Raw genomic sequence first — 55,964 nt, 5'->3', positions numbered from 1 at the left:
AGCGTACCGCGACCACCCTTGCCGGTGATGTCGATCATCTCCAGGGAAAGGTATCGTTCGCCGGCATCCTTTATCGCCGGCTTGGTCAGGAACATGCGCGCGAAGGCAACGGCGCGCGTGGCCTTGTGACCGTTCAGATGGCCGACCGAAGCCTCATAGCCACAATTGACAATGGCCGAGAAAATCTCGCGGCGGTCGCCATATTCGGCTGCCGTATAGTTCGAAAGGTCCGGGCCGGCATAGCACTGACCACCCGTTGCCGGCGTTCCGGTCTCACCATTCGCCGAGGCATGATTGATGAGAGCCGCGTTTGCAAGCTCGTAGCGATAGACGTCATAAGCGGAGGGCTGTGCTGGCGTTCCGGTCGCCTGCGGGGGATAACTGGAGTAGTTGCTGAGGACCGTGCTCACCGAGGGCGCTGCCGTGCCCTGCGCGACATTCCAATAGGTCGTGTAGTTCCAATTGTTGCCACTGCTGATCTTGCCGCCGGCAAGCGAGGTCATGCCCGCTCCATAGCCGAGCGGCAAGGCCTTGGTCGCATCGCCGACAACGGCTCCGACCATGACTGGATTATAGGTATCGCAGCCCTTCTTGCCCTTGCCGCTGATTGACTGCGCGGAGCGCACGTTCTGGGCAGGCCGGTAACGATAATCTCCGTTCGCCTTGTTGAACGACGAGGAGTAGAAGCCGAAGCGCGTATTGACCCCGTCCTCGACGGGCCCCGCCTTTGCGCCGGTCTCGGTATCGAGGTTGTCCTGTGTGTAGCATGTACCGGGATTGCCGGTGGCAAGAGCCTCCGCCAGCACGGACGCACCATTGCCCAAGGGGGTCCGCAGGAAGCCGAAATTGCCGGGACCGGGATTGGATGCCGCGGTGCTGTGAAGCTCGATCTGTCGTCCATAGAGATTGCCGGCCGCAAAGTTGGTGTGCAGGGCCGTAGCTGCAGTTTCGCTGGCGCTTTCACTCGTGTTCCCCACCGGCTCGAACGGATTGCAGATGTAGATCGGCGTCACGTCGCAGGCACTGGCGTGATATACCGCCACGGCGTCGGCGGCGATGTTGATCGTATCGCGGGTAAAGCCGACCGGGATCGGAAAGATCGTCTGCATCGCTTGCGGCTTCGCGACGACCCAGGCATAGGACGCTTCGCTGGCCACTGTCGTTTCCATCGAAGCCGGGATTGATGTATCGTCGTTGGCCGGGATATCCTTCAGAAAAAGCACGGTAACAGTGCTTCCGGCATCGTTGCCGGCGTCATAGGTCACGCTGATATTCGAACCAAGCGACATGCCGGTTCCGCCGCCGGAAAAGGCCGCGCTGTTGGCGATTTTCTCGATCGCCGTCTGCGCCCTCGTAATGGCATCATCGCGGCCATCGAGTTCGCGGGCCCCGGCCAGCGCCATCGCATCGACGGCGTTCTGGAGATCGGTATGCAGGTTGCTGCTGCGACCGACATCGATGATCAGCAGCGAAAAGCCGAGAAGCATTGGCATGGCGATGAGCGTCAAGGCGATGACATAGCCGCGATGATCGTTCCAGAACCGTCTGACAACCCTGCTGAGCATTGGCGTCCCCCCATCACGGCGCTATCGCCGTGATGACCCCGTTTCGTGCATTTTCCCTCCGGCGCACTGCCGCAGTTCATGCCTTTCGCCAGCCTATTGGCTGGCGGTCGCCCCGTTGGAGGCCCCATTCGCCCCCATGGCCGGCGACGGCTGAACAACGCCCAACCCGCCGTTCTGATATTGAGTGACCACCCTGCGGATCACCTTGCCGTCGCTTGCGATTTGCGTTCGCTGGGCTTCCGGCGGGAACGGGTCCTGAATGTGGATGGCCTTGTTTGCTTCCACGGCATTGCCGAGCCCGAAGGTGATCGTGTCGCGATGGTTCATGTAGTCGGCGCAGCCGGAAGCGAGGCCGGCGGCTGCAAGGACGAAAAGGACGCGCTTAGCGTTTTGTAGCAACGGCTTGGACTCCCTGGTTCAGGTCGAGACGATGGCCATAGGGCCCAGTCACACCTTCGCCATTGCGAAAGCGTCGGAGCATGTCCTTGTCGACTTCCATGACACCGAGCGCAAAAAGCTCGAGGTCGTTGGACGAACGCGTCTGGTCGAGCGGACTGTAGAGATCCTCGCCAGGGCGGGCCGGTCGAACGATGTGCGGCGTGACGACGATGACGAGGTCGGATTCCTTCTTCTGGAAACTCGTCGAACGGAATAGTGCGCCGAGCACTGGTATCTTTCCGAGGCCGGGCAATTGCTGGATGTCTTTGGCATTGATCGACTGCAGCAGGCCGGCCAAGGCAAAGCTCTGGCCGTCGCGAAGCGCGACCGTGGTGCTGGCCGCGCGCGAGATGAAGCCCGGATTGCCGTTGACGTTGATCGACGGATCGAGCTCGGAAACCTCGGGCTCGATCTCCAGATTGATCAGCCCATCATCAAGAACCACCGGCTTGAAGGTCAGCCGCACACCGAAGGGGCGATAGTCCGTCTCGGTGGCGACCGTCGTGCCGTTGTTCGTCGTCTTCAGGATCGGCACCTCACCGCCGGCATGGAAGCTGGCGGTCGAGCCGCTCATGGCGATGAGGTTCGGCTGCGCCAGGCGACGCACCAGTCCCTTCTGCTCGAGGGCGTTGATCACCACATCGATGTGGCCGCCCGAGATTTCCAGCACCTTGGCGATCAACTGGCCGAAGGGCAGCGCCCCCGTTGCCGCACCCTTGGGATCGAGGAGGCTACGGACCAGGTTGCCGTCATCGTCCACGGTGATACCCTGGCTGGTCGTTGCCTTGCCGATTCCGTTGTTGCCGTGCCCGGACCAACCGATCCCGAGGTCACGACCCGTCTGGCGCGAGGCTTCGATGACCCGGACCTCCAGCATCACCTGCTGGCTGTCACTGACGCGCAACTGGTTCAGCACCGGCTGGTCGGAATAGGACTGGGCGATTTCCATCACCCGCTGCAGTTCGATGCCGTCGCGGACGAAGCCTGTCAGGCGAATGCGATCGTTGGAGTTGATGACCCTGACCCGAGCCGAGGGCGCGGCAGAGCGAATGGCGGAGGCGACTTCGCTGAAATCGCTGGCAACGCGGATGTCGATGACGCCGAGAAGCGACTTGTCTTCGCCATAGACCGAGATATTGGTGGCGCCGATCTTTTTGCCGCGAATGAACAGCGAGCGGTCGGAAAGCGGCACCACGTCGATCATATCGGCGCTGCCGATGACGAGATCCCCGAAGGGCTGCCCGGTGTTGAGCGTCAGCGTCTCGTTCGGAGGCAGCGTCACGTGCTGGACCGATTCGCCTAAAGTGACGGACTTTTCCTGTGCGTTGGCGCAGCCGGCAAATCCAGGGGCCAAACACACACAGGCCGAAAACACTGCCGCTAATGCCGCAAGGCTTTTCGTCCCTGCGATTCTTCTCTTGCCGCTCGCCATGCCTGCTTTAGCCCCCTCATTCGGCTAGCCGCACCTGCGGCATGCCGTATAAACATCACTGGACCAGGCCGACTCGGTGCTCCTCGCGCTTCGTCGTGTTCCAGACCCCCACTGTCACCCACTTCGGCTCAACCGGCAACACCGGTTCGACCCTTTGCTCCACAATCTGCACTTGTTTCTCGGGTTCTGGCAACTTCTTTTCCAAATCCTTGCCCAGTTCTGTCGCCATCGCCCCGCCACCGAGGTCGGCGACGGTGATCGGCCGGGTCTGCTCGATAGAGGAAGAGGCAACATTGCGGAGCGCCAGTGAGAGCGTGCCGATACTGGAGCCGAGGGTAAGGCGCTGCGCCTCGTCGGTCGTGACCTCAAAGGTCACGGTCTTGACGACGGATGGCTCGTCCTTGCGCTCGTCGGCCGTCTGGTCCACCGCCAGCACCTTGACGCCTTGCAGCAGCACGTCGACGAAGGTCTGATCGTTGCCGGCCGGTCCGCGCACGACCCGCGTCAGAAGCACGTCGACGCGATCGGAAGGCCTTACGAACCCGGCAACGCCGAGCACGTCGTTGACCCGGATGGAGACCGCCTTCATGCCCTGGTCGAGCGCCGCCGACAGCGTGGCGCGTTCGCCGGTACCGGTGATTTTCGAGGATAGAACCGGCTCGCCCGGATCGATCGCCGCCATGGCATAACGCGGCTGGGCATCGTTGCCGACGACCAGATCGATGCTGACGAACGAGCCTGCGGGTGTTTCATTGGAGGGCCAGGGAATGGCCCTGAGGTTTTCGGATCGAATCCGGTCGCCGAAGCGCATTGGCGTGGCGGCGACCACAAGTGTCCTTTCCTCGGCCTTCACGCCGTTCATCGCCAGCAGTCGGGCCTTCTGATCGGAGAGATACGCGCGCATCCCGAAAACTGCGGCGGCGGCGAGTACAAATGCAATAACGAGACTTAAAATCGTTGAAGAACGCATCGCGGTTACTCGCTACACTGGACGGAGTGCATCCATTCATTATTTCTAATTTAGAAGAGAGGGGTTAACAAAAACCCCTCCCTTCGTCGAACGCCAATATCAGGCCGGGACAGCCAGCGCGGTCGTGAACCACCCTGCCCATGCCGTCCAGACCGCACTCAGATTGGTGCCGGCCAGTGTCACCGCCGTGATCACCCCGCCAACCAGCAAGGCAAGCAGAATGAGGTATTCGGTAAGTGCGACGCCATCTTCTTCCCGCGCGAAAGCGCGTACGCTATTTACAAATGCTTTCATCGAGAATTACCTCCCAGGTAAGTGGTGCGCCGTATTTCCCCGGCACTTTGTCGTCGAGACCGCCCCTTCGACTGGAAATATTAATAATCTGTTAATTCTAATTTAGTCAAATCTTTTGTAGGCGAACGGGCGATATCTATACTTTATGGTTAAAACTGGGATGAAAGAACCGGCCGTAAAAATCGACAATTTTGCCGTAATCGAGTGAACCTAGCCTACACAATAAGCTTAAAATAGCCGAAAAGGTCGAAGCCTATGCTGCAAATGGTCAATGTTACTAGTTCTCTTGCAGTATTTCTTTTTCTCTACGCGGCCTGGACCGATTTCCGTACATGGAAAATCCCCAATGCCGTCGTGCTGGCGCTCGTAACACTTTGTGCACTGCGGGCAGTGGCCTTGATACTTGGCTCGGATGATGTCGGCGCGGCGCTGTTTGCCTCGAGCGGAATCGGCGGCGACATCGCGGCCGGTCTGCTGATGTTCATGCTTGGGGTGGCTCTCTGGGCGTTCCGCCTGTTTGGCGCAGGAGACGCCAAGCTTTTCCTGCCGATCGGCCTTTTTATCGGCTGGCACGGAATGATGCCGTTCGCGGTGCTGCTGCTTGTCCTCGGCATCGTGACGCTGCTGGTCCTGCGGCTGCCGGTGCCGCTGGCAGTCGCGCATCTCGCCTTTTTCATACGTATCGAGGAAATTCGGGCGAGCCGGAAGATACCCTATGGCGTCATCATGGTTTTCGCGACGCTCCTGACCATGGCTTTGCCCATGATCCGACAGCAGTTGCAGCTTCGGTGACCTACCCCGAAAAGGCTCTGTCCGACCTGTTCTCCAGCGCGGCGATCTCCTCGGAGACCTCGCTCAATCGCTGACGCAGGTCGCTGTCGGTGCCGTCATCGACCTCTTCCTCGCCAAAACAATAGCGCGCCTCGTGAAGCTCGAGCTTGGCTTCGAGCTCGGCGCGTCTGGCATATAGCCGCTTGAGATAGACGTGGTTCATCTCCCGGTCTCCACATCGTCCGGTGATGGGAAAACGATGTGGAGGCGGTAAGGTTCCGGTCTATCAGGTGAAAGAAGCGATCGCTGCTCTGCAGGCCTTGGCGAAATGGCCGCAACAGCCGGCGGCGCCCATCGTTTGGCGACTGACGCGCGCGCCTTCGAGCAGCAGCGTCAGCGTATCGGCAAGAAGTTGAGGTTCGCGCGCACCGGCTGCCGAACAGAGCGCGGCGAGGCGATCGCGTTGTTCGGCCTTGTGCCGTTCGATCACTTCATGGGCGGGATGACCCTCCCCCTTGAGCTCGATGGCGGCGTTGGCGAGATCGCAGCCAGCGGGCTCGCCGTTCAGACACTGCGCCCGCATCTCCACCCAGGCGCCGAGCTGGGCGCGGGGATCGCCGGGATGGGCGGCCTCCAGATCGCGCCAGATGGCATTGGCCTTTTCGGAGGCGCGCCGCAACGTCTCGCAGACGAGTTCGTCCTTCGAGCCGAAATGCCGGTAGAGCGTCATCTTGTTGGTCAGGGCGGCGTCGGCGATGGCATCGACGCCAATGCCGCGGATGCCGCGCTCGCGGAAAAGCTCCACGGCCGTCGAGACGATGCGCTCCCGCGGCGGGATGCGATCTTCTGAAACGGTTGCGGAGATTTCATTCGAAGTTTCTGATTTTTTTGCGGACGAAGTCCTTGACATCAATGTGACCGATCGGTAACAACAGCATTGTTACTTACCGGTAACACCACAGGCCGCGAAAGTCAACGCAGAGGGTTGGCGGCGGATGTGGAACACGGGCGACCGCCCACGAAAGGAGGACAAGCCATGAGAAAGACCAGAGACGACCTGACGATATCCGAAGCCCTTCGCGACCCCCTGATCGCCATGGTGTTGCGCGCCGACGGCGTGAAGCTTGAGGACTTCAAGCAACTCCTGGAGACGGCCGCCGACAAAGGTCAACCGCGCCCGACGCCGGTGGGCAAGATGATCGGAGCGCTTGCGAGCCGCGCCAATCTGCCGGCCATCCCCTGCTTCGGCTGAAAAGCCGCTTGAACCCGGGGGATCTCTCCCTGCCCCCGACAAGGGCTGTCGTCATAAAGAGGCGGCGGCCCTTGCTGCTTGATCGTAGTGGCCGGAAAGTGCCCTCAGCATCGCTGCCACTGCCGATGTCGAGCCGGCATCGAGCCCGAGCCCCTTCATTGATTCCACCAGCAACGCTTCGCGCACCGCACGGTATCTCAGGCAGGTTTCAACGCCCTTGTCGGTAGCGATGATCAACTTCTCCTTGCCTGCCCGCGCGCTTTTCACGAGGCCGCGCTTTTCCAGCTTCTTGAGCGCATAAATCACCAGATGCGTATCCTCGACGCCGAGCACGCTGCAGAGATCGCCGAGCCGCTTCGGCCGCCGCCGGTGCGCCACCGAATGCAGCACCAGCACGTCGATCGCAGCGCAGCCGGGTTCGCCCGCCGCCGTCATGCAGCGCACCATCCAGCGGTCGAAGGCATTGCCGGCGAGGATGAGCCCAAATTCCAGTTCCGACAGAACGGGAAGCGCGCCGTCGGCGAGATGCGAGGAGGAGACGATCGGCCCGATTTCCGGTTGCCCGCATTCATCTGCCATTCCATCCCTCCACGATCAACAGCTCAACGTTGACATTTTATCGATAAATCGTCAATGATTTTTCAATTCAACGGGAGGCCGGACGATGAGCGGGCAGTGGGATTTCTGGATCGATCGCGGCGGCACCTTCACCGATATCGTCGCCCGCCGCCCCGACGGCTCGCTCGTCGCGAACAAGCTGCTTTCGGAAAATCCGGAAGCCTATCGCGACCCGGCGGTTCATGGCATCCGCGAATTGCTCGGCCTCAAGCCCGGCCAGACGATCCCTTCCGAGCTCATCGGCACCGTGAAGATGGGAACGACGGTCGCCACCAATGCACTTCTCGAACGCAAGGGTGATCCGACCCTGTTGGTGACGACGAAGGGCTTTCGCGATGCGCTGGAGATCGGCTATCAGGCGCGCGCCGACATCTTCGCCAAGAAAATCGTCAAACCGGAACTGCTCTACGCCGATGTGATCGAGGCCGACGAGCGCGTACTGGCGGACGGCACGGTGGAACGCCCGCTCTTAGAAGATGATCTGCGGCACGCGCTTGAAGCCGCCTATGCGCGGGGACTGCGCGCCGTCGCAATCGTTTTCATGCATGCCTACCGCTATCCCGAGCACGAACAGCAGGCCGCCGCCATCGCGCGCGCCATCGGCTTCACGCAGATCTCGCCCTCGCATGTGGTTTCACCGCTGATCAAGCTTGTCGGCCGCGGCGACACGGCCGTCGTCGATGCCTATCTATCCCCGGTTCTCCGGCGCTATGTCGATCAGGTCGCCGTCGAGCTCGGCGCGGTCGAAGGAAAGGGCCCGAAGCTGATGTTCATGCAGTCCTCGGGCGGACTGACCGACGCGCATCTCTTCCAGGGAAAGGATGCAATCCTCTCCGGACCCGCGGGCGGGGTGGTCGGCGCGGTCGAGGTCTCGCGCATCGCCGGTTTCGACAGGATGATCGGCTTCGACATGGGCGGCACCTCGACGGACGTTTCGCACTATGACGGCGAGCTGGAACGCGCTTTCGAGACCGAGGTCGCCGGTGTGCGCATGCGCGCGCCGATGATGAAGATCCATACCGTCGCAGCCGGCGGCGGCTCGATCCTGAGCTATGACGGTTCACGCTTCCGCGTCGGCCCGGAGTCGGCGGGTGCCACGCCCGGCCCGAAATCCTATCGCCGCGGCGGGCCGCTTGCTGTTACTGATGCAAATATCATGACGGGCAAGCTGCTGCCGGAGTTCTTCCCCACAATCTTCGGGCCGGAGCAAGACCAGCCGCTCGACGCCGAGGCGGTGCGCGCCGCCTTTGCCGAGATGGCGCAGGATATCGGCGGCGGCCGGACGGCGGAAGAGGTGGCCGACGGCTTCCTCGCTATCGCTGTCGAGAATATGGCCAACGCCATCAAGAAGATCTCCGTCCAGCGCGGTTACGACGTTTCCGACTATGCGCTCACCTGTTTCGGCGGCGCCGGCGGCCAGCATGCCTGCCTGGTCGCCGACAGCCTCGGCATGAAAACGGTGCTGATCCACCCCTTCTCCGGCATTCTTTCGGCCTATGGCATGGGGCTCGCCGATATCCGCGCCACACGCCAGCGCGCGGTGCTGGCCGAACTAGCCGCCGCCCTGCCGGCGATCGGCGGTATCCGGACCGAACTGGAGAAAGAGGTGCGCAGGGAACTGATGCTGCAGGGCGTCGAAGCCGGCGACATGGAGGTCGTCATCCGGCTGCACCTGCAATATAAGGGCACCGACACCGCCCTGCCCGTCGCCTTCGGGCCGCAGGAGGAGATGACGCAAGCCTTTGCCGCCGCCCACAAGAAGCAGTTCGGCTTCATCTTCGAAGACCGGCCTGTCGTCGTCGACTCCATCGAAGTCGAAGGCATCGGCGGCGGCGCCGATGTCGAGGAGATGAACGTGCAGGCGGGGAGCTTCGCACCGCAAGCGCTGCGCACGACCCGCTTCTATTCCGGCGGAAGCTGGCATGAGGCCGGCATTTTCAGGCGTGATGCGCTGAAGCCGGGTGCAGTCGTCAAGGGGCCGGCCCTCATCATCGAAGCGCATCAGACGATCGTCGTCGAGACCGGCTGGCAGGCGCGCCTGACCGGCCACGACCATATCGTTCTCACCCGCGAGATCGCGCTTTCCCGCAATTCGGCGATCGGCACCAGCGCCGACCCCGTCATGCTCGAAGTCTTCAACAATCTGTTCATGGCGATCGCCGAGCAGATGGGCGTGACGCTGCAGAACACTGCTCACTCGGTCAATATCAAGGAGCGGCTCGATTTCTCCTGCGCCGTCTTCGACCGCACCGGCGCACTCGTCGCCAATGCGCCGCATATGCCCGTGCATCTGGGATCGATGGATCGCTCGGTCGAAACGATCATCCGGCTCAACGAAGGCCGCATTCGACCGGGCGATGTCTTCGCGCTCAATGCGCCTTACAACGGCGGCACGCATCTGCCCGACATCACCGTCGTCACGCCGGTGTTCGACGACGCCGGCGAGACCATCCTGTTTTACGTCGCCTCGCGCGGCCATCATGCCGACATCGGCGGCAAGGCACCTGGTTCGATGACGCCGCGGGCGACCAAGGTCGATGAGGAAGGCGTGCTGATCGACAATTTCCTGCTGGTCGACAAAGGCCGTTTCCGTGAGAGCGAATTTGCGGCAATGCTGCGGGACCATCCCTACCCCGCCCGCAACCCGGCCCAGAACCTCGCCGACGTGAAGGCGCAGATCGCGGCCAACGAAAAGGGCGTTCAGGAACTGCGCAAGATGGTCGCCCATTTCGGGCTCGACGTCGTCGAAGCCTATATGGGCCATGTCCAGGACAATGCCGAGGAGAGCGTTCGCCGGGTGATCGCCCGCCTCAGCGACAGCGAATTCTCCTATCCCACCGATCAGGGCGCCGTCATCAAGGTGAAGATCACCGTCGACCGGAAGGCGCGCGAGGCAACGGTCGATTTCACCGGCACGAGCGCCCAGCAACCGACCAATTTCAATGCGCCGGAACCGGTGACGCGCGCCGCGGTGCTCTATGTATTTCGCGTCATGGTCGAGCAGCCGATCCCGATGAATGCCGGCTGCCTGCGGCCGATCCGGATCGTCGTGCCGGACGGATCGATGCTGCGCCCGGCCTATCCGGCCGCCGTCGTCGCCGGCAATGTCGAGACCAGCCAGCATGTGACGAATGCGCTCTTCGGGGCGCTCGGAACGCTGGCAGCCGCCCAAGGGTCGATGAACAACCTGACCTTCGGCAACGTCACCTACCAATATTACGAGACAATCTGCTCCGGCGGCCCCGCCGGCCTGCTCAATGACGGCACCGGCTTCAGCGGCGCCGACGGCGTGCACACCCATATGACCAACTCACGGCTGACCGATCCCGAGGTGCTGGAATTCCGCTTTCCCGTCGTGCTGGAAGATTTTCACATCCGCCGCGGCTCCGGGGGCAAGGGCCAATATAGTTCCGGCGGCGGGACCGAGCGCACCATCCGCTTCCTGCAAGCGATGGATTGCAGCATTCTCTCCTCGCACCGAACGATCCGGCCTTTCGGCCTCTTCGGCGGGGAAGACGGGCAATTGGGAAAAACGGAGGTTCGTCGCAGCGACGGCACGGTCGAAAGGCTGGAAGGCTGCGACCAGGCAATGCTCGCCGCCGGCGACGCCGTGATCGTCACGACGCCGACCGGCGGCGGCTACGGCAAACCGGTTTAGAGGATCGGTTTGCCACCGGTGACCGCGATTGTCGTGCCCGAGACATAGCTCGACAAGGGATCGGCCAGCATGACATAGGCCGTGGCCAGTTCGGCCGGCTGGCCCGGCCGCTTCATCGGCACCTGCTTGCCGAAATTGCTGACGCTATCTTCGGGCAGCGTCGACGGGATGAGCGGCGTCCAGATCGGGCCCGGCGCCACGGCATTGGCGCGAATGCCCTTCTCGGCCAGAAGCTGGGCCAGGCCGGCGGTGAAATTCTGGATCGCACCCTTCGTGGTGGCATAGGCAAGCAGCGTCGGGTTCGGATTGTCCGCATTGATCGAGGCCGTATTGATGATGGAGCTGCCGGGCTTCATATGGGCGACGGCCGCCTTTGTCAGGTAGAACATCGCGTGGATGTTGACCTTGAAGGTCAGCTCCCACTCCTCGTCGCTGATCTCGTCGATGCTCTTGAAGCTTGCCTGGTGCGCGGCATTGTTGACGAGAATGTCGATACCACCGAGCTCCTTGACCGCCGTCTCGACAATTTGCCGGCAATGGGCCGGATCCTGGATGTCGCCACTGACGAGCACGGCCTTGCGCCCCGCCTGTTCAACGAGCCGCTTCGTCTCGTCGGCATCCTCATCCTCGTCAAGATAGGAGATCACCAGATCTGCGCCTTCCCGGGCATAGGCGATTGCCACTGCCCGGCCGATGCCGCTGTCGCCACCGGTAATGATCGCCCGCTTGCCCTTGAGCCGTTCGGATCCGCGATAGGTTTTTTCACCATGGTCGGGAACCGGATCCATCTGTGCCGTGAAACCCGGCATCGGCTGTTTCTGGGATGGGAAAGGGGGTGTTGGATATTGTGTCATTATAGCCTCCTGAGTTGAGGGACAAACTCAGGCTGCGGCTGGTTGTTCCAACGGCGTTGCGGCCAGATCGCTTTTCAATCTCGGTCTTCGTGCCGGTGACGCACTGCATCTCGCCGTCGCAATCGGTAGCGACGCCACGCTCGTCACGCTCGACAAGGGGCTGGCAAAAGCCTGGAGCATCATCGGAGCGCGTCTGCCTGTTATGAGGTCGGCGGTCGGCGGATGCGGATATCACGCAGTCTCCCGGTTCCACCGCCACCACATCCGCACAGACGATCAACCTACAAGATGTTGCGATTTGCCACAGCGACCATTGTGCCATAGTAATGTAATATGGCTGCAGTGTTCATGAGGTGCATGGAATTGGACGGAAAGACATCGCCCGCAGTTTACTCCGAAGATGAGAGCCTTGCCGGCGAAGCCGGCGGCAAGGGCACGCGCCGCGCCCGCGTCAGCGGCATCGACCGCGCTCTTCAGGTGATCGATCATCTCTATGAGACAGGATCGCCGGCCGGCGTCTATGCCATCGCCAAGGCGGTGAAGGCGCCGCTATCGACGGTCTACGTCATCGTCGACGACCTCGTCGAGAAGAACATGCTGACGCGCCAGGCGGACGGCTCGATCTGGCTCGGCGCCCGGCTTTATCACTATGGTCTCGCCTATGCGCGATCTCTGGATTTCATGAGCATTGCCACTCATGAAATGCACGATCTCTGTCGCCAGGCCGGCGAAACCGTGCAGGTCTGCGGCCGTGACGGCGATTACATGCTGGTGCTTGCCATGGCCGACGGTCCGAGCCATTTCCAGGTGGCGTCGCGCGTCGGCACCCGGGTGCCGCTCAACTGGACGGCATCAGGCCGCCTGCTCGTCGGCCACCTCCCCGAAGAGGAACGCATCGAGCTTTTCAAACGCTGCGCCCGCTCATCACCGACCGGCCGCGCCGAGATCGATCCGAGCACCCTGTCGGAAGCGGCCGGCAAGGCCTTCGAGGCGCGCCTGTCGATCCAGGCCGGAGAATCCGACTATGCGGTCGCCTGCATCGCCTCGCCGATCTGCGATCGCGCCGGCCAGTGCGTCGCCACCATTTCGATCGTGCTGCCTGAGCAGAAGGCCTTTTCCGATGAGAACCATTATACGGCGCATGTGCGCAATTCGGCGGAACGGATCGAAAAACTGATGGGTTGGCGCAACCGCTGACACCTGCCGCGCCACCGGATTTATCTGTAGGAATAGCCGTGGCTGTGACGCACGAGCCTGCGCGCCCGCGGCACGTACCGGCTGGCTGTGAACGCTTCGGCGCCCATCACCGCAAAGCGCGGCTCGAACAGCTTGCTGAGGACCGAGACATCGCCATTGGAATCCGTTGCTTCGAGCCCGGAATCGACGAGGTCGAAAATCGTGAATTCGGCTGGCGCGCCGACGGAAAGTCGGTTCTCCATCGGCAGCTTGATGACGGAGGCCGGCGCATGGGTGACGGCTTCCACGACCTTGTCGAAGGGCATGCCGACGCTGAGCAGCTTCGACATCGTCGTTGCCAGATCCCAGACCGGAAAGTTCATCGAATGGCCGTGCAGATCGGTCGAGATCGAGAACGGCAGAAGCCCGCGCGCGATCGCCGCTTCGGCGACCTTGAAGGAGAAGGAGGCGCCGCCATGGCCGATGTCGAGGCGGATGCCTTCGGAGGCGCAGCGCTCGGCGAGATTGAAAAGATCCTCGTCCTCCATGATGCTCGAACCGGCCTTGCCGTTGAAGCAGTGGGTGACGACGTCGCCGGGGCCGAGAATTTCGAGCACTTCGTCGTAAAGTGCCGGCGGTTCGCCGACATGGACCATCATCGGCACTTTCAGGATCTTGGCGATCTTCTTGCCGAGCTTGACGGGAGTGACGCCCCAGGAGCCGGTGATGACGTGGCTGGCGCGCACCTTGATGCCGACGATGTGCTCGCTGTTTTCGGCGTAGACTTCGAGAATCCGGTCGAGATCGATATCCCTGATATCCCTGAGCTCGGCGACGCGGTTGCAGGCGACGAGGCCGATCGAGCCGAGGTTCAGGAAGGCCTTGATGCGTTCGCGTGAGGGCTCGATGATATACTCGCGGAAGCCATGGAAATTTGCCTCGCCGGCCGAACCGGCGTCGACCAGGGTGGTGACGCCGCGCTCGAGACCGCATTCGGAGGGGCGGATGGAGATATCGGTGCCGCCATGCCAGATGTGTACGTGTAGATCGATCCAGCCCGGCGAAATGAAGGCACCCTTGCCGTCGACTCGTGTCACATCCTCAGAGGCCGGAAGCGACGGACCAATCCCGGCGATGCGGCCGTCAGCATTGACGAGAATGTCGATCACCCCCTCGGATGCGCCCGCACCGAACGCCATCGGTCTGACATTGGTGAGGAGAAGTGGCTTCTTCGTCCGGTCGCCCGATATGATCATATTTCCAAATTCCATAGTTATGCTATATAAATCCTTATAATAGAATAAAGCCGAAGAGACTGCTGTCAAGAGAAATGAAGCGTCGCTAGCCGCACGGCAGTGGCGGCAGCGCGCTCGTTCTCAACCGCGCTCCCGCCAAGGAGCGGCAAATTTTTCCAGCGATTTCAATCTCGCAGGATTGAGTAGTCAAGCCGTTCGAGGTGGTCGGGATCGGCGATGGCTTCGATGGCCGCAATCCTGTCTCCGGCGATGGTAAACGCTACTACGACGCGAATCTGACCCGCGATGCGCACGACGAAGCCAAGCTCGCCGTCGACGATGGCGATCTCTGCCGCCTGCGCCCGGCCCTTGAACAACTCTGCCACTTCGGATGCGCCGCGCGTTTCGCCGAAGGCCCCGAAACGCGCCGCCGTCGCGTCCAGCCGAAACACGACATCTGGGGCGAGCACGGCAATCAGCGCCTGCAGATCACCGCTGCGCGAAGCCGTTAGAAAGGCCTCCGCAATCGTTCGCTTGCGGCCGAGATCGACATCCGGCGTCTCGTCCACGCCCTGCACCCTGCGGCGGGCACGGCTCGCGAGCTGACGGGCGGCGGCGGATGATCGGCCGATAATCGGCGCGATTTCGTCGAAGGGAAGATCGAACATGTCGTGCAGCACGAAGGCAACCCGTTCGGCAGGCGCCAGCGTCTGCAACACGACGAGCAGCGCCACGCCCACCGAATCGGCGAATGCGGCGTCGCGCTCCGGATCCTTGGCAGGATCGGCGATCGCTGCATGGACTGGCATCTCCAGCGGCTCCTCGCGCCGGGTCTTGCGGGCACGCAGCATATCGAGGCAGATACGAGCCACCACCGTCGTCAGCCAGCCGCCGAGATTGCCGACGTCAGTCCTATCCGCACGGGTGAGCCGCAGCCAAGCCTCCTGAACGGCGTCTTCGGCCTCGCTGCGCGAGCCGAGCATGCGATAGGCGGCCGCTTTCAGATGCGCCCGGTTCGCCTCGAATTGATCGGCCAGCCAATTATTCTCGTTCATCCGTCACATTCCTTCGCTGCGTTCCGTCACATCAATGACGAATGAAACCGGGCCGGTGTGACAGCGCCGGCGGATCGTCGCACCCTGAACGCATCAAGGAGACATATCATGCAGGAGAGAATGGGAAATCCCGCCCTCGTGCTTCCACAAGCCATGCAGGCGCTCAATGCACTCGGCAAGGTGCCGACCGAAACGGGCCTTTCGCCAAAGCTGCTCGAACTCGTCAATCTGCGCGCCAGCCAGATCAACGGCTGCAGCGTCTGCATCGATGGTCATTGGCGCATTGCCCGCAAACACGGTGAGACGGATGAGCGGCTCTTTGCCGTCGCCGGCTGGCGCGACGCCCCCTATTATAGCGATGCCGAGCGAGCAGCCCTTGCGCTGACCGAGGCTGTGACCCGCACCAGCGACCGCGCCGACCCGGTGCCGGACGAGATCTGGGACGAGGCGACCCGGCATTATGACGGCCGCAGCCTTGCGGCTCTCGTCATCGCCATCGCCAACATCAATGTCTGGAACCGGTTGAACATCGCAACCCGTCAGATCGCCGGCGCCTGGAAACCGTGATCGGCGATTGCCGGCAGCGTTTCACCCCGCGCTGCCGGCGACCACACTTCTATTCAGCCCGGCAGCTCAGATGATGCCGCCGCCGCCGGCAACCGATGCCGGACGCTCGGCCGCCACCTTTTTGCGGTAGCCACTGGCGCGGTAGGCGGCGATCGGGTCGATCGCCCCGCCGGCGCGACGGCGCGCCTCGGCAAGGATCGGTTCGACATCGGCGCGATAGGCGCGCTTCAGCGTTTCCGACGCCATCAGCGCGTCATTGTCCTGCTGATAGCCCTCGAGCGCCTTGCGATCGACGAGGAGCGCCTGCGCATAGGCGCGGCGGATTTCGTTGGCGCTGTTGATCAGGCTCTCGATCGGATCGGTGACATTGTGGGACTGGTCGATCATATGCGCCGGATTGAAATCGTTGACGCCGCGCTGCTCGGCATCGACCAGCTCGTTGAACACCAGGAACAGCCGATAGGGATCGATTACGCCGGCATCGAGATCGTCGTCGCCATATTTCGAATCGTTGAAGTGGAAGCCGCCGAGCTTCCCGAACTGGATCAGGCGGGCAACGATCATCTCGATATTGGTGTTCGGCGCATGGTGGCCGAGATCGACAAGGCAATGGGCCTTGGGGCCGAGCGTCTGGGCGATCAGATAGTTGGTGCCCCAGTCCTGTACGATCGTCGAATAGAAGGCCGGCTCATACATCTTGTGCTCGGAGAACAGCTTCCAGTCGTCGGGCAGCGCCTTGTAAATGTCGGCCATCGAGGCGAGGTAACGCTCGAATGCCTTGGTGAAATTGCTCTGGCCGGGGAAGTTCGATCCGTCGCCGATCCAGACCGTCAGCGCTTTGGAGCCGATCGCCTTGCCGATCTCGATGCATTCGAGATTGTGCTCCACCGCCTGCGCGCGCGTCGCCGCGTCGGTGTGGCTGAGAGAGCCGTATTTGTAGGAATGGGCCTGTCCCGGCGCGTCGGAGAAGGTGTTCGAATTCATCGCGTCGAAGCCGAGGCCGAGCGCATCGCCCTTGGCCTTCAATTCCTTGGCGTCCGCCTTGTCCCAGGGAATATGCAGCGAGACGGTCGGTGTCGCCTGCGTCAGCTGATTGATGACGGCGCAATCGTCGAGCTTGTCGAAGATGCCGCGTGGCTCGCCGGCGCCCGGGAAGCGGGCAAAGCGCGTGCCGCCGGTGCCGACACCCCAAGAAGGAACGGCGACGAAGAATTCCGCGACCCTGCGGGTGATGGCTTCGATATCGACGCCGCGGCGCGCAAGTATGGCGCCCAGCGCCTCATAATCGGCTTTCAGTGCGGCTGCCCGCTTGTCGTTCTCGCTCGCGACGAGATCCTGCGCGATCCTGAACTCGGCCATTTTGTCCTCCCGGTTCTGCAATTTCTACATTGGAACTGCCGTGGGGCCGCCCCTCATCCGCCTGCCGGCACCTTCTCCCCGTTGTGAGGGGCAGAAGGGAATATGCCGCGCCGTCTCTGTCCTACTCCAACATTTCGTTGGGCAAGTCCCCTCTCCCCGTCATGACGGGGAGAGGGTTAGGGTGAGGGGCAGACGCATCCGCCCGTCAAAAATCACCGCGTAAAGCTCTGCACGTTGCCGGCGTCGACATTGATGATATTGCCGGTTGATTTTGCCGAAAGGTCCGATGCGAGGAAGTAGATCGCCTCGGCGATATCCTCCGGAAACACGTTGAGCTTCAGCATCGAACGCTTGCGGTAATGTTCCTCGAGATCATCGACCTCGATCTTCGAGGAGGCGGCGCGCTGCTCGCGCCATTCGCCGCTCCAGATCTTCGAACCGCGCAGCACCGCATCCGGGTTGACAGTGTTGACGCGGATGCCGGCATCCGCGCCTTCCAGCGCCAGGCAGCGGGCGAGATGGATTTCGGCGGCCTTTGCCGTGCAATAGGCAGACGCGTTCGGCGAAGCGGCAAGGCCGTTCTTCGAGGCAACGAAGACAATGTTGCCGCCGAGCGCCTGGCGGCGGAACAGACGGAACGCCTCCCGCGAGACAAGGAAATAGCCAGTCGCCAGAATGTCGATATTGCGGTTCCAGGTCGAAAGCTCGGTGGCTTCGATCGGCGCGGAGGAGGCAATGCCGGCATTCGAGACGAGGATATCGACGCCGCCGAATTCGACCGAAGCTTCCGCGAAGGAGGCGATCACCGCATCTTCCTTGGTAACGTCGAGCCGGACGCTGCGCACGGCATCAGCACCGTATTTCTTGACGAAGTCGGCCTCTGTGCTTTCGAGTGCTGCCTGATCGATATCGGCAAGCACCACGCAGGCGCCCTCGCCGACAAGGCGGGCGGCCGTCGCCCGGCCGATGCCGCCGGCGCCGCCGGTGACGAACGCCACCCGGCCGGCAAGGCTCTTCGGCTTCGGCATGCGCTGGAGCTTCGCCTCTTCCAGCAGCCAGTATTCGATATCGAAGGCTTCCTGCTCCGGCAGGCCCCGATATTCCGAAACCGTCGAGGCACCGCGCATGACGTTGATGGCGTTGACGTAGAATTCGCTGGCGATGCGCGCCGTTGCCTTGTCGCGGGCAAAGGACAGCATGCCGACGCCGGGAACGAGGAAGATGACGGGATTGGCGTCGCGCATCGCGGGCGAATTGTCATGCTTGCAGTCGTTGTAATAGCGGGCGTAATCGGCGCGGTAATCCTCCAGCGCCTGGTCGAGGCCGGCGACGATCGCGTCGACATCCGGCTTGGCCGGGTCGAAATCGACGATCAGCGGGCGGATCTTGGTGCGCAGGAAATGGTCGGGGCAGCTGGTGCCGAGCGCGCCGAGCGGCCGCAGATCTCGGGAATTGACGAATTCGAGCACGGCGTCCTGATCATCGAAATGACCGAGCTTGCGCTCCTGCTTGCCGATCCGGCCGCGGATCTCCGGCATCAGCCGGGCGGCGATAGCGCGGCGCTCGGCGACGGGCAGGCTCTGGGTCAGTGCACCGCCGAAAATCGTCTTGCCTTCGGTCTTTTCGGCAAACCAGACGATCGCCTTGTTGATGATGTCGAGTGTCAGCTCGTAGCAGGCCTTGGCGTCATTCGCCCAGGTGAAGAGGCCGTGGCTTTCGAGCACGACGCCCTTGGCGTTCGGGTTCGCCTTGACGAAGGCTTCGAGATCGAGGCCGAGCTGGAAGCCCGGACGGCGCCAGGGCAGCCAGCCGATCTCGTCACCGAAGATCTGCTTGGTCAATTCCCTGGAGTTCTTCGAGGCGGCAATGGCGATGATCGCGTCGGGATGCATGTGGTCGACATGGGTGAACGGCACAAAGCCGTGCAGCGGCGTGTCGATCGAGGCGGCACGGCCATTCAGGTTGAAGGTGCAGTGCGGCAGGAAGCCGACCATGCGGTCTTCGTCCTCGACGCCCTTGTAGATTGATTTCAGCGATTCCAGCTTGTCCTGGTAGAGGGTCGCAAAACCATCGAGCTTGATAGTGCCGACGTCGCCGCCCGAGCCCTTGACCCAAAGGACCATGACCTTGCCGCCGGTTAGGGGATCGGTTTCCATCACCTTCGCCGAGGTATTGCCGCCGCCGTAATTGGTGATGCGCTTGTCGGCGCCGAGCAGATTGGAGCGATAGAGCAGCTTGCCGGGCTCATCGAGGCCCGCCGCATAACCATCATCCCACCGGTTTTCCAGAAGCCGGACGTTCGCCGCCATATCATCCTCCCATATAGGCTTGTCAGGCACCGCGATCAGCGAGCCCTTTCGCTCAAGGTATCGCGCATCATAAATGCGCTTGTCAATCGAAAACGGTCAAAATCGCTTATGCTGCATCGCAATATGGAAATTTATGATCGTTTGTGATTGACAGGCTTTAACAGATACGAAATATATATGACAAGAGGAGGAGCCAATGCACGAACGCGAACGTCATCGCATCATCTTAAGCGCCGTTCAGGAAAAGTCCGTCGTGACGATCCAGGACATTTCCGAATTGACGGAAGCTTCTGAAGCGACAATCAGGCGTGACATTGCGGCTCTTCACGTGCAGGGCAAGATCCGCCGTGTCCGCGGCGGCGCGGAGGCGGTGCATCCGCCGCAGCTCGGCAATCTCGCCGGCCGGCCCTTCCGGGTTTCAGAATCAGTCAACATCGATAAAAAACGCGCAATTGCGCGCGCCGCCGTCGAACTTTGCGAGGCCGGCGACGCCATCATCATCAATGGCGGCACGACCACTTTCCAGATGGTGCATTACATGGCCGGCCACCGCCTGCAGGTGATGACCAACTCTTTTGCCATCGCCGAACATCTGGTCAAGCATTCCAAAAACACCGTGACGGTGCCGGGCGGCGCGATCTATCGCGAGCAGAGCCTGATCCTGTCGCCCTTCGACAACGACGCGATCCGCAATTTTTATGCGCGGCGCATGTTCATCGGCGCGCAGGGTGTCGGCCCGCTCGGCATCATGGAGGCCGACGCCCTCATCATCCAGAGCGAGCAGAAGCTGATGCACCAGGCCGACGAACTCGTCGTGATGGTCGATTCCAGCAAGTTCAATCGGCGGTCGAGCCTCATTCTCTGCGCGCTCGACCGTGTTTCTGCGATCATCACCGATGACGGGATTTCAGAAGAGGCAGCTCGCATGGTCGAGAATGCCGGCGTCCGGCTTATTGTCGCGACCCCGGTGGCGCAGCTTGCGAAGGAGGATTCCTCGTCGGTCGCATGAGGCGCCGCCGAGGTGTGGAAGTCTAAATCTTAATGGGAGGAAAGTGACATGAAATTCGCAAAGACACTGGCGCTCGGCGCAGCGCTCGCCATCGCCATGATGGCCGGCACTGCCAGCGCCAAGGACATCAAGATCGGCCTCGTCGTGAAGTCGCTCGGCAACGGTTTCTTCGACGCCGCCAACAAGGGTGCCCAGGAAGCCGCCAAGGAACTCGGCGGCGTGGAAGTGATCTACACCGGTCCGACATCGACGACGGCCGAAGGCCAGATCGAAGTGATCAACTCGCTGATCGCTCAAGGCGTCGATGCCATCGCCGTTTCGGCCAACGATCCCGACGCGCTTGTTCCGGCGCTGAAGAAGGCAACCCAGCGCGGCATCAAGGTCATCTCGTGGGATTCCGGCGTCGCACCGGAAGGCCGTATCCTGCAGCTCAACCCCTCCTCCAACGAGCTGATCGGCAAGATGTGCCTGACGCTCGCCAAGGATCATCTCGAAGGCGGCAAGGGTGACTTCGCCATCCTGTCGGCAACGACCACCTCGACCAACCAGAACATCTGGATCGACCAGATGAAGAAGCAGCTCAAGGATTTCCCGGGCCTCAACCTCGTCACCACGGTTTACGGCGACGACCTCTCGGACAAGTCCTATCGTGAAGCCGAAGGCTTGCTGAAGTCCAACCCGAACGTCAAGGTCATCGTCGCCCCGACAACGGTCGGCGTTCTCGCCGCTTCCAAGGTTGTCGAAGACAAGGGCCTTGTCGGTAAGGTCTACGTCACCGGCCTCGGCCTGCCGTCCGAAATGGCCGGCGCGATCAAGTCTGGCGCGACAAAGGAATTCGCCATCTGGAACCCGATCGACCTCGGCTACTCCGCCACCCAGATCGCCTACCGCCTCGTCAAGGGCGAGACCGACGGCAAGCCGGGCAGCGAAATCAATGCTGGCCGCATGGGCAAGATCAAGGTCGGCGACAACGGCGAAGCCGCCATGGCCGATCCCTTCGTCTACAATGCCTCGAACATCGACCAGTTCTCCAAGGTCTTCTGATCCGAAGCAGCTCTATAAAAGCCCGGCGGCCTGTTAGCCGCCGGGATTTCTCATTCGACACTGGTAGAAAGCCGATGAACGCCGCCTTTCAACAATCCGTCACGGACAGCAAAACCGGCAATGCCCCCGCCATTCTGGAAATGCGCGGCATCTCCCAGATCTTTCCCGGCGTGAAAGCGCTCGACAATGTCAGCATCGCGCTTCACCCCGGCACGGTCACGGCGCTGATCGGCGAAAACGGCGCCGGCAAGTCGACACTCGTCAAGATCCTGACCGGCATCTACAGGCCGAACGAAGGCGAGATCCTGGTTGACGGCCGGACAGTGACCTTCGCGAGCGCCCAGGCGGCGATCGATGCCGGCGTCACCGCCATCCACCAGGAAACCGTGCTGTTCGACGAGCTGACGGTTGCCGAAAACATCTTCCTCGGTCATGCGCCGCGCACGCGCTTCCGCACCATCGACTGGCAGATGATGAACAGCCGCTCGAAGACGCTGCTGACGGCGCTTGAAAGCAATATCGATCCGACGATCCGGCTGAAGGACCTCTCGATCGCGCAACGCCACCTGGTGGCGATTGCCCGCGCTCTGTCGATCGAGGCCCGCATCGTCATCATGGACGAGCCGACGGCCGCCCTTTCCCGCAAGGAGATCGACGATCTCTTCCGCATCATCAAGGGCCTGAAGGAACAGGACAAGGCGATCCTCTTCATCAGCCACAAGTTCGACGAGCTTTACGAGATCGCCGACGATTTCGTCGTCTTCCGCGACGGCCGCGCTGTCGGCCGGGGTAAGCTCAAGGAAACACCGCAGGACGAAATCGTCCGCATGATGGTCGGCCGTGACGTCGAAAACGTCTTTCCGAAGATCGATGTCGCGATCGGCGGCCCGGTGCTCGACGTGGAAAAATACAGCCACCGCACCGAATTCCGCGATATTTCGCTGACCCTGCGCAAGGGTGAGATTCTCGGCATTTACGGCCTGATCGGCGCCGGACGATCGGAACTCGCGCAATCGCTCTTCGGCATCACCAGGCCGCTCTCCGGCAGGTTGACGCTGGAAGGCCGGGAAATTTCGATCAGCTCGCCGCATGACGCCATCAAGGCCGGCATCGTCTATGTGCCGGAAGAGCGCGGCCGCCACGGCCTGGCGCTGCCGATGCCGATCTACCAGAACATGACGCTGCCGTCGCTGACGCGCACCTCGCGCAAGGGCTTCCTGCAGGCGGCGGAAGAATTCGCGCTCGCCCGAAAATATGCCGAGCGGCTGGATCTGCGCGCCGCCGCCCTCTCCGTGCCGGTCGGCACGCTGTCGGGCGGCAACCAGCAGAAGGTCGTCATCGGCAAGTGGCTCGCCACCATGCCCAAGGTCATCATCCTCGATGAGCCTACAAAGGGCATCGACATCGGCTCGAAAGCCGCCGTCCACGGCTTCATCAGCGAGCTTGCCGCAGAGGGCCTCTCGATCATCATGATCTCTTCCGAGCTGCCCGAGATCATCGGCATGTCGGACCGCGTTCTGGTGATGAAGGAAGGCCTGTCGGCCGGGCTCTTCGAGCGCGATCAGCTTTCGCCGGAGGCGCTGGTGCGCGCGGCGACCGGAAACGCATGAGGTGACGGGCATGGCCAAACTGATCAGAAAACGCGAAACCCTGCTCTTTGCCATCATCGTGCTGATGATTGGCATCTTCTCGACGCGGGCGGCCGATTTCGCCACACCGGATAATCTCGCCGGCATCTTCAACGACACAGCGATCCTCATCATTCTTGGCCTTGCCCAGATGACTGTTATCCTGACGAAATCGATCGATCTCTCGGTGGCCGCCAACCTTGCCTTTACCGGCATGGCGATCGCGATGATGAACGCCGCCTTTCCCGGCCTGCCGCTGATCGTGCTGATCCTCGCCGCGGTCGTGATCGGCGCTGCCCTCGGCACCATCAACGGCTTCCTCGTCTGGCGCCTGGAAATCCCGCCGATCGTCGTGACCCTCGGCACGCTCACCATCTATCGCGGCATGGCCTTCGTGCTCTCCGGCGGCGCCTGGGTGAACGCCCACCAGATGACGCCGACCTTCCTCGCCGTTCCCCGCACGCCGATCCTCGGCCTGCCGGTGCTGAGCTGGGTTGCGATCATCATCGTCGCGCTGATGTACATGCTGCTGCGCTACAGCCCGTTCGGCCGCTCGGCCTATGCGACCGGCGGCAATCCGACAGCTGCCGTCTATGCCGGCATCGATACCGGCCGCACGAAATTCCTCGCCTTCGTGCTCTCGGGCGCGCTCGCCGGCCTTTCCAGCTATTTATGGGTTTCGCGTTATGCGGTCGCCTATGTCGATATCGCCAACGGCTTCGAGCTCGACAGCGTTGCGGCCTGCGTCATCGGCGGCATCTCGATTGCCGGCGGCGTCGGCTCGGTCGCCGGCACCGTGCTCGGCGCGCTGTTCCTCGGCGTCATCAAGAACGCCCTGCCGGTCATCGGCATTTCGCCCTTCACGCAGATGGCGATCTCCGGCACCGTTATCATTCTCGCCGTCGTCTTCAACGCAAGGCGCGAGCGCAATCGAGGCCGCATCATCCTGCGTGACCGCGCAGCAGCGGAGGTCGCAGCATGAGCACCGTTTCTCCAACGCCCGAAAAACGGATCATTCCCGATCGGCTCGGCACGCCGTTCAAACGCATCATGTCGAGTTGGGAAGTGCTGCTCTTCGGCGTCGCCATCCTGATCTTCATCTTCAATTCCGTGGCCTCACCCTATTTCCTCGATGCCTGGAACCTCTCGGACGCCACTTTCAACTTCACCGAAAAGGCGATGATCGCCTTCGCCATGGCGCTGCTCGTCATCTCGGGCGAAATCGACCTCTCGGTCGCCGCGATCATCGCCCTCGCCTCGACGGCGATGGGGGCGGCGGCGCAACTCGGCGTCGGCACGCCGGGCCTGGTCGCGATCGGCATCGGCACCGGCCTTGCCTGCGGCATCTTCAACGGCGTGCTCGTTTCGGTGCTGAAACTGCCGTCGATTGTTGTCACCATCGGCACGATGAGCCTGTTCCGCGGCATTTCCTATATCGTGCTCGGCGACCAGGCCTACGGCAAGTACCCTTCCGATTTCGCCTATTTCGGCCAGGGCTACGTGTTCTGGGTGTTCTCCTTCGAATTCGTGCTGTTCTTCGTGCTGGCGATCCTCTTTGCCATCCTGCTGCATGCGACGAATTTCGGCCGGCAGGTCTATGCGATCGGCAACAATGATTTCGCCGCCCGCTTCTCCGGCATCCCGGTCGAGCGCGTCAAATTCATTCTCTTCCTGCTGACCGGCGTCATGAGCGGTGTTGCCGCCGTCTGCCTGACTTCGCGGCTCGGCTCGACCCGGCCGTCGATCGCCCAAGGCTGGGAACTCGAGGTCGTCACCATGGTCGTGCTCGGCGGTATCTCAATCCTCGGCGGCTCGGGCACGATCGGCGGCGTCGTGATCGCCGCCTTCGTCATGGGCCTCGTCACCTTCGGCCTCGGCCTGTTGAACGTGCCCGGCATCGTCATGTCGATCTTCATCGGCCTTCTCCTCATCATCACCATCGCGATTCCGATTATCGCCCGCCGCATCAAGCTCATGAGCTCCCGATGACCCTGGAAAAACACGCCTTCAAGATGCAGCTCAATCCCGGCATGGAAACCGAATACCGCAAGCGGCATGACGAGATCTGGCCGGAGCTGGTCGATCTGCTGCACCAGTCGGGCGCCAGCGACTATTCGATCCATCTCGACCGCGAGACCAACACGCTGTTCGGCGTGCTGACGCGGTCGAAGGACCACACGATGACGAGCCTGCCGGACCATCCGGTCATGAAAAAATGGTGGGCTCATATGGCCGATATCATGGCGACCAATCCGGATAATTCGCCTGTTCAAAGCGACCTCGTCACCCTCTTCCACATGCCATGACCACCAGTTCCTATCGCCGCATCGCCGTCCTCGATATCGGCAAGACCAATGCCAAGGTCGTCGTGCTCGACAGTGGGACAGGCGCCGAGATCGCCGTCCTGAAACGGCCGAACATCATGATCAAGACCGGCCTCTACCCGCATTATGATATCGAGGCGCTCTGGTCCTTCGCCCTCGACGCACTGAAAGGCCTGGCGCGGGACCCCGGCTTCGATGCCATTTCGATCACCACCCATGGCGCCGCAGCCGCGCTGCTCGACCGGGACGGTGCTCTCGCCATGCCCGTGATCGACTACGAGCATGAATATCCGGAGGACATCCGGGATGCCTATACGCGGCTGCGTCCTTCCTTCGAGGAAACCTTCTCGCCGCGCCTAGCAATGGGCCTCAATGTCGGCGCGCAGCTGCACTACCAGAAGACCGCCTTTCCCGAGGAATTCGCCCAGGTCGCGACCATCGTAACCTACGCGCAATATTGGGCGGCGCGGCTGACCGGCGTCGCCACCAATGAGCTGACTTCGCTCGGCTGTCACACCGACCTCTGGAACCCGAAAACATCAAGCTATTCCTCGCTCGTCGACAGGCTCGGCATCCGCGGTCTGATGGCGCCGATCCGCTCCGCCTTCGATGCGCTCGGCCCTGTCCTGCCTGATATTGCCGACGATATCGGCATCTCCGTGCCCGTCTATTGCGGCATCCACGATTCCAACGCCTCGCTGCTGCCGCACCTCGTCCATCGGCAAGCCCCTTTCGCCGTCGTCTCGACAGGCACCTGGGTCATCAGTTTCGGCGTCGGCGGCGATCTCGACCACCTCGATCCGAAACGCGATGCGCTTGCCAATGTCGACGCCTATGGCCGCGCCGTTCCCTCCTCGCGTTTCATGGGCGGGCGGGAATTCGATATCCTTTCGGCCGAAATCGGCCCTGTCGACGAAAAGGCCGCGCAGGCAGCGATCGGCGCCGTCATCGACAAGGGCATCATGCTGCTGGCCAATATCGCCCCCGGTTCGGGACCGTTTCCGGGCAAGGCAAGCCGCTGGATCGGCGCCGAAGACGCGAGCCGCGAGGAGCGTTTTGCCGCCAGCTGCCTCTATCTCGCGCTGATGACCGATGCATGTCTCGGACTGATCAGCGCCAAGGGCCCTGTCATCGTCGAAGGGCCTTTTGCCCTGAACGGAACCTATCTCAAGCTGCTCGCCGCCCTCACCGGCCGCGATGTCATCGCCCTTCCCGGCTCGACCGGCACCAGCCAGGGGGCCGCCCTTCTGACCGGCATCCGGCCGGTCTCCGGGGCGCAGACACATGTTCCGCCGACCGATATCCCCAGGCTCAAGGCCTATCGCGATCGCTGGTTCGCGGCGATGAAATAGCAGCTTTTCCCAGGCGCGCCCCTTGTTCCTCGCCGGCTTGCGGTTAGTAGTGTGGCACCTCCAAAATCAGGTCGAGGAGACAGCATGACAGAAGCATTCGATCCGCGCGCCCTCGCAGCCAGGCTTTACAGTCTGCGCCAAGCCGGCATACAGGAGGCGACCAGCGCCTTTCTGCCGCCAGCTGACCTCCATCAGGCGATGGAAGCCCAGCATTTCCTCGCCGCGGCCGATGGCATTTCCAGCAATGCATGGAAGGTGACGGTCTCGCCGCAAGGCCAGGCCGTCAGCGGTCCGCTGCATCCCTATGCCGAATCGGTCTTCGGTGCTGATATCCCCTGGTATCCCGGCTTGAAATTCGAAACCGAAATTGCTGTTCGCCTCGGCAATGACCTGCCGATCCGCACGGGTAAGCCGTACAGCCGCGCCGAAGTGGTCAAGGCGATCTCCACTGTCCATCTCGGCGCCGAACTGCTGCTCAGCGCGGTCAGGGAAAGCGGCAGCGTTTCCTTCCTGCTCTTTGCCGCCGACCGCCTCGGCAACAGCGGCTATGTGCTCGGTCCGAAGCTCGACAACAGCCTTGTCGATACCGCCGGCGGCACGCCGCTCAAGGTCACCCATGCCGGCCGCACCATCTATGACGGTCCGGCCCAGCATCCGAAGGGCGACGTTCTCACCTGGCTGGTCGACTACGCCAATGACGACTTGCGTCCGGAAACATCGCTGAAGGCAGGCGCGCTGATCACGACGGGCACGTTGAGCGGCGCCATCGAACTGTCTGAACCCGGCGAGATCGACATCCTCTTCGGCGACGCCAGGCTGAGTTTTTCGGTGTCGAAGACCTGATTGACGTCATTTCTGCCTGCGGCCTCGACAATGCCCGCGCTCCCGCTTTCTTGCTCAGCGGAAAAAGGTAAGTTGACAATCATAGTTTAGTTTTGCAGGAACCGGGTGTGAAGGGAGGGCTTGCCTCCCGAACCTGCAGTGCCGAACCTGGAGCAGACCATGCCTTCGTCCTTCCTTGCCCTGTCCGGAATTACCTATGCCATCGGGCCGAAGTCGATCCTCTCGGGCGTCGACCTGACCCTCGAAAAGGGCCGCATCTACGGTCTGGTGGGGCCGAACGGGTCCGGCAAGAGCACGCTTTTGAAGATCCTCGCCCGCCAGATCGCGCCGCAATCCGGCGCCATCGCCTTCGACGACAAGCCGGCGGCTGACTGGGGTGCCCGCGAGTTTGCCCGGCACGTCGGTTATATGCCGCAATTCACCCCGGCGGCCGACGGGATGACCGTGCGCGAACTGGTGGCGCTCGGCCGTTTTCCCTGGCACGGTACGCTCGGGCGCTTCACCGCAACGGACCGCAGCAAGGTCGAGGAGGCGATCGCCCGCACCGGTCTTGAGGATTTTGCCGATCGCCTCGTTGCCAACATGTCCGGCGGCGAGCGCCAGCGCGCCTGGATCGCCATGATGCTCGTCCAGGATGCCAGCTGCCTGCTACTCGACGAACCGACATCGGCGCTTGACCTCGCCCATCAGGCGAGCGTTCTCTCCCTGGTACAGGATCTCAGCCACGAACGCGGGCTGACCGTCGTCATCGTGCTGCACGATATCAACCTCGCCGCCCGCTACTGCGACGCGATCGTCGCGCTCAGCAGCGGCCGGATCACGGCCGAAGGCACGCCCGCCGAGATCATGCAGGCCGACACGCTGCACTCGATTTTCGGCGTCGGCATGGGCGTCTTCCCGCACCCGGTTCGAAGGGAACCGGTCAGCTATCTCTTGTAGGCCGTCGCCTACACCTTCTCGCGGAACATCTCGATGATGGCGGAAAAATCCCTGCCGCCATTGCCCTGCTTTTCGAAGAGCGCATAAAGTTGCGCGGCCTCCGCGCCCATCGGCGTTGAAGCGCCGCTCGCGAGCGCCGCCTCCTGCGAGAGCTTGAGATCCTTCAGCATCAAGGCTGCGGCAAAACCTGGCTTGTAACCATTGTTGGCAGGCGAGGTCGGCACCGGCCCGGGAACCGGGCAATAGGTGTTGATCGACCAGCACTGGCCTGATGAGGTCGAGGCGACGTCGAACAGCGCCTGATGCGAGAGGCCGAGTTTCTCGGCCAGCACGAAGGCTTCGCAGACGCCGACCATCGAGATGCCGAGGATCATGTTGTTGCAGATCTTCGCCGCCTGACCAGCGCCCGCCTCGCCGCAATGGACGATCTTCTTGCCCATGGCTTCGAGGATCGGCTTCGCCCGGGCGAAGGCTTCCGGGGAGCCGCCGGCCATGAAGGTCAGCGTTCCCGCGCTCGCGCCGCCCGTGCCACCCGAGACGGGTGCATCAAGCGACAGGCAGCCTGCTGCGTTGGCCATCTCATGCGCCTTGCGGCTGCTCTCGACATCGATGGTCGAGCAATCGATGACAAGTGTTCCCTGCGCGGTAGTCTGCAGGATATCGGTCCACGCCGTCAGCACATGCCGGCCCTGCGGCAGCATCGTGATGACGATCTCCGCGTCCTTGACTGCCTGGCTGGCATGGCTCGCCGGTTTGACGCCGCTCGCCTCGGCCGCCTTCAGCACGGAGGCGGCGAGATCGAAGCCGAGAACCTCGTGACCCAATTTGACGAGATTGGCCGCCATCGGCCCGCCCATGTTGCCGAGCCCGATGAATGCGATCCTTGCCATGGTCTTCTCCTATCGATTGTCTTCGAGGATCATCGCCGCCGCCTTTTCGGCGATCATGATCGTCGGCGAATTGGTGTTGCCCGAGGTGATCGACGGCATCACCGAGGCGTCGGCGATCCTGAGCTTGCCGAGCGCCCTGAGTTTCAGCCTGGGATCGACGACGCTCTCCCTGTCGGCGCCCATACGGCAGGTGCCGACGGGATGAAAGATCGTCGTGCCGATATCGCCGGCCGCCCGCTCCAGATCGGCCTCGGTCTGATAGCTCGGCCCCGGCTTGAACTCTTCCGGCCGGAACCTCGCGAAGGATGGCTGCGCGACGATCCTGCGTGTCAACCGTATCGAACGGACAGCTATGTCACGATCGCGCTGCGTCGAGAGGTATTTCGGGCTGATCGTCGGCTGTGCGGCAAAATCCGGGCTCGACAGGTGCACCGAACCGCGGCTTTCCGGCCTCAGATTGCAGACGCTCGCGGTGATCGCCGGGAAAGGATGGACGGGGTCGCCGAATTTTTCGAGCGAGACCGGCTGCACGTGATATTGCAGGTCGGGCGTCTCCCGGTCCGGCCCCGAGCGGGTGAAGATGCCGAGCTGGCTCGGCGCCATCGCCATCGGCCCGGAGCGGCGGACGAGATATTCGAGCCCGATCGCCGCCTTGCCGATCAGCTTCGTCGCCTTTTCGTTCAGCGTCGGAACGCCGGTCACCTTATAGGCCAGACGCAGCTGCAGATGATCCTGCAGGTTCTCGCCGACACTCTTGATCTCGGTGACGACATCGATGCCCACCCGCTGCAGCACCTCGCCCCTGCCGATTCCGGAGAGTTCCAGAATATGCGGCGAGCCGATCGAACCGGCCGAAAGGATGGTTTCCTTGCCCGCATAGGCGCGCTTCGCCACGCCCTGGTGCTGGAATTCGACCCCGGCGACGGCCCCCTCCTCCACCAGCAGGCGCCGCACCTGCGCCTTGGTAAGCACCGTCAGGTTGGAGCGCTTGCGCGCCGGGCGCAGGAAGGCTTTCGACGTGTTCCAGCGTATGCCCGAGCGCTGGTTGACGTCGAAATAGCCGGAACCTTCATTGCTGCCGCGGTTGAAATCTTCCGTCTCGGGGATGCCGGCTTCTCTCGCCGCCTGCTGGAAGGCGTCAAGCACGGCCCAGCGCACCCGCGCCTTCTCGATGCGCCATTCGCCGCCGACCCCATGCATCTCGTCTTCGCCGCGATAAAAATCCTCGGACTTGCGGAAGAAGGGCAGAACATCGTCCCAGCCCCAGCCGCTGCAGCCCATCTGCCGCCAGAGGTCGTAATCGCGCGCCTGACCGCGCATATAGATCATGCCGTTGATCGAGGAGCAGCCGCCGAGTACCTTGCCGCGGGGATAGCTCAGCGCCCGGCCGTTCAGCCCCGCTTCCGGCGCCGTGGTGAAGCACCAGTCGGTACGCGGATTGTTGATGCAATAGAGATAGCCGACTGGGATATGGATCCAGTGGTAGTTGTCGCTGCCGCCGGCTTCCAATAGCAGCACGCGGCTCCTGCCGTCGGCGGATAGACGATTGGCGAGTACGCAGCCGGCACTACCTGCCCCGATGATTATGTAGTCGTAACGATCCATGTGCGCCCTGCACGAAAATCCAGATGCTTGGCCGCCCGCCTCTGCCCACGCTGCGAATGAGGGAGACGGCCGCCCGTTAGCGGCGATAGACGAAGCCCAGCTTCCGCCCGAGCCGCGAGGCATAGAATTCGCCGATGATGCCGCGGCGGAAGATCAGCACGCAGACCATGAAGACGACGCCGGTGATGATCGTCACCGGAAATTCCGAGGTCGCGAGGTAGTTTTCCAGCGCCACCACCAACCCCGCGCCGAAAAGCGGGCCGATCAGCGTGCCGATGCCGCCGAGCAGCGTCATCAGGATCACCTCGCCCGACATCTGCCAGGCGACGTCGGTGAGCGTCGCGAACTGGAAGACGATCGATTTGACCGCGCCGGCCAGCCCCGCAAGCGCTGCCGACATGACGAAGGCGCCGAGCTTGTAGCGCGTCACGGAATAACCGAGCGAGATCGCCCTTTGCTCGTTTTCGCGGATCGATTTCAGGATCATGCCGAAAGGCGAATTGATGAAACGCCAGATGATCAGGATGCCGACGAGGAAGACGGCCAGCACGAAATAATACATGTTGGTCGAGTTGTTCAGATCGATGAAGCCGAAGAGGTGGCCACGCGGCACCGACTGGATGCCATCCTCGCCTTCGGTAAACTTGGCCTGCAGGCAGAAGAAGAAGAACATCTGCGACAGCGCCAGCGTGATCATCGCGAAATAGATGCCCTGGCGGCGGATCGCGAAGAAACCCATGACCAAGCCGAGAAAGGCCGCCCCCGCCACGCCGATCAGGATGCCGAGTTCCGGCGGCAGGCCCCATGCCTTCACCGTATAGGCGGTGAAATAGGCGGCACCGCCGAAGAAGGTGGCATGGCCGAAGGAAAGCAGACCGGTATAGCCGAGCAGCAGGTTGAAGGCACAGGCAAACAGCGCGAAGCAGAGCAGCTTCATCAGGAAGATCGGATAGAAGAAGAACGGCGCGAGCAGCAGAAGCAGCAGTCCGACAAGCAGGAAGCCCGCCTGCACCGATAGAGCGGTTCGACTTTTTTCCGTTCGGATGGTTTCGGTGATGTCAGTCATGTCAGGCATCCCGGCCGAAGAGGCCCGCGGGCCTGATGAGAAGCACGATCGCCATGATGACGAAGATCACGATGTTGGAAGCCTCGGGATAGAAGACCTTGGTCAGGCCCTCGGCGATGCCGAGCACATAACCGGTGATGATCGCACCCATGATCGATCCCATGCCGCCGACGACGACCACGGCGAAGACGACGATGATCATGTTCGAGCCCATCAGCGGCGAGACCTGGTAGATCGGCGCCGCCAGCACACCGGCAAAGGCGGCAAGGCCGGCGCCGAGCGCGTAGGTCAGCGTCAGCAGTACCGGCACGTTGACGCCGAAGACCTGGACCAGCACGGCGTTTTCGGTCGCAGCCCTGAGATAGGCCCCGAGCTTGGTCTTCTCGATCAGCAGCCATGTGCCGAGGCAGACGACGAGCGAGACGACGACCACCCAGCCGCGATAGATCGGCAGGAACATGAAGCCGAGATTGGCCCCGCCGGCAAGCGCTGCCGGCGTCGCATAGGGCTGGCCGGAAGAACCGTAGAGATAGCGGAAGGTGCCTTCGACGGCGAGCGCCAGGCCGAAGGTAAAGAGCAGGCCGTAGAGTGGATCGAGATCGTAGAGCCGGCGCAGGAACAGCCGCTCGATGACGGCACCGGCAAGCCCGACGATAACAGGCGCCAGGATCAGCGACGGCCAGTAGCCGATGCCGGCATAGGTGAGCAGCAGATAGGCGACAAAAGCGCCGAGCATATATTGGGCGCCATGGGCGAAGTTGATCACCCGGAGCAGGCCGAAAATGATGGCGAGGCCGAGGCTGAGCAGCGCATAGAACGAACCGTTGATCAGGCCGATCAAGAGCTGGCCGAGCAGCGCCTGCAGGGGAATGCCGAAGATCATCGTCATCTGGTCACACTCCCAGAACCTTGTGCAGCGTATCCATGCGCTGCGGCAGTTCGCCGACCGGGAATTCCGACACCATCTGCCCATGATCCATCAGATAGAAGCGATCGGCAATACGGCTGGCGAAGCGGAAATTCTGTTCGACGAGCAGGATCGTCATGCCGCGCTCCTTGAGCTTCTTCAGTACCTCGCCGATGCGCTGGACGATGACCGGAGCAAGCCCTTCCGTCGGTTCGTCGAGAATGAGCAGCCGCACACCGGTGCGCAGAACCCGGGCGATCGCCAGCATCTGCTGCTCGCCGCCTGAAAGTTTGGTACCCGGGCTGCCGCGGCGCTCGTAGAGATTGGGAAAGAGTTCGTAGATCTCGTCGAGCGTCATGCCGCCCGCCGCCACGACAGGCGGCAGCAGCAGGTTTTCCGAGACGGTGAGCGTCGAAAAGATGCCGCGCTCCTCCGGCACGAATCCGATGCCCCGGTGCGCCGTCTTGTGCAGCGGCACATGCATCATGTCGCTGCCGGCAAAGCTGATCCTGCCCTTGCGAGCGCGCACGATGCCGGTGATGGTGCGCAGCGTCGTCGTCTTGCCGACGCCGTTGCGGCCGAGAATGGTGATCGTCTCGCCCTCGCCGACATGCATGTCGACGCCGTGCAATATGTGGCTTTCGCCGTACCAGGCGTTGAGGCCCTGGACCTCGAGGAGAGCGGTCATCAGTGCTCCTCCGTGCCCATGTAGGCCTCGCGGACGCGCTCATCCTGGCTGACGGTGGCATAGTCGCCCTCGGCAAGGATCTCGCCGCGCTGCAGCACGGTGACGTGCTGGCAGATATTGGCGACGACGGAGAGGTTGTGCTCGACCATCAGCACCGCCCGGTCGCGGGCGACGTCACGGATGATCGCGGAGACGACGCCGACATCCTCATGCCCCATACCGGCCATCGGCTCGTCGAGCAGCAACACTTTCGGGTCGAGCGCCAGCGTCGTGGCGATCTCCAGCACGCGCTTGCGGCCATAGGAAAGATCGGCGGCGAAATGGTCGCGCTCCTTGGAAAGGCCGACGCTCGCAAGCAGTTGCTCGGCGCGTTCGTTCAGCCGCTCGAGCGCCGAGAGCGGCCGCCAGAATTGCGTCGACAGATGGTTCGGCCGCTGCAGCGCCACGCGCACATTGTCGAGCACGCTTAAGTGCGGAAAGACCGCCGATATCTGGAAGGAGCGCACCAGCCCCATGCGCGCCACCCTGTCGGGCGGGGTCCCGGTGATGTCGGTGCCCATCAGCGTGATCGTGCCAGCCGTCGGCTGCAGGAACTTCGTCAGCAGGTTGAAGACCGTCGTCTTGCCGGCGCCGTTGGGGCCAATCAACGCATGCACGCTGGCGTCATGCACGTCGAGATCGACATTCTTGACGGCCGTGAAGCCGCCGAAATCGCGGCGCAGGCCGCGGGCGGACAATACCACCCGCGGCTTTACCTGAGTTTCACTCGCGGAAACCGCCATCGTGCCTACTTCACCAGATCGCAGCCGCTCTTGGCGGGATCGATATAGGCGTCCTTGCCGGGAATGGTGGCGAGAACGTTGAAGTAATCCCACGGCTCCTTGCTTTCGGAAGGTTTCTTGACCTGCAGCAGATACATGTCGTGGATCATGCGGCCGTTGGGGCCGACCGTGCCGCCGCGGCCGAAGACGTCGTCGACAGGCATTTCATGCAACTGCTTGGCGACGGCTTCCGTCTCGTCGGTGCCGGCTTTCTGCACCGCCTTCAGATATTGCGTCACCGCCGAATAGGTGCCGGTATGGATCATGTTCGGCATCTTGCCGGTGCGGTCGAAGAACTTCTTGGCGAAGGCGCGGCTTTCGTCGTCGCGGTTCCAATAGTAGCCCTCCGTCAGCGTCAGGCCCTGCGCTGCCTCGAGACCGAGACCATGGACTTCGGCGAGCGTGAAGAGCAGCGCCGCCAGATGCTGGCCGCCCTGGGTGATGCCGAATTCGGCCGCCTGCTTGATGGCGTTCGAGGTATCGAGGCCGGCGTTGGCGAGGCCGATCACCTTGGCGCCGGACGATTGCGCCTGTAGCAGGAAGGAGGAGAAGTCCTGGGTTGATAGCGGATGGCGGACGGCGCCGACGACGGTGCCGCCGCTTGCCTTGACATATTCGCTGGTCTGCTGCTCCAGCGAATAACCGAAAGCATAGTCGGCGGTCAGGAAGAACCAGCTGTCGCCGCCCTGCTTGACGAGGGCGCCGCCGGTGCCGACAGCGAGCGCGTGGGTGTCGTAGGCCCAATGGAAGCCGTAGGGCGAGCAGGCCTTGCCGGTGAGATCCGTCGTCGCCGCACCGGTGACGATGTCGATCTTCTTCTTTTCCTTGCCGATCGCCTGCACGGCAAGCGCCACCGAGGAGGTCGTCAGTTCCATGATCGCATCCACCTGCTCGGTGTCGTACCATTGCCGGGCAATGTTTGAGGCGATATCCGGCTTGTTCTGGTGATCGGCATCGACGATCTCGACCGGCACATCCAGCACCTTGCCGCCGAAATCCTCGACGGCCATCTTGGCGGCCTCGACGGAAGACTTGCCGCCGAAGTCGGCATAAACGCCCGACTGGTCGTTCAGGATGCCGATCTTGACCTTGCCGTCGGTCGCGCTCTGCGCGAGCACGGCAGTGCTGCTCGCAAGCAGAAATGCAACTGATGCAATGAGATTCTTACGCATATTTTCTCCTCCCAGAGATGAGCCAGATTGCGGGTCTGTTCAGATTTGGCCGGTCGCACTCCTCAGAACGACCGCCCCTCGTCCTACGATCATGGAAATTCTCGCCTGAAGCAACGGGTGGTTTACAACTAATTCCAAACAGTATCTGTTCATTTTTGCACAGACAGAAAGCTGCACAATTTCCATCCCAACCTCAGGGAGCGCCAGGAATCAGCGCTCAGCGCTAGAACTAGGGCAGTTTCTGCAGTTGTGCAGGCATGTGCCATCAGCCGAATGAACAATCCTACTTTGTCCGTTCATCCCACAGGCGCATTTCGGCACGTTCAGGCTGCTGTTACTTCCACTGCGTCCCGTTGTCGGCACCGCAGCCATAGGGAGGCAAGACGCCGCTAAAGGTTTCTTTCAGCTTGGCACAGCCCCAGGCATTGATCGGGCTTGGCATAGCCGAGTTGAGCGTGATGCCGACTTCGTCATAGGGACTTTCAGTGTTGGAGACGTAGCGATACCAACGAAAACCGATAACAACAACGAATGCGAGAGCGACCGTCAGCAGCAGGCGAGCCAATTTCTTCATCAATATTCCCTCAAAATTTCAAACGCGGCCGTGTAGCATTACTCAGAGAGACTGAAAGCGCCGCCGCCGAAGCATCAACGGATTTATCGCCGGCGCCTCCCCGGCCTCATCGAGCTCCAGGGCTTTCGCCGAACACGCAGCCTCCGATTGCCGATAGATTGGAAACAAAACTCAAACAAAACAATGAATTGTATCAATCTTTAAAGATCATGCTATTCGTTGCTGGTTGTTGAACGGAGGGAATGGCGATGACGAACTCACCGCAGTTTACCTGGGACGATCTGCAGTTTTTTCTAGCCGTCGCCCGTACCGGACAGCTCTCGACGGCGGCCCGGCAGTTGCGCTCCAGCCACGCCACCGTTTCTCGGCGTATCGACCGGCTGGAATTTGCCCTCAAGGTCAAGCTCTTCGAACGCAATCCGCGTGGCTACGTGTTGACCGCCATGGGCACGCGTTTCATCGAGACGGCCGAGCGGATGGAGCAGGAGACCGAGCGGCTGCGCACCGACCTTGCCGATGGCTCGATGGCGCAGCGCGGCCTCGTGCGCCTCAGCGCGCCTGAGGGTTTTGCCAATTTCTTCTTCGCCACCGTGTTGCCGCGCTTTGCAGCCCAGCATCCGCATCTTTCGCTCGAGCTGGTGACCATCCAGCAGATCATGTCGCTGTCGCGCAAGGAGGCCGATCTTTCAGTTGTGCTCGACGAGCCGAAAGGCGGGCCTTATTACGCTGAAAAGCTGACCGATTATCACTTGCAGATCTACGGCTCGCGCGACTATCTGGCAAAGGCGCCTGCCATCACCTGCCGCGAAGATCTGCTTCAGCATCCTTTCGTCAGCTATATCGAGGAAATGATTTTCGCGCCGGGGCTGGATTATCTCAGCGATGTGCATCCGCGCATCAAACCGCAGTTCCAGAGCTCCAGCATTTTCGCGCAGCTCACCGCCACCCGAAACGGCCTCGGCCTCTGCATCCTGCCCTATTTCTTCGCCAGCCGTTATCCCGAGCTCGTGCGCGTGCTGCCCGAGGAGATCGACCTCAAGCGCCATTACTGGATTACCTGCCATCGCGATCTGAAACAGGCGCCGCGTGTGCGGGCGGTCATCGACTTTCTGCGCGAGGCCGTGCGCGGCGAAGATGCGCGCTTCGTGCCGCCCTATATCGCCGCCGCCAGTTCCGCGCGCCGGTCGGAATCCGAAAGCTGATTACTTGAGAAACTCGGCCCGGTGCGGCGTGAAGGTATCGATCAGCCGGCCCTTTTCCAGTGCCTTGACGCCATGGACGAGATTGGGCGGCACGATGAAGCTGCCGCCCTGCCGCAGCACTTCGGTGCGGCCATCGATCGTCACCTCGAAGCTGCCTTCGGCGACATAGCTTGCCTGGATGTGCGGATGCGAATGGGCAGCACCCACGGCGCCGCTTTCGAACGCCACTTCTACCATCATCATCTCGGGCAGATAGGTCATGACGCGCCTGGTGACGCCAGGCTCCGGATTGATCCAATCGGCCCCCTCGCCCGATACGAACAGATCGCTTGACGACATTTCCGCCTCCTCATTCCAGAATCGACCGCGGGCAAAGTGGATCATGGCGTCGCGTTTGAAAAGATGGCCGCCCCTGTCTTTTCGATAGGGACGCCTTGTTGTTGACGCGCTCGGCTGGCGGGTCTATGCGACCTTGAGCGAGGCAAGGCTGAATGAGGAGACGCTGCCATGCAGCATACGCGCGAAGTTTTCGACTGGTCCGACCCATTCCGCCTGGTGGAGCAGCTGACCAACGAGGAGCGCATGGTGCAGGATTCCGCCCATGCCTATGCGCAGCAAAAGCTCGCTCCCCGTGTTCTCGACGCCTTTCGCAATGAAAAGACCGATCCCGCCATCTTCCGAGAAATGGGCGAACTCGGCCTGCTCGGCCCGACGATATCCCCCGACTATGGCGGCGCCGGCCTCGGTTACGTCTCCTACGGCCTGATTGCCCGCGAGGTCGAACGGGTCGACAGCGGCTATCGCTCGATGATGAGCGTGCAGTCCTCGCTTGTCATGGTGCCGATCGAAACCTTCGGGTCCGAGGCGCAGAAGCTGAAATACCTGCCCAAACTTGCGACCGGCGAATGGATTGGCTGCTTCGGCCTGACCGAGCCCGACCATGGCTCCGACCCAGGCTCGATGGCGACACGCGCCAGGAAGGTCGACGGCGGCTATAGCCTGACCGGCTCGAAGACCTGGATCTCGAATGCACCGATCGCCGATGTCTTCGTCGTCTGGGCAAAGACCGAGGATGGCCTCATCCGCGGCTTCATACTCGAAAAGGGTTGGAAGGGGCTTTCGGCCCCCGCCATCCACGGCAAAGTGGGCTTGCGCGCCTCGATCACTGGCGAAGTGGTGATGGACGGGGTCTTCGTGCCGGAAGAAAATCTTCTGCCCGGCGTCACCGGTCTCAAGGGACCGTTCACCTGCCTCAACTCGGCCCGCTTCGGCATTGCCTGGGGCGCACTTGGTGCCGCCGAGGATTGTTATGCCAGGGCACGGCAATATACGCTGGAGCGCAAGCAGTTCGGCCGGCCGCTCGCCGCCAACCAGCTGATCCAGAAGAAGCTCGCCGACATGGCGGCGGAGATCGCGCTCGGCCTTCAGGGCTGCCTGCGGCTCGGCCGAATGAAGGAGGAAGGCCATCCGCCGGTGGAGCTGACCTCGATCCTCAAGCGCAACAGTTGCGGCAAGGCGCTTGATATGGCGCGCGCGGCCCGCGACATGCTCGGCGGCAACGGCATCTCCGACGAATTCGGCATCGCCCGCCATCTCGTCAACCTCGAAGTGGTCAACACCTATGAGGGCACGCACGACATCCATGCGTTGATCATCGGCCGGGCGATCACCGGCATCGCCGCCTTTGCAAATTGAGTTGCAGAGCCCGGCCAGACCTGGCGAATTGCCACGCGCCTGACAATGTGAGACCTTCCCTGGCTGCGGCATAAGGCCGGCAATGAGGGGATCACGCATGTTTCTGCTTCTTGCATTGCTGATCGGTGTTATCTCGGGCCTTCGCGCCATGACTGCGCCCGCTGCCGTCGCCTGGGGTGCGGCGCTCGGCTGGTTCGACGTATCGCAGACGCCGCTTGCCTTCATGGGCTACCGGTGGACGCCGTGGATTTTCACCGTTCTCGCCGTCGTTGAACTCGTCACCGACCAGCTGCCATCGACGCCGTCGCGCAAGGTGCCGATGCAGTTCGGCGCCCGCATCGTCACTGGAGCACTTGCCGGCGCCACGATCGGCGCAGCCAGTAGCCTGCTTTTCGGCGGGCTGATCGCCGGCGTGATCGGCGCCGTCATCGGCACCTATGGCGGCGCCGCGCTGCGCGCCAGGCTTGCCGCCGCCTTCGGCAAGGATCCGCCGGCCGCCCTCATCGAGGATGCCGTTGCCGTTGTCGCTGCCGTGTTGATCGTGGGAGCCGTGTCATGAAAAGCTTCGACGCCATCGTTATCGGCGCTGGCCAGGCCGGCCCGTTCCTCGCCGCCCGCATAGTCGAAAAGGGCATGAAGGTAGCGCTCGTCGAGCGCAAGTTCCTCGGCGGCACCTGCGTCAATGCCGGCTGCATGCCAACGAAGACTCTCGTCGCCAGCGCCCGCGCCGCCCATGTCGCAAGAAGCGGCGCCGCCTACGGCGTCAATATCCCCGGGGAAATCGCTATCGACATGAAAGTGGTGAGAGCCCGGGCGGAAACGGTGACGATGAACGCCCGCAACGGCCTGATCGGCTGGTTTGACAGCATGGATGGCATGAGCGTGATCTACGGTCATGCCCGCTTCGAGGATGCGAAGACCGTCCGCGTCAACGGCGAGACCCTGACGGCGCCGCGCATCTTCCTCAATGTCGGCGCGCGACCTGTCATCCCCGAGCTGCCCGGCATCGATGACATCGACTACCTCACCAGCACCTCGATCATTCATCTCGACACGCTGCCGCGGCATCTGGCGGTGATCGGCGGCAGCTATATCGGGCTGGAATTCGCCCAGATGTATCGCCGCTTCGGCGCCGAAGTCAGTGTCATCGAGCACGGCCCGAAGCTCGCTTCGCGCGAGGACGAAGATATATCGGACGCGATCGCCGATATACTGCGCTCCGAAGGCATCACAGTCCACACCGACGCCGGCAACATCGCTTTCGCGCGAAATGGCAGCGGAATTGGCGTTGCCGTCGGCGCGGCGAAGATCGATGCGAGCCATGTGCTGATCGCCACCGGCCGCAAACCGAATACCGACGACCTCGGCCTCGAGGCCGCCGGCGTGGCGACGGACAAGCGCGGCTATATCACCGTCGACGACAAGCTTGCCACCAATGTCGAGGGCATCTTTGCGCTCGGCGACTGCAATGGCCGCGGCGCCTTCACCCATACTTCCTACAATGATTTCGAAATCGCCGCCGCCAACCTGCTCGACGGCGACGACCGCAGGGTCTCGAGCCGCATCCCGGCCTATGCGCTCTACATCGACCCGCCGCTCGGTCGCGTCGGCATGACGGAGAAGCAGGCGCGTGCCTCCGGCCGCAGGATCATGGTCTCGACCCGGCCGATGAGCCGCGTCGGCCGGGCCAATGAACGCGGCGAGACCAAGGGCTTCATGAAGGTGATTGCCGATGCCGACACCAAAGAGATCCTCGGCGCGGCGATCCTCGGCATCGAAGGCGACGAAGTGATCCATGGCTTGATCGATGCAATGAATGCGGGAACCACCTATCCCGCGCTGAAATGGTCGGTGCCGATCCACCCGACGGTGTCGGAGCTGATTCCGACGCTGCTTGGGGATTTGAAGCCGGTTTAGCCGTGACCTGACCTCGGGAAGAGCTGGAGGCGCGCATGCCTATCGAAGCGCTGATCGAAAACTACGGCCTGCTGGCGATTTTCCTGGGTGCAGCCTTCGAAGGCGAGACGGCCGCCTTCCTCGGCGGCGTGATTGCCCATCGCGAACTGCTCACCTATTGGTCGGCGTCGCTGGCGGCCACCGCGGGCTCTTTCGCCGGTGACCAACTCTGGTTCTTCGCCGGCCGTTATGCCGCGCAATGGAGCGTCGTGCGCCGGCTGATGGAAAGACCCGCGCTCGCTCGCGCAACCGGGCTTCTGGAGAAATATCAGACCGGCTTCATCCTGGCGTTCCGTTTTCTCGTCGGATTGCGCACCATCAGCCCGATCGTCATCGGCACGACCCGGATCTCGACCGGCAAATTCATCGTCCTGAATGCGGTAGCCGCGTTAGTGTGGGGGCAGCTTTTCACAGCGCTCGGCTATCTGTTCGGCCACGGCATCCAGCAGACACTCGGCCGCCTGCCCCTTCACCGGCACCTGCTGATCGCCATCGCAGCCGCCGCTGTCGTGGCAGTGGCGGCTCTACTCTTTCGCAGGATGAAATCAAGCGGCAGCCATCCGTAAGAGCGCTGCGGCGCCTATTCCATAACGATCTGCAGCTTCACGTCGCTCGGCCGCGCTTCGACCGCGCGATCGAAGGCCTTGATCGAATCTTCGAACTTGAACGTCTCCGATATCAGTGGCTTCAGATCGACGCGGCCTGATGCCAAGAGTGCGATCGAACGCTCATACTGGTGGGCATAGCGGAACACCGTTTCGATGCGGATCTCCTTGGTGGTGGCCGTCGAGACGTCGAAGCCGACCGGATTGACCGGCAGGCCGACGGCGACGACGACACCGCCCGGGCGCGGCAGCGCCATGATCGTCTCCCAGGCCTTGGGTGACCCGGAGCATTCGAAGACAACATCCGCACCCCAGCCTTCGGTCAGCCGGCCGACCTCTTCGATCAGGTTCTTCTCGCGGATATTGACCGGGACGACGCCCTGATATTGCGCGGCGATGTCGAGCTTCGGCTGGGCGAGATCGGCGACGATCGCGCGGGCGCAGCCGCCGGCAAGGGCGGCGATCGCGACCATCGTGCCGATCGGCCCGGCGCCGAGAACGATAGCGGTATCGCCGGGCGCGATCGTCGCCTTGGCTGCCGCCTGCATGCCAACCGCGAAGGGCTCGACCATGGCGCCTTCGGCGAAGCTGACATTGTCGGGCAGCTTGAAAGTATAATTGGCCGGATGCACCACTTCGGGCGTCAGCACGCCATGGATCGGCGGCGTCGCCCAGAAGCTGACGGCAGGATCAATATTGTACATGCCGAGCCGGCTCGCCTTGGAGTTCGGATCGGGGATGCCCGGCTCCATGCAGACACGGTCGCCGACTTGCAGATGTGTGACACCGGCCCCCACCTCGACCACCGTGCCGGCCGCCTCATGGCCGAGCACCATCGGCGCGTTGACGACGAAGGGGCCGATCTTGCCGTGGGTGTAATAATGAACGTCCGAACCGCAGACGCCGACGGTATGAATCTTGATCTTCACCTGCCCCGGCCCTGTCTCCAGCGGCAGATCGATGTCGCGCAACGCAAGCTCATGCTGGCGCTCCAGCACCAGCGCACGGACTTTGGTCATTCTCGGTTTCCTTCCCTATGGCCCGGCGATTCAGAGGGTGCCGTTGAGCCGACTATAAGACCGCAAGTCGCTTCAATTCAACCGCCAACGTAAGCTTTTGCTCATCGCGTGACGAAATGCTCATATGCGTAGCCCGAAAGATAACCGCTGATAAACCTCCGTATGATTCCGGAAGAGAGCACCGGAGAGTACAGTTACTTCATCATCAGCCATGACACAGTGGGAGGCGGCAAAAGAGATGAAGCATGATAACGACAATGTCGGCGGAAACTGGCTTTCCTCGAGGATCTTCAGACGGCTCCGAAAATTCTGGCGCAGATTGGTGGCCGATTGGAACGCCGCCCTTCAGAGGGACAACCCAGGGCTGCCAATGCGCGTCATTCTACGGACGCGGGATCGAAATCGCCCCCGACAGCGTTACTAGCATGCAGCCCGCATGGCGCGGCGGAAGCATGACGGCTCCCGGCGCCATTGGAACGGCAATATAGGAAGGCCATCATGAAGTCGGTCGTGTCATTCTGCCTGTTCGCATCGCTGCTCTTCGCCGCCAACCAGGCGGCCGCGGCGCTGGAACAAGCGTCTCTGCCCTCGCAGCAGCAGGAAGAAGAGCTCGTGCCGGCCAATGTCGAGCTTACCTTCAGCGGTCCCGTCGATCTGGCCCGCTCGACCGCCACCTTGCTCGATGCCCAAGGCAGGACGCTTCCCCTGGGCAAGCCGTTCCTCTCCGGTCCCGAAGGATCCATTTTCAAGATCCCGCTTGATCCCTCCATGGCGCCCGGCCTCTATACCCTCGACTGGCGCGTCCTCTCGATGGACGGCCGCAGCGCCGAAGGCCATTACCAGTTCCGGGTCGATCCTTGAATTTCAAGATCGCGCCCTGCTCTCGTTTCCGCTGCAGCCGCCTGAAAGCATTTATAAGATTTTTATATTGATGCCGTTTCGGCCGTCTCGAACCTTTATGCGCTCCGGATCCATATTGGTGCCCGAGAGATTCAAGGATCATCTCCACGCCAGAAAGTATGAAAGGCAGTCTCCAACGGCCGCCCTTTGTCTTGTCTGACTCCAACAAGAACAGCAGGAGTCACGATTATGATGGATATCATTCTGCTCGGCACCGCGATCTTATTTTTCGCGCTGTGCTTTGCCTATGTCGGAGCCTGCGACAGCCTCTAAGGAGAAACGACGATGACCCTCGATTATATCCTGAGCGGCGCCGTAACCGTGTTTCTCACCGTTTACCTCACCTACGCTCTCTTACGCCCAGAACGCTTCTGAAAACCGACGCTTCCGGGGCCGCGCCTGCGCGACCGGGAACCAGCCGGGTATTGAAAGTTTTAGCCCCATGACCCTCAACGGATGGCTTCAGATCCTGCTCTATTGCGGGATCGTCCTCGCGCTCGTCAAACCGCTCGGCGGTTACATGACCCGAGTCTACAACGGCGAGCGCACATTCCTGTCACCCGTCCTCGTTCCGATCGAACGGGGGCTTTACCGCGTTGCCGGCACCAGCGAACGCGAGGAGCAGCATTGGACCTCCTATGCCTTTGCAATGCTGCTGTTCAACTTGCTCGGCGTCCTCTTGCTCTACGCGCTGATGCGCCTGCAAGGCGTTCTGCCCTACAATCCGGCTGGCATGGCTGCCGTCCCGCCGGAACTTTCCTTCAACACCGCCGTCAGCTTTACCACAAATACGAACTGGCAGAATTACGGCGGTGAAAGCACCATGTCGTATCTGGCCCAGATGGCCGGCTTCACGGTGCAGAACTATCTGTCCGCTGCGACCGGCATGGCGATCGCGGTCGCTTTCATCCGGGCCTTCGCACGGGCGTCCGGCAAGGCGATCGGCAATTTCTGGGTCGATATAATCCGCGGCACGCTTTATATCCTGCTGCCCACCTGCATCGTGCTGACGCTCGTCTATGTCTATCTCGGCGTGCCCCAGACACTCGGACCCTATGTCAATGCGACGACGCTCGAAGGCGCGCAGCAGACGATTGCGGTCGGCCCCGTCGCCTCGCAGCTCGCGATCAAGATGCTCGGCACCAATGGCGGCGGCTTCTTCAATGCCAATTCCGCCCATCCGTTCGAAAATCCCGATGCGATCTCCAACCTGATCCAGATGGTTTCGATCTTCGCGATCGGTGCGGGTCTCACCAACGTCTTCGGCCGCATGGTCGGCAACCAGCGCCAGGGCTGGGCGATTCTGGCCGCGATGGGCGTGCTGTTCATCGCCGGCGTCGGCGTCACCTATTGGGCGGAAGCGGCCGGCAATCCGCTGATGCATGCCTTTGGCCTCGTCGGCGGCAATATGGAGGGCAAGGAAGTCCGGTTCGGCGTCGCCTTGTCCTCGCTCTTCGCCGTCATCACCACCGCCGCCTCCTGCGGCGCGGTCAACGCGATGCATGGCAGCTTCACCGCACTCGGCGGCCTCATTCCGCTGATCAACATGCAGCTCGGCGAAATCATCGTCGGCGGTGTCGGCGCCGGTTTCTACGGCATCCTGCTCTTCATCATCGTCGCCGTCTTCGTCGCCGGCCTGATGGTCGGCCGCACGCCGGAATACCTCGGCAAGAAGATCGAGGCGAAGGAAATGAAGATGGCCGTTCTCGCCATCCTCTGCCTGCCGCTCGCCATGCTGGTCTTCACCGCAATCGCCTCGGTTCTGCCGATCGCCGTCGCCTCCGTCGGCACGGCCGGCCCGCACGGTTTCTCCGAGATCCTCTATGCCTATACCTCGGCTGCGGCCAATAACGGCTCGGCCTTCGGCGGCCTGACGGGCAATACGCCCTGGTACAACGTGACGCTCGGCATCGGCATGCTGGCCGGCCGCTTCCTGGTCATCATCCCGGCGCTCGCCATTGCCGGCTCGCTGATCGCCAAGAAGACGGTTCCAGCCTCGGCAGGCACCTTCCCGACCGACGGTCCGCTCTTTGTCGGCCTGCTGATCGGCACGATCCTGATCGTCGGCGGCCTGACCTTCTTCCCGGCTTTGGCCCTCGGCCCAGTCGTCGAGCACTTGGTCGCGATCGCCGGGCAAACCTTCTGAGGCGATGCCATAACCCGCATCCCAGGGTTCCTTCGCCGTCCTCGTTTCAAAGCTGGAGTCTTTTATGAGCCAGGCAAAATCCGCGAGCATCATCGATTCTCGCATCCTCGTTCCCGCCGCCGGCGCCGCCTTCACGAAGCTCGACCCGCGCGCCCTTGCCAGAAATCCGGTCATGTTTGTCGTGGCCACGGTTTCGGTGCTGACCACCGTCCTCTTCCTGCGCGACCTCGTGGCGGGCAACGGCAATCTCGGCTTCTCGTTCCAGATCAATCTCTGGCTCTGGTTCACCGTGCTCTTTGCCAATTTCGCCGAGGCCGTCGCCGAAGGCCGCGGCAAGGCGCAGGCGGATTCGCTGCGCAAGGCGCGCACCGAAACCCAGGCCAAGCTGCTGACCGCCAACAACGGCAGCGACTACTGCATGGTGCCGGGCACCAGCCTCAAGGTCGGCGATATCGTGCTGGTCGAAGCCGGCGACATCATCCCTTCGGACGGCGAAGTCATCGAAGGGATCGCCTCCGTCAACGAGGCGGCGATCACAGGTGAATCCGCCCCGGTCATCCGTGAATCCGGTGGCGATCGTTCGGCGGTGACCGGCGGCACGCAGGTGTTGTCCGACTGGATCCGCGTGCGCATCACCGCGGCGGCGGGCTCCACCTTCCTCGACCGGATGATCTCGCTGGTTGAAGGCGCCGAACGCCAGAAGACGCCGAACGAGATCGCGCTCAACATCCTGCTTGCCGGGATGACCCTGATCTTCGTGCTCGCCACCGCGACGATCCCGAGCTTTGCCATCTATGCCGGCGGCTCGATCCCGATCATCGTGCTCGTCGCCCTTTTCGTCACCCTGATCCCGACGACGATCGGCGCGCTCTTGTCGGCGATCGGCATTGCCGGCATGGACCGGCTCGTCCGCTTCAACGTGCTCGCCATGTCCGGCCGCGCCGTCGAAGCGGCCGGCGACGTCGACACGCTGCTGCTCGACAAAACCGGCACGATCACCCTCGGCAACCGCCAGGCGACGGCCTTCCACCCCGTCCGCGGCGTTTCCGAGCAGGAGCTCGCCGATGCCGCCCAGCTCGCCTCGCTTGCCGACGAAACGCCGGAAGGCCGTTCGATCGTCGTGCTCGCCAAGGAGAAATATGCGATCCGCGGCCGCGACATGGCGAGCCTCAAGGCCAGCTTCGTGCCTTTCACCGCCCAGACCCGCATGAGCGGCGTCGATCTCGAAGGCGCCTCGATCCGCAAAGGTGCGGTCGATACCGTGCTCGCCCATGTCAACGGCGAGGCCCCCTCGAAGAACGGCAACGACGTCGTCCGCGAGCTGCAGTCGATATCAGACGAGGTCGCCAAATCAGGCGGCACGCCGCTGGCCGTCGCCCGCAATGGCAGATTGCTCGGCATCATCCAGCTGAAGGACATCGTCAAGGGCGGCATCCGCGAGCGTTTCACGAAACTCCGCCGCATGGGCATCCGCACGGTGATGATCACAGGCGACAACCCGCTGACGGCAGCGGCCATCGCCGCCGAGGCCGGCGTCGACGATTTCCTCGCCCAGGCGACGCCCGAGATGAAGCTGGCGCTGATGCGCGAGGAACAGGCCAAGGGCAAGCTCGTCGCCATGTGCGGCGACGGCACCAACGATGCCCCGGCGCTGGCCCAGGCCGATGTCGGCGTTGCCATGAACACCGGCACCGTCGCCGCCCGAGAGGCCGGCAACATGGTCGATCTCGACTCGGACCCGACAAAGCTGATCGAGATCGTCGAGATCGGCAAGCAGCTGCTGATGACACGCGGCGCGCTGACGACCTTCTCGATCGCCAACGACATCGCCAAGTATTTCGCCATTATCCCGGCGATGTTCCTGACCTTCTATCCGCAGCTCGGTGTGCTCAACATCATGGGACTGTCGACGCCGCAAAGCGCCATCCTCTCGGCGATCATCTTCAACGCCCTGATCATCATCGCGCTGATCCCGCTGTCGCTGAAGGGTGTGCGCTACCGGCCGATCGGCGCCGGAGCGCTTCTGTCACGCAACCTGCTGATCTACGGCCTCGGCGGCATCCTCGTGCCCTTCGTCGGCATCAAGGCGATCGACTTGGCCGTCGCCGCCCTCGGCCTCGCCTAGCGGAAGATCCGGTTCCTCACCGGAATCGGTCTCCGCGTGAACTCGTCAAGGAGTACGAACAATGTTGAAAGAACTTCGCCCGGCCCTCGTTATGATCGTTGCCACCACGGCCATCACGGGCCTGCTTTATCCGATCGCCATGACGGGTGCGGCCCAGGCGCTCTTCCCAACCCAGGCGAATGGCAGCCTGATCGAGAAGAACGGTCATGTGATCGGCTCGAGGCTGATCGGCCAGGCCTTCACCAGCGACAAGTATTTCCACGGCCGCCCCTCGGCCGCCGGCGATGGCTACAACGCCGCCGCCTCCAGCGGCTCGAACCTCGGGCCGACCAGCGAGAAACTGATCGACCGCGTGAAGGGCGACTACGAAACAGCCAAGGCGGCAAACCCGAACGCCGAGGTGCCGGCCGACCTCGTCACCGCGTCTGGCAGCGGCCTTGATCCCGATATCTCGCCCGAGGCCGCCTATTTCCAAGTGCCGCGCGTCGCCCAGGCACGCAACATCGACGAGGCGAAGATCAAGGCGCTGGTCGACGGCGCCGTCCAGGACCGCGAACTCGGCATTTTGGGAGAACCTACCGTCAATGTTCTGGCGTTGAACCAGAGCCTTGATGCTTCTATGACTGAGTGAGTTTGGCAGGTTAGATGCTGTGGTTTGGCGACAAGGCCAACCCCACTCTCCGTCATCCTCGGGCTTGACCCGAGGATCCATGTCGCGGCCAACTGGTGGGCGCCGTGTGGATGCTCGGCTCAAGCCCGAGCATGACGGAGGGTGGGGCGAGCATAGGGACTATTCGCGGCATAGAGCCCGGCTCCGGAATGCCTTTCGCCAACTCAAGCGATGCCGGCCGTCGGCTGAACTGACTTAAAGAGAGATCCCGAGGAGAACCCGTCCTCCGTCGCAGGCATTGGAAAGACCACACGCATGCCAGACGACAACCGCGACCAGGTCGGCAGGCCCTCGCCCGATGCGCTTCTTGAAAAAGCCCGGGCGGAGATGCGCGGCCGTCTGAAGATCTTTCTGGGCGCCGCCCCCGGCGTCGGCAAGACCTATGAGATGCTGATCTCCGGCAGCGCCAAGCTCGCCGATGGCCTCGATGTCGTCATTGGCGTCGTCGAGACCCACGGCCGCAAGGAAACCGAGGCGCTGCTCGCCGGCTTCGAGATCATTCCCCGCGTCGAAATCGACTATAAGGGCCGGGCGCTCGAGGAGATGGACCTTGACGGCATCCTCGCCCGCAGGCCGGATCTCGTGCTGGTCGACGAACTCGCACATACCAACGCCGAGGGTAGCCGCCATCCGAAGCGTTACCTCGACGTCAAGGAATTGCTCGATCGCGGCATCGACGTCTATACGACGCTGAACATCCAGCATGTCGAGAGCCTGAACGACGTCGTCTCGCAGATCACCCGCATCCGCGTGCGCGAGACGGTGCCGGACTCGATCATCGATCTCGCCGACGATGTCGAGATCATCGATCTGACCCCGGACGATCTGATCAAGCGCCTGCATGACGGCAAGGTCTACATGCCGCGCACCGCCGAGCGGGCACTGACCAATTACTTCACACCGGGCAATCTGACGGCGTTGCGGGAGCTGGCGCTGCGCAAGACCGCCCAGCGCGTCGACGACCAGCTGCTGACCCATATGCAGGCCCACGCCATCTCCGGCCCCTGGGCGGCGGGCGAACGCGTCCTCGTCTCGGTCGATCATCACCCGCGCTCGGCCTCGCTGGTGCGCTACGCCGCCCGCATGGCCTCGCGCCTGCGCGCACCCTGGGCCGCCGTCTATATAGAGACCAACCGTTCGGTCAACCTCAGCGAAGCCGAGCGCGATACGATCGCCTCGACGCTGCGACTTGCCGAACAGCTCGGCGGCGAGGCGATCACCATTCCCGGCCGCGAGGTGGCGGAGGAACTCGTCCGCCATGCCACTGCCAACAACGTCACCCACATCGTCATCGGCGCTCCCAAGGCGGCGACATGGCGCGACTGGTGGAGCCGTTCGATCACCGACAAACTGATCCGCAAGACCGGCGAGATCAGCGTCCATGTCATTTCAGGCAATGAGAAGGACGGCACCACCGCACGCGGCGTCCGAGCGGCGGCCACGCCCCCCCAATTCGATTTCAGAGCCTATCTGCTGGCCACCGTCTATGTCGCCATCGCGCTCGCGGTCAGCATCGTGCTCGACCAGGTGCTCGACGTGCGCAACCTCGCCCTCGTCTTCCTGATGGCGGTGCTGACCTCCGCCGTCCTGCATGGATTACGGCCGGCACTCTACAGCTGCATTCTCGGCGCGCTGTCCTTCAACTTCTTTTTCCTGCCGCCGCGCTACACGCTGACGATCAGCGATCCGGAAAGCGTGCTTGCGCTGTTCTTCTTCCTCGGCGTCGCCATCATCGCCAGCAACCTCACCGCAACCGTGCAGCGCCAGGCCGCCGCAGCCCGGCAGCGGGCACGCACGACCGAGGATCTCTATCTCTTCTCGAAGAAACTCGCCGGCACCGGCACGCTCGACGACGTGCTCTGGGCGACCGCCTTTCAGCTTGCCTCGATGCTGAAGGTCCGCGTCGTGCTGCTGTTGCCCGAAGAAGGCAGCATCGCCGTCAAGGCCGGTTATCCCCCTGACGACACGCTCGACGAGGCCGATATCGCCGCCGCCCGCTGGGCCTGGGAGCACAATCACGCCGCCGGCCGCGGCGCCGATACCCTGCCCGGCGCCAAACGCCTATACGTGCCGCTGAGAACCGGTCGCACCGCCGTCGGCGTCATCGGCCTCGACAGCGACCGCCGCGACGGGCCGTTGCTGACGCCGGAACAGCAGCGCCTGCTCGATGCGCTGGCTGATCAGGCAGCCCTTGCGATCGAACGCGTTCAGCTCGTCGCCGATGTCGACCGGGCAAGGCTCGCGGCCGAAGCCGACAGGCTGCGTTCGGCCCTGCTCACCTCGATTTCGCATGATCTGAAAACGCCGCTTGCGGCTATCCTCGGCGCTGCCGGCACGCTGCGCGACTATTTCGCCTCCATGCCGGAGGAGGACCGCAACGACCTGCTCTCGACCGTCGTCGACGAATCCGAGCGCCTCAACCGTTTCATCGCCAACCTGCTCGACATGACCAAGATCGAATCCGGTGCGATGGAGCCGAATTCTGCGCCGCACTATGCCGGCGACATCGTCGGCACGGCGCTGGCCCGCGCCGCCAAGATCCTCGAACACCACAAGACCGAGATGAGCATTCCCGCCGACCTGCCGATGGTGCGGGTCGATCCGGTGCTGTTCGAGCAGGTGATCTTCAACCTGCTCGACAATGCCGCCAAATATGCGCCCGAGGGATCGGTCATCCAAATCGAAGGCTGGGCCGATGCCGACAACGTCATCCTGCAGGTCTCGGACGAAGGTCCGGGCATTCCACCCGCCGACCTTACCCGCGTCTTCGACACCTTCTATCGCGTGCGCAAGGGCGATCAGGTGCGCGCCGGCACCGGCCTCGGCCTTTCCATCTGCCGCGGTTTCGTCGAGGCGATGGGCGGCACGATCACCGCCGCCAACCGAAAGGGCCGCCCGGGCGCCGTCTTCACCATCCGCCTGCCGAAACCCAACGACATACCGAAACTGGATGAACTCAGATGACCGGTTCAGCCGTCAAGATCCTCGTCGTCGACGACGAGCCTCCAATCCGCAAGCTGCTTCGCGTCGGCCTGACCGCGCAGGGCTACGAGGTGCAGGAGGCGCCGAATGCGGCAATCGCCCGCCAATCGGTTGCCGACGGCAGGCCCGATCTCATCCTGCTCGATCTCGGTCTGCCCGACACGGCTGGCCATGACCTCTTGCAGGAGTGGCGCGACGAAGGCCTGTCCATACCCGTCGTCATCCTCTCCAGCCGCACCGACGAGGCCGGCATCGTCAAGGCGCTGGAAAGCGGCGCCGACGATTACGTCACCAAGCCCTTCGGCATCAACGAACTTGGCGCCCGCATCCGCGTGGCGCTGCGTCACCGGCTGCAGCAGCAGGGCGAAAAGGCGATCTTCCAGACCGGCGGGCTGTCGATCGACCTTGTCAAGCGCATCGTCAAGGTCGATGGCGAGGAACTCAAACTGTCGCCGAAAGAATACGACATCCTGCGCGTGCTCGCCCAGCATGCGGGCAAGGTGCTGACACACCAGTTTCTTTTGAAGCAGGTATGGGGGCCGGCAGCCGACGTGCAATATCTGCGCGTCTATATCAGGCAGCTCAGACAGAAGATCGAGCAGAGCCCCGACCAGCCGCACTATATCACCACCGAGACCGGAGTCGGCTATCGGCTCAGGGAACCGGACTGACCTGCTCTCTCACCCGCCGCCTGAACAGTATCGAGAATGACATGTATCTTCCCAATATCATCCGGCCGGAACATACCTTCATCGGCGTGTCGGCACCGACAAAATGGCGCGCGCTGCATATCATAGCGGACAAGGCAGCCAAGGCCTTTTCCGTTGACAGCCGGGCCATTTTGAAGGCGCTCGAAGCGCGTGAGAAGCTCGGCTCCACCGGGATCGGCAATGGCATTGCCATTCCGCATGCCGCGATCGACGGCATGAGCAGCCCGCGCGGTCTGCTCCTCCGCTTTTCCCGGCCGCTGGATTTCGAGGCAATCGACGATATCCCCGCCGACATCGCCGTGGTGCTGCTTTTCGGGGAGAACAACCGCGGCGAATATCTGAATGTTCTGTCGGCCATCGCCCGGCGGCTGCAATCGAATGGCGTGCTTGCCGCCATGCGCAAGGCAAGGACAGCGGACGAATTCTATTCCGATTTCATCGCTGATTCCCGGGCATAAAAAAGCGCGGCCCGAAGGCCGCGCCCGCTTGTCTGCAATCAGACCAACTTAGAAGTCGCGCTGGAAGCGCAGGAAGCCGAACACTTCGTCGTCGCCTTCGTCCTCATCGTGATACTGCACGCTGAGCTTCGAACGCAGGTCGTCGACGATTCGGTAGTCGATCGTGACGCCTGTGGTGTAGGCGCTGCCGCCGGTGAAACCGTTGCCGTCAGCCTCGAGGGCGATGTTTTCGAAATATTGGAAGCCCGGGGTGACCGACCACTTGTCGTTGATCTTCAAGGCGTATTCTGCTGCGATCGTCCACTCGGACTCTTCGTAGTAGTAGTTGGCGCCGCTTGCCCAGACGCCGGCGATGCCGAGCGTGCCCGGGCCGATATCGGCGTAGACGATACCACGAACCGCGACTTCGCTGGTGTCGGTGTCATAACCGGCAAGCAGGTAGCCGCTGATGGCGCCGGCCTTGTAGGAGACCTGACCTGCGACACCGAAGTTGTTCGGGCCTTCGCCCGGCTTGGTGGCATAGTCGTCTTCCAACTCGTCGACCGAGAGACCGGCGGCGAAAGCGCCATTCTCGTACTGATAACGGATCGAGTTGTGGGTCGTCTCGTTGCTGGCGAGCGTATCGGTCTCGCCGCTCATGTCGTCGTCCCACCAGCTATAGAGCTTGCCGACGCGGAAACCGGCGATATCGATGTAGCCCTCGTCCAGCAGCGCTTCCTGATCGGAGGCGTTGTCGGCATTGTAACGCAGCGTCAGGACGCCGGTGAGCGTGCCGTACTCGGTGTCGTTCTTGGCCTGGAAGGTGACCTGACCGCGAGTCCAGAAGTTGACGTCGGAATCGCCGGCAATGTTGTCACCGAAGCGCACTTCGGTACGGATATAGCCGCCGATCGAAAGGCATGTTTCCGTTCCCGGAATATAAAAATAGCCGGTACCGTAGGCGTCGCAAACGCGAACATATTCCACGGGCTCGGGTTCCGCTGCCACGATGGCGTCGGCTGCGCGTGCTCCGGAGGCCGCGGCAAGGGCGGCAACGGAAGCAAAAAGGATCGTTCTGATATTCATTTCGAATGGCCCTAACAGGTTGGAATGTGAGGCGCATTTCAAGGGATGCCCCCACGTAGCGGCCGGCAAATACGACCGCACCGCCGCCATATAGGAATCCGCAAACGCCACCGCGGCAAAATGCGGGCAGAAATCAGCATCGCTCAGGTCCGATGTGGAGGAACTGTGGCCAAAAAAACACGGTTTTGCGGCATGGCGGCGGCCACGCGATTGGCCGCGGCCAACTCCGGGACGTCCATTTCAAAATAGCCCCTCAAATGGAATGACATTCTATCCGACCTGCCGGAACCGGAAGATGTTTCGTTTCATTATACGACTGACTTGATAGAGTTAAGCCAGAAACAGGAGGGTTCCCATGCAGACACAACGACTCACCCGGCTCCTCGCGGCCGCGGTCATGGCGGGCAGCTTCGCGATCGGCAGCATTGCGCCGGCCTTCGCGGATCAGACGCTTCTTAACGTTTCCTACGATCCGACCCGCGAATTGTACAAGGATTTCAACGCCGCCTTCGCCGCCAAGTGGCAGAAGGATACGGGTGAAAGCGTGACGATCCAGGCCTCGCATGGCGGCTCCGGCGCTCAAGCCCGCTCGGTCATCGACGGTCTCGAGGCCGATGTTGTCACGCTGGCCCTTGAAGGCGATATCGACGCCATCGCCAAGAAGACCGGCAAGATCCCGGCCGACTGGAAGAGCAAGTTCCCCAACAATTCGACGCCTTACACCTCGACGATCGTCTTCCTGGTCCGCAAGGGCAACCCGAAGGGCATCAAGGACTGGGGCGATCTGATCAAGGATGACGTGCAGGTCATCACGCCGAACCCCAAGACTTCGGGGGGCGCACGTTGGAACTTCCTGGCCGCCTGGGCATGGGCCAAGCAGGCAAATGGCGGTGACGACGCCAAGGCGCAGGAATACGTGACGAAACTGCTGCAGCACGTTCCTGTTCTCGACACCGGCGCCCGCGGCGCCACGACCACCTTCGTCCAGCGCGGCCTCGGCGACGTGCTGCTCGCCTGGGAAAACGAAGCCTATCTTTCGCTCGAAGAGCTTGGTCCTGACCAGTTCGAAATCGTGACGCCGAGCTTCTCCATCCGCGCAGACCCGCCGGTCGCCGTGGTCGACGGCAATGTTGACAAGAAGGGCACGCGCAAGGTCGCCGAAGCCTATCTCAACTACCTCTATTCGGATGAAGGTCAGAAGATCGCCGCCAAGCACTTCTACCGTCCGACGAAGCCGGAAGCTGCCGATCCGGCCGACATCGCCCGCTTCCCGAAGCTGACACTCGCCACCATCGATGACTTCGGCGGCTGGAAGACGGCACAGCCGAAATTCTTCGGCGACGGCGGCGTATTTGACCAAATCTACAAGCCGGCCCAATAATAGACTTCATGACAGCACATAGCCCCACGCGGTGGCGGTTCAAACGGCCGAGCGTCATTCCGGGTTTCGGAATGGCGCTCGGCCTTACCTTGACCTGGCTCACCCTTCTGATCCTCATCCCGCTCTCCGGCCTTGCCGTCCGGTCGAGCGCGCTTGGCTGGGAGAAATTCTGGTCGATCGCGCTCGATCCGCGCATCCTGAACGCGCTGCGCATCAGCTTCGGCAGCGCGTTCATCGCCGCAATCGTCAACGCCGTCTTCGGCATCATCCTTGCCTGGGTCCTGGTGCGCTACCGATTCCCCGGCAAGCGCGTCATCGACGCCATGGTTGATCTGCCCTTCGCACTGCCGACTGCCGTTGCCGGTATCGCGTTGGCGGCGCTCTACGCGCCGAACGGCTGGGTCGGCCAGTTCCTGGCGCCGCTCGGCATCAAGATTGCCTTCACCCCGGCCGGCATCGTCGTGGCCCTGATCTTCGTCGGTCTGCCCTTCGTGGTGCGCACCGTGCAGCCTGTGATGGAGGAAATCGACAAGGAGGTCGAAGAGGCTGCGGCAACGCTTGGCGCCAACCGCCTGCAGACGATTTTCCGCGTGCTGCTGCCCGGGCTGGCGCCGGCCGTGCTGACCGGATTCGCG

53 protein-coding genes and 1 pseudogene (2 of these 54 only partly in view) are annotated in these 55,964 nt (G+C 62.4%); 30 read left to right on the top strand and 24 right to left on the bottom strand.

Going from position 1 to position 55,964, the window contains the following annotated elements; all coding sequences use genetic code 11:
* The 5 genes from HJC00_RS05575 to HJC00_RS05555 all read right to left on the bottom strand — a co-directional run.
* A protein-coding gene (locus HJC00_RS05575) for a TadE/TadG family type IV pilus assembly protein (RefSeq protein WP_221153368.1) crosses the window boundary here: on the bottom strand, positions 1-1,565 show its 5' portion. The gene continues 40 nt to the left of window position 1, outside the view; the window shows 1,565 of its 1,605 coding nt (coding positions 1-1,565); its start codon is at positions 1,563-1,565; its stop codon lies off the left edge, out of view.
* Positions 1,566-1,658: 93 nt separating this feature from the next.
* Positions 1,659-1,964 carry a hypothetical protein gene (locus HJC00_RS05570; RefSeq protein ID WP_210632330.1) on the bottom strand — a complete coding sequence of 102 codons (306 nt, stop codon included), beginning with the start codon at positions 1,962-1,964 and terminating at the stop codon, positions 1,659-1,661.
* Positions 1,948-3,435, bottom strand: coding sequence for a type II and III secretion system protein family protein (locus tag HJC00_RS05565; RefSeq protein WP_210632329.1), 1,488 nt, complete (start codon positions 3,433-3,435; stop codon positions 1,948-1,950). The genes HJC00_RS05570 and HJC00_RS05565 overlap by 17 nt, the downstream gene beginning before the upstream one ends.
* A gap of 55 nt (positions 3,436-3,490) precedes the next feature.
* Positions 3,491-4,405 (bottom strand): Flp pilus assembly protein CpaB, encoded by a 915-nt coding sequence (gene cpaB / locus HJC00_RS05560; RefSeq protein WP_210632328.1) that lies wholly within the window; start codon positions 4,403-4,405, stop codon positions 3,491-3,493.
* A 99-nt stretch (positions 4,406-4,504) separates the two neighbouring features.
* Positions 4,505-4,699, bottom strand: a complete 195-nt coding sequence (locus tag HJC00_RS05555) for a Flp family type IVb pilin (RefSeq protein ID WP_210632327.1) — start codon at positions 4,697-4,699, stop codon at positions 4,505-4,507.
* 255 nt (positions 4,700-4,954) lie between these two features.
* On the opposite strand from HJC00_RS05555, the gene HJC00_RS05550 reads away from it, so the two are divergent.
* Positions 4,955-5,491, top strand: coding sequence for a prepilin peptidase (locus tag HJC00_RS05550; protein WP_210632326.1), 537 nt, complete (start codon positions 4,955-4,957; stop codon positions 5,489-5,491).
* A gap of 1 nt (position 5,492) precedes the next feature.
* Here HJC00_RS05550 and HJC00_RS05545 read toward each other — a convergent pair whose 3' ends face one another.
* Positions 5,493-5,693, bottom strand: a complete 201-nt coding sequence (locus tag HJC00_RS05545; RefSeq protein WP_210632325.1) for a hypothetical protein — start codon at positions 5,691-5,693, stop codon at positions 5,493-5,495.
* A gap of 63 nt (positions 5,694-5,756) precedes the next feature.
* Positions 5,757-6,380 carry a TetR/AcrR family transcriptional regulator gene (locus HJC00_RS05540; protein ID WP_221124036.1) on the bottom strand — a complete coding sequence of 208 codons (624 nt, stop codon included), beginning with the start codon at positions 6,378-6,380 and terminating at the stop codon, positions 5,757-5,759.
* A gap of 126 nt (positions 6,381-6,506) precedes the next feature.
* Between HJC00_RS05540 and HJC00_RS05535 the strand changes: the two genes are divergently transcribed.
* Positions 6,507-6,722, top strand: a complete 216-nt coding sequence (locus tag HJC00_RS05535) for a hypothetical protein (protein ID WP_210632323.1) — start codon at positions 6,507-6,509, stop codon at positions 6,720-6,722.
* A gap of 51 nt (positions 6,723-6,773) precedes the next feature.
* Here the strand turns inward: HJC00_RS05535 and HJC00_RS05530 are convergent, their stop codons facing one another.
* Entirely contained in the window at positions 6,774-7,301 is a 528-nt protein-coding gene (locus HJC00_RS05530; protein ID WP_210632322.1) for a winged helix DNA-binding protein, read from the bottom strand.
* 85 nt (positions 7,302-7,386) lie between these two features.
* On the opposite strand from HJC00_RS05530, the gene HJC00_RS05525 reads away from it, so the two are divergent.
* Positions 7,387-10,998, top strand: a complete 3,612-nt coding sequence (locus tag HJC00_RS05525; protein WP_221163733.1) for a hydantoinase B/oxoprolinase family protein — start codon at positions 7,387-7,389, stop codon at positions 10,996-10,998.
* On the opposite strand, the gene HJC00_RS05520 is transcribed toward HJC00_RS05525, so the two are convergent.
* Entirely contained in the window at positions 10,995-11,852 is an 858-nt protein-coding gene (locus HJC00_RS05520; protein WP_221145054.1) for an SDR family oxidoreductase, read from the bottom strand. The genes HJC00_RS05525 and HJC00_RS05520 overlap by 4 nt on opposite strands.
* Before the next feature lie 79 nt (positions 11,853-11,931).
* On the opposite strand from HJC00_RS05520, the pseudogene HJC00_RS32335 reads away from it, so the two are divergent.
* Positions 11,932-12,045 (top strand): annotated as a pseudogene (locus HJC00_RS32335) (VapC toxin family PIN domain ribonuclease); the annotation flags it as partial.
* A 164-nt stretch (positions 12,046-12,209) separates the two neighbouring features.
* Positions 12,210-13,049: an IclR family transcriptional regulator gene (locus HJC00_RS05515; RefSeq protein WP_210632319.1), complete on the top strand. Its 840-nt coding sequence runs from the start codon at positions 12,210-12,212 to the stop codon at positions 13,047-13,049.
* Between the two features lie 20 nt (positions 13,050-13,069).
* Here the strand turns inward: HJC00_RS05515 and HJC00_RS05510 are convergent, their stop codons facing one another.
* Both HJC00_RS05510 and HJC00_RS05505 read right to left on the bottom strand, forming a co-directional pair.
* Positions 13,070-14,284: an amidohydrolase/deacetylase family metallohydrolase gene (locus HJC00_RS05510; protein WP_221163732.1), complete on the bottom strand. Its 1,215-nt coding sequence runs from the start codon at positions 14,282-14,284 to the stop codon at positions 13,070-13,072.
* Positions 14,285-14,448: 164 nt separating this feature from the next.
* The gene (locus HJC00_RS05505) at positions 14,449-15,318 is read right to left on the bottom strand and encodes a sigma-70 family RNA polymerase sigma factor (protein WP_210632317.1); all 870 of its coding nucleotides are present in this window, start codon (positions 15,316-15,318) and stop codon (positions 14,449-14,451) included.
* Between the two features lie 108 nt (positions 15,319-15,426).
* Here HJC00_RS05505 and HJC00_RS05500 point away from each other — a divergent pair, with 108 nt between their 5' ends.
* Positions 15,427-15,885 (top strand): carboxymuconolactone decarboxylase family protein, encoded by a 459-nt coding sequence (locus HJC00_RS05500; protein WP_210632316.1) that lies wholly within the window; start codon positions 15,427-15,429, stop codon positions 15,883-15,885.
* Positions 15,886-15,951: 66 nt separating this feature from the next.
* On the opposite strand, the gene rhaI is transcribed toward HJC00_RS05500, so the two are convergent.
* Positions 15,952-17,244 (bottom strand): L-rhamnose catabolism isomerase, encoded by a 1,293-nt coding sequence (gene rhaI, locus HJC00_RS05495; protein ID WP_210632315.1) that lies wholly within the window; start codon positions 17,242-17,244, stop codon positions 15,952-15,954.
* Between the two features lie 212 nt (positions 17,245-17,456).
* Positions 17,457-19,553 (bottom strand): bifunctional rhamnulose-1-phosphate aldolase/short-chain dehydrogenase, encoded by a 2,097-nt coding sequence (locus tag HJC00_RS05490; protein ID WP_210632314.1) that lies wholly within the window; start codon positions 19,551-19,553, stop codon positions 17,457-17,459.
* A 196-nt stretch (positions 19,554-19,749) separates the two neighbouring features.
* Between HJC00_RS05490 and HJC00_RS05485 the strand changes: the two genes are divergently transcribed.
* The 9 genes from HJC00_RS05485 (at position 19,750) to HJC00_RS05445 (ending at position 28,692) form a co-directional block, all read left to right on the top strand.
* Positions 19,750-20,562 carry a DeoR/GlpR family DNA-binding transcription regulator gene (locus tag HJC00_RS05485; protein WP_210632313.1) on the top strand — a complete coding sequence of 271 codons (813 nt, stop codon included), beginning with the start codon at positions 19,750-19,752 and terminating at the stop codon, positions 20,560-20,562.
* Positions 20,563-20,610: 48 nt separating this feature from the next.
* Positions 20,611-21,606 carry a rhamnose ABC transporter substrate-binding protein gene (rhaS, locus tag HJC00_RS05480; RefSeq protein ID WP_064808509.1) on the top strand — a complete coding sequence of 332 codons (996 nt, stop codon included), beginning with the start codon at positions 20,611-20,613 and terminating at the stop codon, positions 21,604-21,606.
* A gap of 74 nt (positions 21,607-21,680) precedes the next feature.
* A complete protein-coding gene (locus HJC00_RS05475; RefSeq protein WP_221163731.1) occupies positions 21,681-23,216 on the top strand; it encodes a sugar ABC transporter ATP-binding protein in 1,536 nt (511 codons plus the stop codon).
* A 10-nt stretch (positions 23,217-23,226) separates the two neighbouring features.
* Complete coding sequence (locus HJC00_RS05470; protein WP_210632311.1) at positions 23,227-24,216, top strand: ABC transporter permease; 990 nt, start codon at positions 23,227-23,229, stop codon at positions 24,214-24,216.
* Positions 24,213-25,223, top strand: a complete 1,011-nt coding sequence (locus HJC00_RS05465; protein WP_210632310.1) for an ABC transporter permease — start codon at positions 24,213-24,215, stop codon at positions 25,221-25,223. The genes HJC00_RS05470 and HJC00_RS05465 overlap by 4 nt, the downstream gene beginning before the upstream one ends.
* Complete coding sequence (rhaM, locus tag HJC00_RS05460) at positions 25,220-25,540, top strand: L-rhamnose mutarotase (RefSeq protein ID WP_210632309.1); 321 nt, start codon at positions 25,220-25,222, stop codon at positions 25,538-25,540. Before HJC00_RS05465 ends, rhaM begins: the two co-directional genes overlap by 4 nt.
* Positions 25,537-26,910 carry an FGGY-family carbohydrate kinase gene (locus tag HJC00_RS05455; protein WP_221145048.1) on the top strand — a complete coding sequence of 458 codons (1,374 nt, stop codon included), beginning with the start codon at positions 25,537-25,539 and terminating at the stop codon, positions 26,908-26,910. The genes rhaM and HJC00_RS05455 overlap by 4 nt, the downstream gene beginning before the upstream one ends.
* 84 nt (positions 26,911-26,994) lie before the next feature.
* A complete protein-coding gene (locus tag HJC00_RS05450) occupies positions 26,995-27,753 on the top strand; it encodes a fumarylacetoacetate hydrolase family protein (RefSeq protein WP_221145046.1) in 759 nt (252 codons plus the stop codon).
* A gap of 159 nt (positions 27,754-27,912) precedes the next feature.
* Complete coding sequence (locus tag HJC00_RS05445) at positions 27,913-28,692, top strand: ABC transporter ATP-binding protein (RefSeq protein WP_221163730.1); 780 nt, start codon at positions 27,913-27,915, stop codon at positions 28,690-28,692.
* Positions 28,693-28,700: 8 nt separating this feature from the next.
* On the opposite strand, the gene mmsB is transcribed toward HJC00_RS05445, so the two are convergent.
* The 8 genes from mmsB to HJC00_RS05405 all read right to left on the bottom strand — a co-directional run bounded on the left by mmsB (position 28,701) and on the right by HJC00_RS05405 (position 36,415).
* Positions 28,701-29,582, bottom strand: coding sequence for a 3-hydroxyisobutyrate dehydrogenase (gene mmsB, locus HJC00_RS05440; RefSeq protein WP_221163729.1), 882 nt, complete (start codon positions 29,580-29,582; stop codon positions 28,701-28,703).
* A gap of 9 nt (positions 29,583-29,591) precedes the next feature.
* On the bottom strand, positions 29,592-31,187 hold the full coding sequence (locus HJC00_RS05435; RefSeq protein WP_221124026.1) for a GMC family oxidoreductase: 1,596 nt from the start codon (positions 31,185-31,187) through the stop codon (positions 29,592-29,594).
* 76 nt (positions 31,188-31,263) lie between these two features.
* A complete protein-coding gene (locus HJC00_RS05430; RefSeq protein ID WP_210632303.1) occupies positions 31,264-32,253 on the bottom strand; it encodes a branched-chain amino acid ABC transporter permease in 990 nt (329 codons plus the stop codon).
* A gap of 1 nt (position 32,254) precedes the next feature.
* Positions 32,255-33,142, bottom strand: coding sequence for a branched-chain amino acid ABC transporter permease (locus HJC00_RS05425; protein ID WP_085739908.1), 888 nt, complete (start codon positions 33,140-33,142; stop codon positions 32,255-32,257).
* 4 nt (positions 33,143-33,146) lie between these two features.
* Positions 33,147-33,848: an ABC transporter ATP-binding protein gene (locus tag HJC00_RS05420; protein ID WP_221124025.1), complete on the bottom strand. Its 702-nt coding sequence runs from the start codon at positions 33,846-33,848 to the stop codon at positions 33,147-33,149.
* Complete coding sequence (locus tag HJC00_RS05415) at positions 33,848-34,630, bottom strand: ABC transporter ATP-binding protein (protein ID WP_210632301.1); 783 nt, start codon at positions 34,628-34,630, stop codon at positions 33,848-33,850. Before HJC00_RS05415 ends, HJC00_RS05420 begins: the two co-directional genes overlap by 1 nt.
* Before the next feature lie 5 nt (positions 34,631-34,635).
* Positions 34,636-35,841, bottom strand: a complete 1,206-nt coding sequence (locus HJC00_RS05410) for an ABC transporter substrate-binding protein (protein ID WP_221145042.1) — start codon at positions 35,839-35,841, stop codon at positions 34,636-34,638.
* A 334-nt stretch (positions 35,842-36,175) separates the two neighbouring features.
* A complete protein-coding gene (locus tag HJC00_RS05405; RefSeq protein ID WP_210632299.1) occupies positions 36,176-36,415 on the bottom strand; it encodes a hypothetical protein in 240 nt (79 codons plus the stop codon).
* A gap of 248 nt (positions 36,416-36,663) precedes the next feature.
* Here HJC00_RS05405 and HJC00_RS05400 point away from each other — a divergent pair, with 248 nt between their 5' ends.
* Positions 36,664-37,617, top strand: coding sequence for a LysR family transcriptional regulator (locus HJC00_RS05400; protein WP_210632298.1), 954 nt, complete (start codon positions 36,664-36,666; stop codon positions 37,615-37,617).
* Here HJC00_RS05400 and HJC00_RS05395 read toward each other — a convergent pair whose 3' ends face one another.
* Positions 37,618-37,956, bottom strand: coding sequence for a cupin domain-containing protein (locus HJC00_RS05395; RefSeq protein WP_210632297.1), 339 nt, complete (start codon positions 37,954-37,956; stop codon positions 37,618-37,620). It lies immediately after the preceding gene.
* Between the two features lie 168 nt (positions 37,957-38,124).
* Between HJC00_RS05395 and HJC00_RS05390 the strand changes: the two genes are divergently transcribed.
* From HJC00_RS05390 to HJC00_RS05375, 4 genes are all read left to right on the top strand, one after another.
* The gene (locus HJC00_RS05390) at positions 38,125-39,312 is read left to right on the top strand and encodes an acyl-CoA dehydrogenase (RefSeq protein ID WP_210632296.1); all 1,188 of its coding nucleotides are present in this window, start codon (positions 38,125-38,127) and stop codon (positions 39,310-39,312) included.
* A gap of 97 nt (positions 39,313-39,409) precedes the next feature.
* Positions 39,410-39,871: a DUF4126 family protein gene (locus tag HJC00_RS05385; protein ID WP_210632295.1), complete on the top strand. Its 462-nt coding sequence runs from the start codon at positions 39,410-39,412 to the stop codon at positions 39,869-39,871.
* Entirely contained in the window at positions 39,868-41,229 is a 1,362-nt protein-coding gene (locus HJC00_RS05380; protein WP_210632294.1) for an FAD-containing oxidoreductase, read from the top strand. Before HJC00_RS05385 ends, HJC00_RS05380 begins: the two co-directional genes overlap by 4 nt.
* 35 nt (positions 41,230-41,264) lie before the next feature.
* Entirely contained in the window at positions 41,265-41,834 is a 570-nt protein-coding gene (locus tag HJC00_RS05375; protein WP_221102528.1) for a DedA family protein, read from the top strand.
* Between the two features lie 14 nt (positions 41,835-41,848).
* Here the strand turns inward: HJC00_RS05375 and HJC00_RS05370 are convergent, their stop codons facing one another.
* Positions 41,849-42,892 carry an NAD(P)-dependent alcohol dehydrogenase gene (locus tag HJC00_RS05370; protein WP_210632293.1) on the bottom strand — a complete coding sequence of 348 codons (1,044 nt, stop codon included), beginning with the start codon at positions 42,890-42,892 and terminating at the stop codon, positions 41,849-41,851.
* Positions 42,893-43,390: 498 nt separating this feature from the next.
* Between HJC00_RS05370 and HJC00_RS05365 the strand changes: the two genes are divergently transcribed.
* From HJC00_RS05365 to HJC00_RS05330, 8 genes are all read left to right on the top strand, one after another.
* Positions 43,391-43,753: a copper resistance protein CopC gene (locus HJC00_RS05365; RefSeq protein WP_210632292.1), complete on the top strand. Its 363-nt coding sequence runs from the start codon at positions 43,391-43,393 to the stop codon at positions 43,751-43,753.
* Between the two features lie 324 nt (positions 43,754-44,077).
* Positions 44,078-44,167, top strand: a complete 90-nt coding sequence (locus tag HJC00_RS05360) for a K(+)-transporting ATPase subunit F (protein WP_003594574.1) — start codon at positions 44,078-44,080, stop codon at positions 44,165-44,167.
* Positions 44,168-44,234: 67 nt separating this feature from the next.
* Positions 44,235-45,938 (top strand): potassium-transporting ATPase subunit KdpA, encoded by a 1,704-nt coding sequence (kdpA, locus tag HJC00_RS05355; RefSeq protein WP_221163728.1) that lies wholly within the window; start codon positions 44,235-44,237, stop codon positions 45,936-45,938.
* A gap of 64 nt (positions 45,939-46,002) precedes the next feature.
* Positions 46,003-48,063 carry a potassium-transporting ATPase subunit KdpB gene (gene kdpB / locus HJC00_RS05350; RefSeq protein ID WP_221163727.1) on the top strand — a complete coding sequence of 687 codons (2,061 nt, stop codon included), beginning with the start codon at positions 46,003-46,005 and terminating at the stop codon, positions 48,061-48,063.
* Positions 48,064-48,124: 61 nt separating this feature from the next.
* Positions 48,125-48,694: a potassium-transporting ATPase subunit KdpC gene (gene kdpC / locus HJC00_RS05345; RefSeq protein ID WP_221145030.1), complete on the top strand. Its 570-nt coding sequence runs from the start codon at positions 48,125-48,127 to the stop codon at positions 48,692-48,694.
* Between the two features lie 294 nt (positions 48,695-48,988).
* Positions 48,989-51,697: a sensor histidine kinase KdpD gene (locus HJC00_RS05340; protein ID WP_221163726.1), complete on the top strand. Its 2,709-nt coding sequence runs from the start codon at positions 48,989-48,991 to the stop codon at positions 51,695-51,697.
* Complete coding sequence (locus HJC00_RS05335; RefSeq protein ID WP_210632287.1) at positions 51,694-52,386, top strand: response regulator transcription factor; 693 nt, start codon at positions 51,694-51,696, stop codon at positions 52,384-52,386. The genes HJC00_RS05340 and HJC00_RS05335 overlap by 4 nt, the downstream gene beginning before the upstream one ends.
* A gap of 41 nt (positions 52,387-52,427) precedes the next feature.
* Positions 52,428-52,883 carry a PTS sugar transporter subunit IIA gene (locus HJC00_RS05330; RefSeq protein ID WP_221145026.1) on the top strand — a complete coding sequence of 152 codons (456 nt, stop codon included), beginning with the start codon at positions 52,428-52,430 and terminating at the stop codon, positions 52,881-52,883.
* Positions 52,884-52,931: 48 nt separating this feature from the next.
* Here the strand turns inward: HJC00_RS05330 and HJC00_RS05325 are convergent, their stop codons facing one another.
* Positions 52,932-53,948, bottom strand: a complete 1,017-nt coding sequence (locus HJC00_RS05325; protein ID WP_210632285.1) for a porin — start codon at positions 53,946-53,948, stop codon at positions 52,932-52,934.
* 355 nt (positions 53,949-54,303) lie between these two features.
* On the opposite strand from HJC00_RS05325, the gene HJC00_RS05320 reads away from it, so the two are divergent.
* Together HJC00_RS05320 and cysT are read left to right on the top strand one after the other, a co-directional pair.
* On the top strand, positions 54,304-55,329 hold the full coding sequence (locus HJC00_RS05320; protein ID WP_210632284.1) for a sulfate ABC transporter substrate-binding protein: 1,026 nt from the start codon (positions 54,304-54,306) through the stop codon (positions 55,327-55,329).
* Positions 55,330-55,337: 8 nt separating this feature from the next.
* Positions 55,338-55,964 carry the 5' portion of a sulfate ABC transporter permease subunit CysT gene (gene cysT / locus HJC00_RS05315; RefSeq protein WP_210632283.1) on the top strand. It continues 231 nt past the right edge of the window, so the window shows 627 of its 858 coding nt (coding positions 1-627); it begins with the start codon at positions 55,338-55,340; the stop codon falls past the right edge of the window.

The organism is Rhizobium sp. NLR22b (genome assembly GCF_019685295.1).
Classification (GTDB): Bacteria; Pseudomonadota; Alphaproteobacteria; order Rhizobiales; family Rhizobiaceae; genus Rhizobium.
This window is presented reverse-complemented; position numbering and strand designations above follow the sequence as displayed.

Excerpts from the sequence above, each read along its gene's own strand:
- HJC00_RS05565 (WP_210632329.1), bottom strand. The coding sequence starts at position 3,435 with ATGGCGAGCGGCAAGAGAAGAATCGCAGGGACGAAAAGCCTTGCGGCA.
- cpaB (WP_210632328.1), bottom strand. The coding sequence starts at position 4,405 with ATGCGTTCTTCAACGATTTTAAGTCTCGTTATTGCATTTGTACTCGCC.
- HJC00_RS05555 (WP_210632327.1), bottom strand. The coding sequence starts at position 4,699 with ATGAAAGCATTTGTAAATAGCGTACGCGCTTTCGCGCGGGAAGAAGAT.
- HJC00_RS05550 (WP_210632326.1), top strand. The coding sequence starts at position 4,955 with ATGCTGCAAATGGTCAATGTTACTAGTTCTCTTGCAGTATTTCTTTTT.
- HJC00_RS05545 (WP_210632325.1), bottom strand. The coding sequence starts at position 5,693 with ATGAACCACGTCTATCTCAAGCGGCTATATGCCAGACGCGCCGAGCTC.
- HJC00_RS05540 (WP_221124036.1), bottom strand. The coding sequence starts at position 6,380 with ATGTCAAGGACTTCGTCCGCAAAAAAATCAGAAACTTCGAATGAAATC.
- HJC00_RS05535 (WP_210632323.1), top strand. The coding sequence starts at position 6,507 with ATGAGAAAGACCAGAGACGACCTGACGATATCCGAAGCCCTTCGCGAC.
- HJC00_RS05530 (WP_210632322.1), bottom strand. The coding sequence starts at position 7,301 with ATGGCAGATGAATGCGGGCAACCGGAAATCGGGCCGATCGTCTCCTCC.
- HJC00_RS05525 (WP_221163733.1), top strand. The coding sequence starts at position 7,387 with ATGAGCGGGCAGTGGGATTTCTGGATCGATCGCGGCGGCACCTTCACC.
- HJC00_RS05520 (WP_221145054.1), bottom strand. The coding sequence starts at position 11,852 with ATGACACAATATCCAACACCCCCTTTCCCATCCCAGAAACAGCCGATG.
- HJC00_RS05515 (WP_210632319.1), top strand. The coding sequence starts at position 12,210 with ATGGAATTGGACGGAAAGACATCGCCCGCAGTTTACTCCGAAGATGAG.
- HJC00_RS05510 (WP_221163732.1), bottom strand. The coding sequence starts at position 14,284 with ATGATCATATCGGGCGACCGGACGAAGAAGCCACTTCTCCTCACCAAT.
- HJC00_RS05505 (WP_210632317.1), bottom strand. The coding sequence starts at position 15,318 with ATGAACGAGAATAATTGGCTGGCCGATCAATTCGAGGCGAACCGGGCG.
- HJC00_RS05500 (WP_210632316.1), top strand. The coding sequence starts at position 15,427 with ATGCAGGAGAGAATGGGAAATCCCGCCCTCGTGCTTCCACAAGCCATG.
- rhaI (WP_210632315.1), bottom strand. The coding sequence starts at position 17,244 with ATGGCCGAGTTCAGGATCGCGCAGGATCTCGTCGCGAGCGAGAACGAC.
- HJC00_RS05490 (WP_210632314.1), bottom strand. The coding sequence starts at position 19,553 with ATGGCGGCGAACGTCCGGCTTCTGGAAAACCGGTGGGATGATGGTTAT.
- HJC00_RS05485 (WP_210632313.1), top strand. The coding sequence starts at position 19,750 with ATGCACGAACGCGAACGTCATCGCATCATCTTAAGCGCCGTTCAGGAA.
- rhaS (WP_064808509.1), top strand. The coding sequence starts at position 20,611 with ATGAAATTCGCAAAGACACTGGCGCTCGGCGCAGCGCTCGCCATCGCC.
- HJC00_RS05475 (WP_221163731.1), top strand. The coding sequence starts at position 21,681 with ATGAACGCCGCCTTTCAACAATCCGTCACGGACAGCAAAACCGGCAAT.
- HJC00_RS05470 (WP_210632311.1), top strand. The coding sequence starts at position 23,227 with ATGGCCAAACTGATCAGAAAACGCGAAACCCTGCTCTTTGCCATCATC.
- HJC00_RS05465 (WP_210632310.1), top strand. The coding sequence starts at position 24,213 with ATGAGCACCGTTTCTCCAACGCCCGAAAAACGGATCATTCCCGATCGG.
- rhaM (WP_210632309.1), top strand. The coding sequence starts at position 25,220 with ATGACCCTGGAAAAACACGCCTTCAAGATGCAGCTCAATCCCGGCATG.
- HJC00_RS05455 (WP_221145048.1), top strand. The coding sequence starts at position 25,537 with ATGACCACCAGTTCCTATCGCCGCATCGCCGTCCTCGATATCGGCAAG.
- HJC00_RS05450 (WP_221145046.1), top strand. The coding sequence starts at position 26,995 with ATGACAGAAGCATTCGATCCGCGCGCCCTCGCAGCCAGGCTTTACAGT.
- HJC00_RS05445 (WP_221163730.1), top strand. The coding sequence starts at position 27,913 with ATGCCTTCGTCCTTCCTTGCCCTGTCCGGAATTACCTATGCCATCGGG.
- mmsB (WP_221163729.1), bottom strand. The coding sequence starts at position 29,582 with ATGGCAAGGATCGCATTCATCGGGCTCGGCAACATGGGCGGGCCGATG.
- HJC00_RS05435 (WP_221124026.1), bottom strand. The coding sequence starts at position 31,187 with ATGGATCGTTACGACTACATAATCATCGGGGCAGGTAGTGCCGGCTGC.
- HJC00_RS05430 (WP_210632303.1), bottom strand. The coding sequence starts at position 32,253 with ATGACTGACATCACCGAAACCATCCGAACGGAAAAAAGTCGAACCGCT.
- HJC00_RS05425 (WP_085739908.1), bottom strand. The coding sequence starts at position 33,142 with ATGACGATGATCTTCGGCATTCCCCTGCAGGCGCTGCTCGGCCAGCTC.
- HJC00_RS05420 (WP_221124025.1), bottom strand. The coding sequence starts at position 33,848 with ATGACCGCTCTCCTCGAGGTCCAGGGCCTCAACGCCTGGTACGGCGAA.
- HJC00_RS05415 (WP_210632301.1), bottom strand. The coding sequence starts at position 34,630 with ATGGCGGTTTCCGCGAGTGAAACTCAGGTAAAGCCGCGGGTGGTATTG.
- HJC00_RS05410 (WP_221145042.1), bottom strand. The coding sequence starts at position 35,841 with ATGCGTAAGAATCTCATTGCATCAGTTGCATTTCTGCTTGCGAGCAGC.
- HJC00_RS05405 (WP_210632299.1), bottom strand. The coding sequence starts at position 36,415 with ATGAAGAAATTGGCTCGCCTGCTGCTGACGGTCGCTCTCGCATTCGTT.
- HJC00_RS05400 (WP_210632298.1), top strand. The coding sequence starts at position 36,664 with ATGACGAACTCACCGCAGTTTACCTGGGACGATCTGCAGTTTTTTCTA.
- HJC00_RS05395 (WP_210632297.1), bottom strand. The coding sequence starts at position 37,956 with ATGTCGTCAAGCGATCTGTTCGTATCGGGCGAGGGGGCCGATTGGATC.
- HJC00_RS05390 (WP_210632296.1), top strand. The coding sequence starts at position 38,125 with ATGCAGCATACGCGCGAAGTTTTCGACTGGTCCGACCCATTCCGCCTG.
- HJC00_RS05385 (WP_210632295.1), top strand. The coding sequence starts at position 39,410 with ATGTTTCTGCTTCTTGCATTGCTGATCGGTGTTATCTCGGGCCTTCGC.
- HJC00_RS05380 (WP_210632294.1), top strand. The coding sequence starts at position 39,868 with ATGAAAAGCTTCGACGCCATCGTTATCGGCGCTGGCCAGGCCGGCCCG.
- HJC00_RS05375 (WP_221102528.1), top strand. The coding sequence starts at position 41,265 with ATGCCTATCGAAGCGCTGATCGAAAACTACGGCCTGCTGGCGATTTTC.
- HJC00_RS05370 (WP_210632293.1), bottom strand. The coding sequence starts at position 42,892 with ATGACCAAAGTCCGTGCGCTGGTGCTGGAGCGCCAGCATGAGCTTGCG.
- HJC00_RS05365 (WP_210632292.1), top strand. The coding sequence starts at position 43,391 with ATGAAGTCGGTCGTGTCATTCTGCCTGTTCGCATCGCTGCTCTTCGCC.
- HJC00_RS05360 (WP_003594574.1), top strand. The coding sequence starts at position 44,078 with ATGACCCTCGATTATATCCTGAGCGGCGCCGTAACCGTGTTTCTCACC.
- kdpA (WP_221163728.1), top strand. The coding sequence starts at position 44,235 with ATGACCCTCAACGGATGGCTTCAGATCCTGCTCTATTGCGGGATCGTC.
- kdpB (WP_221163727.1), top strand. The coding sequence starts at position 46,003 with ATGAGCCAGGCAAAATCCGCGAGCATCATCGATTCTCGCATCCTCGTT.
- kdpC (WP_221145030.1), top strand. The coding sequence starts at position 48,125 with ATGTTGAAAGAACTTCGCCCGGCCCTCGTTATGATCGTTGCCACCACG.
- HJC00_RS05340 (WP_221163726.1), top strand. The coding sequence starts at position 48,989 with ATGCCAGACGACAACCGCGACCAGGTCGGCAGGCCCTCGCCCGATGCG.
- HJC00_RS05335 (WP_210632287.1), top strand. The coding sequence starts at position 51,694 with ATGACCGGTTCAGCCGTCAAGATCCTCGTCGTCGACGACGAGCCTCCA.
- HJC00_RS05330 (WP_221145026.1), top strand. The coding sequence starts at position 52,428 with ATGTATCTTCCCAATATCATCCGGCCGGAACATACCTTCATCGGCGTG.
- HJC00_RS05325 (WP_210632285.1), bottom strand. The coding sequence starts at position 53,948 with ATGAATATCAGAACGATCCTTTTTGCTTCCGTTGCCGCCCTTGCCGCG.
- HJC00_RS05320 (WP_210632284.1), top strand. The coding sequence starts at position 54,304 with ATGCAGACACAACGACTCACCCGGCTCCTCGCGGCCGCGGTCATGGCG.